56 protein-coding genes, 2 tRNA genes, 3 pseudogenes and 1 riboswitch are annotated in these 56,282 nt (G+C 45.7%); of the genes and pseudogenes, 32 read left to right on the top strand and 29 right to left on the bottom strand.

All coding sequences use genetic code 11. The features are described from left to right. The first annotated feature begins 138 nt into the window (after positions 1 to 138). The gene (locus tag BXO87_RS16460; RefSeq protein ID WP_007609656.1) at positions 139 to 1,485 is read left to right on the top strand and encodes an FAD-binding oxidoreductase; all 1,347 of its coding nucleotides are present in this window, start codon (positions 139 to 141) and stop codon (positions 1,483 to 1,485) included. 106 nt (positions 1,486 to 1,591) lie between these two features. Here the strand turns inward: BXO87_RS16460 and BXO87_RS16455 are convergent. After that, positions 1,592 to 1,981: pseudogene (locus BXO87_RS16455) on the bottom strand (VOC family protein). A gap of 191 nt (positions 1,982 to 2,172) precedes the next feature. On the opposite strand from BXO87_RS16455, the gene BXO87_RS16450 reads away from it, so the two are divergent. Both BXO87_RS16450 and BXO87_RS16445 read left to right on the top strand, forming a co-directional pair. Further along, complete coding sequence (locus tag BXO87_RS16450; RefSeq protein WP_038457055.1) at positions 2,173 to 3,114, top strand: cation diffusion facilitator family transporter; 942 nt, start codon at positions 2,173 to 2,175, stop codon at positions 3,112 to 3,114. A gap of 53 nt (positions 3,115 to 3,167) precedes the next feature. Further along, positions 3,168 to 4,205: a flavin-containing monooxygenase gene (locus BXO87_RS16445; protein WP_038457057.1), complete on the top strand. Its 1,038-nt coding sequence runs from the start codon at positions 3,168 to 3,170 to the stop codon at positions 4,203 to 4,205. A 98-nt stretch (positions 4,206 to 4,303) separates the two neighbouring features. Here the strand turns inward: BXO87_RS16445 and BXO87_RS16440 are convergent, their stop codons facing one another. Continuing rightward, positions 4,304 to 4,936: a hypothetical protein gene (locus tag BXO87_RS16440; protein WP_038457060.1), complete on the bottom strand. Its 633-nt coding sequence runs from the start codon at positions 4,934 to 4,936 to the stop codon at positions 4,304 to 4,306. 474 nt (positions 4,937 to 5,410) lie between these two features. On the opposite strand from BXO87_RS16440, the gene BXO87_RS16435 reads away from it, so the two are divergent. The 3 genes from BXO87_RS16435 (at position 5,411) to BXO87_RS16425 (ending at position 7,852) form a co-directional block, all read left to right on the top strand. Beyond that, on the top strand, positions 5,411 to 5,953 hold the full coding sequence (locus BXO87_RS16435; protein WP_038457061.1) for a cupin domain-containing protein: 543 nt from the start codon (positions 5,411 to 5,413) through the stop codon (positions 5,951 to 5,953). Positions 5,954 to 6,391: 438 nt separating this feature from the next. Further along, the gene (locus BXO87_RS16430; protein WP_029326203.1) at positions 6,392 to 6,775 is read left to right on the top strand and encodes a hypothetical protein; all 384 of its coding nucleotides are present in this window, start codon (positions 6,392 to 6,394) and stop codon (positions 6,773 to 6,775) included. Positions 6,776 to 6,889: 114 nt separating this feature from the next. Then, on the top strand, positions 6,890 to 7,852 hold the full coding sequence (locus tag BXO87_RS16425) for an arsenic resistance protein (RefSeq protein ID WP_038457062.1): 963 nt from the start codon (positions 6,890 to 6,892) through the stop codon (positions 7,850 to 7,852). A 58-nt stretch (positions 7,853 to 7,910) separates the two neighbouring features. Here BXO87_RS16425 and BXO87_RS16420 read toward each other — a convergent pair whose 3' ends face one another. Further along, entirely contained in the window at positions 7,911 to 8,960 is a 1,050-nt protein-coding gene (locus BXO87_RS16420; RefSeq protein WP_007609682.1) for an NAD(P)-dependent alcohol dehydrogenase, read from the bottom strand. A 159-nt stretch (positions 8,961 to 9,119) separates the two neighbouring features. On the opposite strand from BXO87_RS16420, the gene BXO87_RS16415 reads away from it, so the two are divergent. Continuing rightward, positions 9,120 to 9,524, top strand: a complete 405-nt coding sequence (locus tag BXO87_RS16415; protein WP_007409338.1) for a MerR family transcriptional regulator — start codon at positions 9,120 to 9,122, stop codon at positions 9,522 to 9,524. A 223-nt stretch (positions 9,525 to 9,747) separates the two neighbouring features. After that, on the top strand, positions 9,748 to 11,037 hold the full coding sequence (locus BXO87_RS16410) for a Na+/H+ antiporter NhaC family protein (RefSeq protein ID WP_038457064.1): 1,290 nt from the start codon (positions 9,748 to 9,750) through the stop codon (positions 11,035 to 11,037). A gap of 30 nt (positions 11,038 to 11,067) precedes the next feature. Here BXO87_RS16410 and pdxR read toward each other — a convergent pair whose 3' ends face one another. Then, positions 11,068 to 12,450, bottom strand: a complete 1,383-nt coding sequence (pdxR, locus tag BXO87_RS16405) for a MocR-like pyridoxine biosynthesis transcription factor PdxR (RefSeq protein WP_076851401.1) — start codon at positions 12,448 to 12,450, stop codon at positions 11,068 to 11,070. A gap of 117 nt (positions 12,451 to 12,567) precedes the next feature. On the opposite strand from pdxR, the gene BXO87_RS16400 reads away from it, so the two are divergent. Next, the gene (locus BXO87_RS16400) at positions 12,568 to 13,188 is read left to right on the top strand and encodes an FMN-binding negative transcriptional regulator (RefSeq protein ID WP_038457067.1); all 621 of its coding nucleotides are present in this window, start codon (positions 12,568 to 12,570) and stop codon (positions 13,186 to 13,188) included. Between the two features lie 47 nt (positions 13,189 to 13,235). Here the strand turns inward: BXO87_RS16400 and BXO87_RS21200 are convergent. Both BXO87_RS21200 and BXO87_RS16390 read right to left on the bottom strand, forming a co-directional pair. After that, positions 13,236 to 13,524: pseudogene (locus BXO87_RS21200) on the bottom strand (hypothetical protein). Between the two features lie 214 nt (positions 13,525 to 13,738). Then, positions 13,739 to 14,929 carry an MFS transporter gene (locus BXO87_RS16390; protein ID WP_038457069.1) on the bottom strand — a complete coding sequence of 397 codons (1,191 nt, stop codon included), beginning with the start codon at positions 14,927 to 14,929 and terminating at the stop codon, positions 13,739 to 13,741. 260 nt (positions 14,930 to 15,189) lie between these two features. On the opposite strand from BXO87_RS16390, the gene BXO87_RS16385 reads away from it, so the two are divergent. After that, positions 15,190 to 15,768: a TetR/AcrR family transcriptional regulator gene (locus BXO87_RS16385; RefSeq protein WP_025650279.1), complete on the top strand. Its 579-nt coding sequence runs from the start codon at positions 15,190 to 15,192 to the stop codon at positions 15,766 to 15,768. Between the two features lie 93 nt (positions 15,769 to 15,861). On the opposite strand, the pseudogene BXO87_RS21300 reads toward BXO87_RS16385, so the two are convergent. From BXO87_RS21300 to BXO87_RS16360, 6 genes and pseudogenes are all read right to left on the bottom strand, one after another. Then, positions 15,862 to 15,945, bottom strand: a pseudogene (locus tag BXO87_RS21300) (hypothetical protein); the annotation flags it as partial. A 103-nt stretch (positions 15,946 to 16,048) separates the two neighbouring features. Continuing rightward, positions 16,049 to 16,348: a spore coat protein gene (locus BXO87_RS16380; RefSeq protein ID WP_038457071.1), complete on the bottom strand. Its 300-nt coding sequence runs from the start codon at positions 16,346 to 16,348 to the stop codon at positions 16,049 to 16,051. A 15-nt stretch (positions 16,349 to 16,363) separates the two neighbouring features. After that, entirely contained in the window at positions 16,364 to 16,561 is a 198-nt protein-coding gene (locus BXO87_RS16375; protein ID WP_015416916.1) for a hypothetical protein, read from the bottom strand. Between the two features lie 18 nt (positions 16,562 to 16,579). Further along, a complete protein-coding gene (locus tag BXO87_RS16370; protein ID WP_038457073.1) occupies positions 16,580 to 17,716 on the bottom strand; it encodes a zinc-dependent alcohol dehydrogenase in 1,137 nt (378 codons plus the stop codon). An 18-nt stretch (positions 17,717 to 17,734) separates the two neighbouring features. Then, on the bottom strand, positions 17,735 to 18,103 hold the full coding sequence (locus BXO87_RS16365) for a spore coat protein (RefSeq protein ID WP_038457074.1): 369 nt from the start codon (positions 18,101 to 18,103) through the stop codon (positions 17,735 to 17,737). A 17-nt stretch (positions 18,104 to 18,120) separates the two neighbouring features. Beyond that, on the bottom strand, positions 18,121 to 18,366 hold the full coding sequence (locus BXO87_RS16360; protein WP_032873084.1) for a hypothetical protein: 246 nt from the start codon (positions 18,364 to 18,366) through the stop codon (positions 18,121 to 18,123). A 392-nt stretch (positions 18,367 to 18,758) separates the two neighbouring features. On the opposite strand from BXO87_RS16360, the gene BXO87_RS16350 reads away from it, so the two are divergent. The 3 genes from BXO87_RS16350 to BXO87_RS16340 all read left to right on the top strand — a co-directional run bounded on the left by BXO87_RS16350 (position 18,759) and on the right by BXO87_RS16340 (position 22,856). Further along, entirely contained in the window at positions 18,759 to 19,976 is a 1,218-nt protein-coding gene (locus BXO87_RS16350) for a sensor histidine kinase (RefSeq protein ID WP_038457077.1), read from the top strand. Beyond that, positions 19,969 to 20,604 (top strand): two-component system response regulator YdfI, encoded by a 636-nt coding sequence (gene ydfI / locus BXO87_RS16345; protein WP_031378615.1) that lies wholly within the window; start codon positions 19,969 to 19,971, stop codon positions 20,602 to 20,604. The genes BXO87_RS16350 and ydfI overlap by 8 nt, the downstream gene beginning before the upstream one ends. A 98-nt stretch (positions 20,605 to 20,702) precedes the next feature. Continuing rightward, positions 20,703 to 22,856 (top strand): MMPL family transporter, encoded by a 2,154-nt coding sequence (locus BXO87_RS16340; RefSeq protein ID WP_038457079.1) that lies wholly within the window; start codon positions 20,703 to 20,705, stop codon positions 22,854 to 22,856. A 34-nt stretch (positions 22,857 to 22,890) separates the two neighbouring features. On the opposite strand, the gene BXO87_RS16335 is transcribed toward BXO87_RS16340, so the two are convergent. From BXO87_RS16335 to BXO87_RS16320, 4 genes are all read right to left on the bottom strand, one after another. Continuing rightward, entirely contained in the window at positions 22,891 to 23,613 is a 723-nt protein-coding gene (locus BXO87_RS16335; RefSeq protein WP_032873092.1) for a gamma-glutamyl-gamma-aminobutyrate hydrolase family protein, read from the bottom strand. 126 nt (positions 23,614 to 23,739) lie between these two features. Then, a complete protein-coding gene (gene abc-f, locus BXO87_RS16330) occupies positions 23,740 to 25,368 on the bottom strand; it encodes a ribosomal protection-like ABC-F family protein (protein ID WP_038457081.1) in 1,629 nt (542 codons plus the stop codon). A gap of 277 nt (positions 25,369 to 25,645) precedes the next feature. Then, a complete protein-coding gene (locus BXO87_RS16325; RefSeq protein ID WP_015239267.1) occupies positions 25,646 to 26,173 on the bottom strand; it encodes a GNAT family N-acetyltransferase in 528 nt (175 codons plus the stop codon). A 117-nt stretch (positions 26,174 to 26,290) separates the two neighbouring features. Further along, positions 26,291 to 27,148 (bottom strand): YitT family protein, encoded by an 858-nt coding sequence (locus BXO87_RS16320; RefSeq protein ID WP_003156057.1) that lies wholly within the window; start codon positions 27,146 to 27,148, stop codon positions 26,291 to 26,293. A gap of 282 nt (positions 27,149 to 27,430) precedes the next feature. Here BXO87_RS16320 and BXO87_RS16315 point away from each other — a divergent pair, with 282 nt between their 5' ends. Both BXO87_RS16315 and BXO87_RS16310 read left to right on the top strand, forming a co-directional pair. Beyond that, positions 27,431 to 28,564 carry a glycerol dehydrogenase gene (locus tag BXO87_RS16315; protein ID WP_014304447.1) on the top strand — a complete coding sequence of 378 codons (1,134 nt, stop codon included), beginning with the start codon at positions 27,431 to 27,433 and terminating at the stop codon, positions 28,562 to 28,564. A gap of 145 nt (positions 28,565 to 28,709) precedes the next feature. After that, on the top strand, positions 28,710 to 29,921 hold the full coding sequence (locus BXO87_RS16310) for a Bcr/CflA family efflux MFS transporter (protein WP_015239269.1): 1,212 nt from the start codon (positions 28,710 to 28,712) through the stop codon (positions 29,919 to 29,921). Positions 29,922 to 29,949: 28 nt separating this feature from the next. On the opposite strand, the gene fabF is transcribed toward BXO87_RS16310, so the two are convergent. Then, positions 29,950 to 31,185 carry a beta-ketoacyl-ACP synthase II gene (gene fabF / locus BXO87_RS16305; RefSeq protein WP_015239270.1) on the bottom strand — a complete coding sequence of 412 codons (1,236 nt, stop codon included), beginning with the start codon at positions 31,183 to 31,185 and terminating at the stop codon, positions 29,950 to 29,952. 108 nt (positions 31,186 to 31,293) lie between these two features. Here fabF and BXO87_RS16300 point away from each other — a divergent pair, with 108 nt between their 5' ends. Next, the gene (locus BXO87_RS16300; protein WP_007409314.1) at positions 31,294 to 32,133 is read left to right on the top strand and encodes a helix-turn-helix transcriptional regulator; all 840 of its coding nucleotides are present in this window, start codon (positions 31,294 to 31,296) and stop codon (positions 32,131 to 32,133) included. Between the two features lie 41 nt (positions 32,134 to 32,174). On the opposite strand, the gene BXO87_RS16295 is transcribed toward BXO87_RS16300, so the two are convergent. After that, positions 32,175 to 32,918 carry a sulfite exporter TauE/SafE family protein gene (locus BXO87_RS16295; protein ID WP_015416927.1) on the bottom strand — a complete coding sequence of 248 codons (744 nt, stop codon included), beginning with the start codon at positions 32,916 to 32,918 and terminating at the stop codon, positions 32,175 to 32,177. A gap of 157 nt (positions 32,919 to 33,075) precedes the next feature. Continuing rightward, positions 33,076 to 33,534, bottom strand: coding sequence for a GNAT family N-acetyltransferase (locus BXO87_RS16290; protein WP_047935368.1), 459 nt, complete (start codon positions 33,532 to 33,534; stop codon positions 33,076 to 33,078). A gap of 131 nt (positions 33,535 to 33,665) precedes the next feature. On the opposite strand from BXO87_RS16290, the gene BXO87_RS16285 reads away from it, so the two are divergent. The 4 genes from BXO87_RS16285 to BXO87_RS16270 all read left to right on the top strand — a co-directional run bounded on the left by BXO87_RS16285 (position 33,666) and on the right by BXO87_RS16270 (position 37,185). Next, complete coding sequence (locus BXO87_RS16285) at positions 33,666 to 34,487, top strand: MerR family transcriptional regulator (protein WP_015239273.1); 822 nt, start codon at positions 33,666 to 33,668, stop codon at positions 34,485 to 34,487. Between the two features lie 215 nt (positions 34,488 to 34,702). Continuing rightward, the gene (locus tag BXO87_RS16280; protein WP_047935370.1) at positions 34,703 to 35,575 is read left to right on the top strand and encodes a DMT family transporter; all 873 of its coding nucleotides are present in this window, start codon (positions 34,703 to 34,705) and stop codon (positions 35,573 to 35,575) included. A 174-nt stretch (positions 35,576 to 35,749) separates the two neighbouring features. Further along, positions 35,750 to 36,367, top strand: a complete 618-nt coding sequence (locus BXO87_RS16275; RefSeq protein ID WP_007409309.1) for an NUDIX hydrolase — start codon at positions 35,750 to 35,752, stop codon at positions 36,365 to 36,367. A 35-nt stretch (positions 36,368 to 36,402) separates the two neighbouring features. Then, positions 36,403 to 37,185 carry a class I SAM-dependent methyltransferase gene (locus tag BXO87_RS16270; protein WP_007409308.1) on the top strand — a complete coding sequence of 261 codons (783 nt, stop codon included), beginning with the start codon at positions 36,403 to 36,405 and terminating at the stop codon, positions 37,183 to 37,185. Positions 37,186 to 37,233: 48 nt separating this feature from the next. On the opposite strand, the gene BXO87_RS16265 is transcribed toward BXO87_RS16270, so the two are convergent. Then, positions 37,234 to 38,340 (bottom strand): tartrate dehydrogenase, encoded by a 1,107-nt coding sequence (locus tag BXO87_RS16265; protein ID WP_076851400.1) that lies wholly within the window; start codon positions 38,338 to 38,340, stop codon positions 37,234 to 37,236. Between the two features lie 62 nt (positions 38,341 to 38,402). Here BXO87_RS16265 and BXO87_RS16260 point away from each other — a divergent pair, with 62 nt between their 5' ends. Together BXO87_RS16260 and BXO87_RS16255 are read left to right on the top strand one after the other, a co-directional pair. After that, entirely contained in the window at positions 38,403 to 39,089 is a 687-nt protein-coding gene (locus BXO87_RS16260; protein WP_022552677.1) for a GntR family transcriptional regulator, read from the top strand. 141 nt (positions 39,090 to 39,230) lie between these two features. After that, positions 39,231 to 40,424, top strand: coding sequence for a macrolide family glycosyltransferase (locus BXO87_RS16255; RefSeq protein ID WP_038457085.1), 1,194 nt, complete (start codon positions 39,231 to 39,233; stop codon positions 40,422 to 40,424). A 57-nt stretch (positions 40,425 to 40,481) separates the two neighbouring features. Here BXO87_RS16255 and BXO87_RS16250 read toward each other — a convergent pair whose 3' ends face one another. Next, positions 40,482 to 40,736 carry a hypothetical protein gene (locus tag BXO87_RS16250; RefSeq protein ID WP_031378602.1) on the bottom strand — a complete coding sequence of 85 codons (255 nt, stop codon included), beginning with the start codon at positions 40,734 to 40,736 and terminating at the stop codon, positions 40,482 to 40,484. A 234-nt stretch (positions 40,737 to 40,970) separates the two neighbouring features. Here BXO87_RS16250 and BXO87_RS16245 point away from each other — a divergent pair, with 234 nt between their 5' ends. Both BXO87_RS16245 and BXO87_RS16240 read left to right on the top strand, forming a co-directional pair. After that, complete coding sequence (locus BXO87_RS16245; protein ID WP_007409303.1) at positions 40,971 to 41,240, top strand: hypothetical protein; 270 nt, start codon at positions 40,971 to 40,973, stop codon at positions 41,238 to 41,240. A 136-nt stretch (positions 41,241 to 41,376) separates the two neighbouring features. Further along, positions 41,377 to 42,735: a serine hydrolase gene (locus BXO87_RS16240; RefSeq protein WP_038457086.1), complete on the top strand. Its 1,359-nt coding sequence runs from the start codon at positions 41,377 to 41,379 to the stop codon at positions 42,733 to 42,735. A gap of 52 nt (positions 42,736 to 42,787) precedes the next feature. On the opposite strand, the gene BXO87_RS20890 is transcribed toward BXO87_RS16240, so the two are convergent. After that, positions 42,788 to 42,961, bottom strand: a complete 174-nt coding sequence (locus BXO87_RS20890; RefSeq protein WP_170930476.1) for a hypothetical protein — start codon at positions 42,959 to 42,961, stop codon at positions 42,788 to 42,790. A gap of 196 nt (positions 42,962 to 43,157) precedes the next feature. Here BXO87_RS20890 and BXO87_RS16235 point away from each other — a divergent pair, with 196 nt between their 5' ends. Then, positions 43,158 to 43,724, top strand: a complete 567-nt coding sequence (locus BXO87_RS16235) for a YdhK family protein (protein WP_038457087.1) — start codon at positions 43,158 to 43,160, stop codon at positions 43,722 to 43,724. A gap of 51 nt (positions 43,725 to 43,775) precedes the next feature. Here the strand turns inward: BXO87_RS16235 and BXO87_RS16230 are convergent, their stop codons facing one another. Further along, on the bottom strand, positions 43,776 to 44,936 hold the full coding sequence (locus tag BXO87_RS16230) for an MFS transporter (protein WP_038457090.1): 1,161 nt from the start codon (positions 44,934 to 44,936) through the stop codon (positions 43,776 to 43,778). Positions 44,937 to 44,990: 54 nt separating this feature from the next. Continuing rightward, positions 44,991 to 45,090, bottom strand: a riboswitch (purine riboswitch). 176 nt (positions 45,091 to 45,266) lie between these two features. Between BXO87_RS16230 and BXO87_RS16225 the strand changes: the two genes are divergently transcribed. The 3 genes from BXO87_RS16225 (at position 45,267) to BXO87_RS16215 (ending at position 47,995) form a co-directional block, all read left to right on the top strand. Beyond that, the gene (locus tag BXO87_RS16225; RefSeq protein ID WP_038457092.1) at positions 45,267 to 45,983 is read left to right on the top strand and encodes a GntR family transcriptional regulator; all 717 of its coding nucleotides are present in this window, start codon (positions 45,267 to 45,269) and stop codon (positions 45,981 to 45,983) included. Positions 45,984 to 46,104: 121 nt separating this feature from the next. Further along, positions 46,105 to 46,791 carry a FadR/GntR family transcriptional regulator gene (locus BXO87_RS16220; protein ID WP_038457095.1) on the top strand — a complete coding sequence of 229 codons (687 nt, stop codon included), beginning with the start codon at positions 46,105 to 46,107 and terminating at the stop codon, positions 46,789 to 46,791. Beyond that, complete coding sequence (locus BXO87_RS16215) at positions 46,781 to 47,995, top strand: CynX/NimT family MFS transporter (protein ID WP_038457096.1); 1,215 nt, start codon at positions 46,781 to 46,783, stop codon at positions 47,993 to 47,995. The genes BXO87_RS16220 and BXO87_RS16215 overlap by 11 nt, the downstream gene beginning before the upstream one ends. Before the next feature lie 60 nt (positions 47,996 to 48,055). Here the strand turns inward: BXO87_RS16215 and BXO87_RS16210 are convergent, their stop codons facing one another. From BXO87_RS16210 to BXO87_RS16185, 6 genes are all read right to left on the bottom strand, one after another. Next, positions 48,056 to 48,370 (bottom strand): DMT family transporter, encoded by a 315-nt coding sequence (locus BXO87_RS16210; RefSeq protein WP_003156024.1) that lies wholly within the window; start codon positions 48,368 to 48,370, stop codon positions 48,056 to 48,058. Then, entirely contained in the window at positions 48,370 to 48,699 is a 330-nt protein-coding gene (locus BXO87_RS16205; protein ID WP_038457098.1) for a DMT family transporter, read from the bottom strand. Before BXO87_RS16205 ends, BXO87_RS16210 begins: the two co-directional genes overlap by 1 nt. Before the next feature lie 76 nt (positions 48,700 to 48,775). Beyond that, positions 48,776 to 49,357: a TetR/AcrR family transcriptional regulator gene (locus BXO87_RS16200; RefSeq protein ID WP_007409294.1), complete on the bottom strand. Its 582-nt coding sequence runs from the start codon at positions 49,355 to 49,357 to the stop codon at positions 48,776 to 48,778. 116 nt (positions 49,358 to 49,473) lie between these two features. Beyond that, positions 49,474 to 51,036 carry an APC family permease gene (locus BXO87_RS16195; RefSeq protein WP_007409293.1) on the bottom strand — a complete coding sequence of 521 codons (1,563 nt, stop codon included), beginning with the start codon at positions 51,034 to 51,036 and terminating at the stop codon, positions 49,474 to 49,476. Between the two features lie 237 nt (positions 51,037 to 51,273). Beyond that, the gene (locus BXO87_RS16190; protein WP_032873144.1) at positions 51,274 to 52,128 is read right to left on the bottom strand and encodes a manganese catalase family protein; all 855 of its coding nucleotides are present in this window, start codon (positions 52,126 to 52,128) and stop codon (positions 51,274 to 51,276) included. A gap of 111 nt (positions 52,129 to 52,239) precedes the next feature. Then, positions 52,240 to 52,707 carry an SRPBCC family protein gene (locus BXO87_RS16185; protein ID WP_032873147.1) on the bottom strand — a complete coding sequence of 156 codons (468 nt, stop codon included), beginning with the start codon at positions 52,705 to 52,707 and terminating at the stop codon, positions 52,240 to 52,242. A 127-nt stretch (positions 52,708 to 52,834) separates the two neighbouring features. On the opposite strand from BXO87_RS16185, the gene BXO87_RS16180 reads away from it, so the two are divergent. From BXO87_RS16180 to BXO87_RS16165, 4 genes are all read left to right on the top strand, one after another. After that, positions 52,835 to 53,836, top strand: a complete 1,002-nt coding sequence (locus BXO87_RS16180; RefSeq protein WP_032873150.1) for an NADPH:quinone oxidoreductase family protein — start codon at positions 52,835 to 52,837, stop codon at positions 53,834 to 53,836. Between the two features lie 429 nt (positions 53,837 to 54,265). Then, on the top strand, positions 54,266 to 55,684 hold the full coding sequence (locus tag BXO87_RS16175) for a sugar porter family MFS transporter (RefSeq protein ID WP_032873152.1): 1,419 nt from the start codon (positions 54,266 to 54,268) through the stop codon (positions 55,682 to 55,684). A 303-nt stretch (positions 55,685 to 55,987) separates the two neighbouring features. Beyond that, positions 55,988 to 56,064, top strand: a tRNA-Arg gene (locus BXO87_RS16170). 8 nt (positions 56,065 to 56,072) lie between these two features. Next, positions 56,073 to 56,146 (top strand) — tRNA-Gly (locus tag BXO87_RS16165). Positions 56,147 to 56,282: the final 136 nt, after the last annotated feature.

Raw genomic sequence — 56,282 nt, 5'->3', positions numbered from 1 at the left:
GCTCTTGTCTTTTTTTGTTTTCAAATCATCTTCGCGTATATGTGTCTATTTATAAGTTTGCAGAACATCTGTCTAAGAATTTGTCCAATTCCTACATATACTGGTATCGGAATCAAATGCTTATTGGGAGTGAAATAGATGGGATCAGCACAGTTAACGGGACGCGTCATCTTCAAAGGGGACCCCGGCTATACAGAGGCGGTTAAGAATTGGAACCCTTATGTTGATGTCTGTCCGCTTGTCTTTGTTTTTGCACAAAATTCATACGATGTAAGTAATGCTATTAAATGGGCTCGTGAGAAGAATGTGCCTATGCGTGTCAGAAGCGGCCGTCATGCTCTGGATAAAAATCTTTCCACGGTAAGTGATGGGATTGTTATTGATGTGAGTGACATGAATAAAGTTTTCTTAGATGAAAAAAACGCGGTAGCAACCGTTCAAACCGGCATTCACGTCGGCCCGCTTGTAAAAGGTTTAGCTCGGGAAGGTTTTATGGCCCCGTTCGGAGACAGTCCAACCGTCGGAATCGGAGGAATCACAATGGGAGGCGGATTTGGAGTGCTTTCCCGATCGATCGGCCTGATAAGCGATAACCTTCTCGCACTGAAAATGGTAGATGCCAAAGGCAGGATTATTCAAGCAAATCAATCCCGCAATGAAGATTTACTGTGGGCTTCCAGAGGCGGCGGGGGAGGCAATTTCGGATATAACACCCAATATACGTTCAAAGTTCACCGTGCCCCTAAAACCGCAACCGTCTTTAATATTATTTGGCCGTGGGAACAGTTAGAAACGGTATTTAAAGCGTGGCAAAAATGGGCGCCGTTTACAGACGAACGATTAGGATGCTACCTTGAGATTTACAGCAAAGTAAATGGCTTGTGCCATGTGGAAGGATTGTTCCTCGGTTCAAAACCAGAGCTGGTTCAATTATTAAAACCTTTATTAAATGCCGGAACGCCGGCACAAACAGTAATCAAAACACTATACTACCCGGATTGTATAGATTTCTTAGATCCTGACGAACCGATTCCCGGCAGATCTGATCAGAGTGTTAAATTCTCCTCGGCGTGGGCGCTCAATCTTTGGCCGGAAGAACCTATTGCAGTAATGAGACAATTTTTAGAAAAAGCGACCGGGACAGAAACCAATTTCTTTTTTATCAATTGGGGCGGGGCGATAAGCAGAGTTCCAAGCAGTGAAACAGCCTTCTATTGGCGCCGGCCATTGTTTTATACGGAATGGACGGCCAGTTGGAAAAATAAATCACAAGAAGCTTCGAATCTTGCATCAGTTGAAAGAGTGCGTCAGCTGATGAAACCATATGTAACAGGTTCATATGTGAATGTTCCGGATCAAAATATCGAGAACTTCGGAAAAGCATATTATGGCTCAAACTTTGCAAGGCTTCAAAGAATAAAGGCGAAATACGATCCCGAAAATGTATTCCGTTTTCCGCAAAGCATCCCGCCATCGTATAAATAGTTTGATCGTTTTGGGAAACAAAATAAAATGCTGCGTTTGCATTCTGTTGGAACACACCAGAACATTCAGGTGTGTTTTTATTGTTGCTTTCATTTCTGAAATGTGGTTATTCACTTATACCCCAGTGCGGATTCCAAACGATTTCCCATAAGTGTCCATCGGGGTCTTGGAAGTGACCGGCATATCCGCCCCAAAAAGTATCATGAGCGGGATCAGTTATCGTTGCTCCTGCCGTTATGACTTTATCGACTTCAGTTTTACTGCTGACGTTATGTCCTCATGTAAATTCCGCAGTACTTGGAGCAGTTAACGTAACGTTTGATTCATGTGCGATATTTTTGCGGTCCCAAAGGGCAAGTCCCGTTTGCAAGTCAAAAAAAGCAGCTGCGCCATGTTCAAATTCTGTACAGGCTATTCCTTCTGTAGGCAGACCCAAGCCATCCCGATAGAAGTGCAGCGATTTTTCTAAAGTAATTACTGTAATCCGCGGCTTCATAGCAATCATTGATTAAGAGCAATATAAAGTATTGGACATTTCATCGAAAATATTTTGACATTTCAGTAAAGAACCTATATATTCATATATGAGCACATAATCATATAAGATTATTTTTGTGTCCATGTTAGAATGCTTCATAACAGAAAAGAAATAATAAATGCAGTGTATGAGATAAGGAGGAGATTTTTATGGGTCACAATCACAATCACGCTGGCGGATCCAATAGGAAGGTTTTATTGATCTCTTTTATCGTGATTACAGGTTATATGATAATAGAAGCGATAGGCGGATTTTTAACCAATAGTTTAGCGCTTTTATCAGATGCAGGCCATATGCTGAGTGATTCAATCTCATTAATGGTTGCTCTGATTGCTTTTAAATTGGCCGAAAAAAAGGCAAGTCATCATAAGACATTCGGCTACAAACGATTTGAGATTCTTGCAGCTGTGATAAACGGTGTTGCATTAATATTGATTTCCCTTTATATCATTTATGAAGCAATCAAACGTTTCTCTCATCCGCCGGAGGTAGCAACAACCGGAATGCTGACGATTAGTATCATCGGGTTAGCTGTAAATATATTGGTCGCTTGGATTATGCTGAACGGCGGAGATACAAAGAATAACCTGAACATAAGAGGGGCTTACTTACATGTGATAAGTGACATGCTCGGATCTGTAGGTGCGATACTGGCTGCGATCCTTATCATCTTCTTCGGGTGGAGCTGGGCAGATCCAGCGGCCAGTGTCATTGTGGCTATTCTTGTTCTGAGAAGCGGTTACCATGTGACGAAAGACTCCATCCACGTATTAATGGAAGGAACTCCGGAAAATATCGATGTCACTGACATCATTCATACAATTGAAGAGACAGAAGGAATTCAAAGCATTCATGATTTGCACATATGGTCTATCACAAGCGGATTGAATGCTCTTTCCTGCCACGCTGTTGTTAACGATCAACTGACCATTTCAGAAAGCGAAAGTATATTACGCAAAATTGAACATGAACTTGGAGATAAAGGCATTACACATGTAACCATTCAAATGGAAACAGCAGCGCATAATCACGACAATACGATTCTTTGTCAGGCCCAAACTGAGAATCCGCGTGACCATCATCATCATTAATAGGGGTTCACTTTGTCTTCTGGCAATTAAGCTAAAACCGCGGGGGGATTCATATGTACGACACGATAGTAATCGGAGCTGGTCAGGCAGGAATCTCAGTAGGATATTATCTAAAGAAGTCGAAACAAAAGTTTATCATTTTGGATAAAAGTCATGAAGTGGGAGAAAACTGGAAAAACCGGTATGACTCATTGGTTTTATTTACTTCTCGAATGTACAGCTCTTTGCCTGGAATGCAGCTTGAAGGAGACAAGCATGGACTCCCTTCAAAAAATGAAATTGCTGCTTATTTGAAAAAATATGTTGAAAGATTTGAAATCCCGATCCAATTACGAACAGAAGTAATAAGTGTCCAAAAATTAAAGAACTATTTCTTAATAAGAACAAGCCGGGAAGAATATCAAACGAAGAATCTTGTGATGGCCGCAGGTCCTTTTCATACCCCTAACATTCCATCAATATCAAGGGATGTAGCCGATCATATTCATCAATTACATTCTTCACAATATAAACATTCAAAACAACTGGCGCCTGGGAATGTACTGGTCGTCGGCGGCGGGAATAGCGGGGCTCAGATAGCTGTTGAATTATCCAAAGAAAGAGTTACATATTTGGCTTGCAGTAATAAACCGGCTTATTTCCCTTTATGGATTGGAAAAAGAAGCATCTTTTGGTGGTTTGATAAATTTGGAGTTTTACGTGCAAGTCATACATCAATATTAGGCAAGTTCATTCAAAAGAAAGGCGACCCCATCTTTGGGTATGAATTAAAACATGCAATAAGACAGAAGAAGATCATCTTAAAACAAAGAGTCATGGCCGGAAAGCAAAATGAAATCTTTTTTAAAGACTCATCTTCATTAGAAGTAAACAATATCATTTGGGCAACTGGTTTTAAGAATCCGCTTTGTTGGATGAAAATAGAAGGTGTTTTGGATAAGGAAGGCCGAATTATACATCACCGGGGTGTTTCATCTGTGGAAGGATTGTATTTTATTGGTTTGCCTTGGCAGCATAGGCGAGGTTCAGCGCTGCTTCAAGGTGTAGGAAATGATGCTGAATACATTGTAAAACAAATGAACGGTGGATAGACTGAGGAGAGCAGTAACTTATGTGTTTACTGCTCTTTTTTGTGTTGATTAAGTCCGGTTATGTGACTGTGTAAAGCCGAAAAAATCTTTTGGCTTAATTAATAAGAAGATCCCTGACTCATTGATTGTGCAACATTCTGACGTACTTCCCGAGCTAACTGCGCGGCACGTAAGGAAGCCTGCCAAATAGCCGGACTCACTGCAGATTGACTGATGGATAATGCCTGTTGTGTGGCTGGAACCATTGGTCTTAGGAGATTTTCCGCCTCGTCTACAGATGACACGTATTGGTGACCGGCTGCTCTTCGCAGGTCTGCTATCGCTGCGGGGAAGTTTGACCATAGACGAAGTATTGAATTCATGCAGCCAACCATAAGAGGAAAATGAGGAGCCCGGCCTTGTCCGGAGGCGAGAAGCTCTGCCGCGCCTAGAGCGGAATAAACGTGATAGCTCAACGGAGTAAGATATTTCGCGTGTACAATATGAAGTTCTCGTAATCCCCAAGTGTCTGGAAGAAATCTGAATTCTGAACTCATACCGCATCCCAGGGCGAGTGCTCTGCTGACAGCCTGCAAGTGTTTCACTACCGCAGCCATTGATTGTTGAAAGGAGGATGAGTGTATTGGAATTTGTTGAATCGCAGATAAATGGCTTCGCATTTTATGATTTGCCTGACTTAAATCAGGCTGCTGTCTGTAATCATATACATAATACGGATAATAATAATACATATCTATACTCCCTTTATGAATGACTTTTAGGAGCAGGATATGCACCCAGATTGTTTTTGATAAGGGCATGTGCCTAAATTATCCATCAGTGCAACTATTTTAGTTCGCGCATATTCAGTTTGAACTAAATGGATTCACATGGAGCGCGTGCTTCACTCCTCGTTCAGACTCACTAATTTAATTCTTTCAAGCAAAAGTCGAAATAGCCCAAATAACAAGCCAGAAAACACACTATCTCTTGGTTGTCGGGACTGGTGAGTGCATACCCCGGGCAGGTTCAAGTTTCTCGGCTGCATCAGTGTTATCAAGAGTTGCAGACCTTTGGTATTTTTTATGCAAACGGATTTTGTGGCCAAAACGTTTCTGCTAACTTAAGTCTTTTAGGCTGAACAAGGGAATTCCTTAGTGTGGCACACTCTCATTACAAAAAGCATAGGATAATATCACAAAAATTTAAAATTGCGGGGATGAAAAATGTATTATATACCTTTTTCGCATCAATGTTATTATTGTGTGAATGTACCGATGTATAGCGATGGAAGATCTGTTTATTGGACTGTTCCAAATAACTATGGTGATTTGCGTCCTTCATACGAAGATAGAAACCTTCTCTTGAAAGATTATGGACCAAAACCATTTGTTGTGAATATCAATAAAGCCGCAAAACAAAACAATACGTTCCGTACGGCCCTATGGACAGGAGAGCATTTTCAAATTACTTTGATGAGTCTTGGTATTGGAGAAGATATCGGTTTGGAGATCCATCCTCACGTAGATCAATTCTTACGGATTGAGCAAGGCCGAGGGATAGTTAAAATGGGCAAGAGTAAAAATAATTTAAGTTTCCGAAGAAATGTCTATGATGATTATGCCATTGTTGTCCCTGCCGGCACTTGGCACAATGTTATTAATACGGGTAATACGCCGTTAAAACTATATTCAATTTATGCTCCTCCCAACCATCCGTTTGGTACAGTTCATGTGACAAAGGCCGATGCAGCGGCTGCGGAAGATTAGTATAGGATTCCAGAGGACTTTGCTGCTGCAAAGACTATAGAAAAAATGGTATTGGGACAGCATGATGAAATGGCTGAAACACAAAATATTAACGTTTCAGCTTGTCATAGTGCAGTTGATGCGATGCTTTATTCCACAACTTTTTAACAGCAAATGTGGTTTTTTGTCTGACCATTTTAATTGATTGGCAGTCAGTGAAAATAAACAATCCGCAGGGAATTTGCAGTGAATTCCTTTTTTATCCTGATAAGGCGGATGTAATGTCAAGGTTTCTGTTTCTCTTCAAACCATTTGCTGATACGGCTTCGCGGAAGAAAATGCCATGCTTTATTATGATTCATTCATCAATTGACTTCATATTATTTCATTTGATAACATAAAATGGTTATTGTGATTGAAAAAAAGATACCCGTTTTTATAAAAAAAGGAGTCATAACGTTGCTGAAAAGGTTTTTTCTTGTTTTTCTTACACTGATAATGTCTATATTTGCTGTATTCGCGGCTGCTGAAGAGTCTCCCGGCGATCGTGTCATTTCTTTTGACGAGCCTATGATTTTATTGATCTCACTCGGAATCATCTTATGTTTGTTCATTCCTCCATTCGTCATGTCCTTTTTTGGCAGTTTGGTTGTGAGAATCATATCCGGAGTCTATCAATGTTTTATCGTCCTCACGTTTGCGGGGCTCATTCCGATTGGATTTCTGATCCCCAATGGCTTTTTGACAATTCTTGCTGCCGTACTGGGGACTTTGGTCAGTTCAGCCAGTGTGGCCGTGACCTTATTCGTTGGCAGGACAGAGAACACAAGTAAACTTTCATAAGCGGTTTTGACAACAATAACCCGCGTTCCAAAAACACCAAGTGTCACAGACCCTTGGTGTTTTTTAATTCCGGAAGAAAAGAAGGTATAATGAGCGGGGAAGAGGTGTCAGCCAATGAAAATAACCAGAGAAACATTAGAAAAACAGCAAATTTGGATATATGGTGTGACTCTTGTGATCGGAGGAATAGCGGGGATCGCCGGGAAAGATTCAGGACTTCGCTGGGGATGGACGATATCACCGCTTATCGCTGTTCTCATGTATGCCATGTTTGCCCAAATCCCATTCTTGAAGCTGAGGGAAGCCATGTCAAACCTCAAGTTTATGGCGGCTTTACTGATCGGTAATTTCTTAGCTGTACCTGTCGTTGTATGGGTGTTAACCGCCATTTTTCCTCAATCTCCTCCTATATTATTAGGGGTTTGTTTGGTATTGCTTACACCTTGTATTGATTACGTCATCGTCTTTACTCAGCTCGGCAAAGGAAATGAGAGATTAATACTGGCTTCCACGCCGGTTTTGTTCGCCGTTCAGATGATATTGCTTCCGTTATACCTGTGGCTGTTTATCGGGAAAGAAGTGATAGGGGCTGTTCATGCGGGACCGTTTCTGGAAGCATTCTTATGTTTAATAGCGGGACCGCTGCTGGCGGCAGTGATGACACAATTGTGGGCTGATAAGAAGCCGGCTGGAGAAAAGATGTTAGAGTGGACGGCGTGGCTGCCTGTTCCTTTTATGGCTCTGGTCTTACTGGCGGTCGTCGCCACACAAATCGGCAAGGTCATCAGTGATGCTGACATCATTATACGTGTGATCCCAATCTATCTGTTATTCCTGCTCATTATGCCGTTTGTTTCCAGGTTTATCGCATATGCGTTCCGTCTGGATACAGGCGAAGGAAGAGCATTGATCTTCAGCACGGGCACAAGAAATTCTCTCGCAGTCCTTCCGTTAGCGCTGGCTTTGCCGGATGCTTGGGCCTCATTAGCCGCCGCTGTTATCGTCACACAGACGATCGTTGAATTGATAGGCGAATTGGTTTATATAAAAGCGGTGCCCGGCTGGCTGCTGAAATAAAAAATAATCTGAACAGAAAAAAACATACCAATAGATATTGGTATGTTTTTTATGTGAATTATAAAGTTGAAATATCAATGACGAAACGGTAGCGGACATCGCTTTGGAGAACCCGTTCGTACGCTTCGTCAACTTGATTGGCGGGTATCACTTCAATTTTAGGAGCAATGCCGTGCTCGGCGGCGAAATCAAGCATCTCCTGAGTCTGCGGAATACCGCCGACGAGTGAACCCGCAATGCTGCGGCGGCCCGTGATTAAGGAGAACACACTGTATGAGTCCGGCTTAGCTGGCGCTCCCACATTTACCAATGTACCGTCAATGCGAAGCAGAGATAAGTAGGCATCTACGTCAAGGTTTGCGGATACTGTATTTAAAATAAGATCAAATCGTCCGGCCAGCTCAGTAAATGTATCCGGATCGCTTGTTGCAAAGTAGTGATCGGCTCCAAATTCAAGCGCTTCGTCTTTTTTGTTCATTGAGCGGCTGAGGACGGTGACCTCTGCGCCTAAAGCGTGCGCGAATTGAACGGCTAAATGTCCGAGCCCACCCATTCCGACAATCGCCACTTTTTTGCCGGGGCCGGCATTCCAGTGTTTCAGCGGAGAATACGTGGTAATGCCCGCGCACAATAGCGGGCTGGCAGCATCCAAATCCAGCTGATCGGGAATCCGGACAACGAATCTGTCAGTGACAACTATTTTCTGGCTGTAGCCGCCGTACGTAGGGTTTCCATCGTAGTCCAGGTTATTATAAGTTTGAACAACGCCTTTTGTGCAATATTGTTCGTCTCCGTTAAGGCAGTATTCACATTCCCCGCAGGAGTCTACAAAACAGCCGACACCCACACGGTCGCCGACGGCAAATGTGGTGACTTCTTCACCCACGGCTTCCACAACTCCGGCAATTTCGTGCCCGGGAACCATAGGAAAGATTCCGCCGCCCCATTCATCGAATGCACTGTGGATGTCTGAGTGACAAATCCCGCTGTACTTAATATCAATCAGGATATCGTGGGGCCGTAATGCTCTTCTCTCAATCGTCGTTCGTTCAAATTTAGCTTTTGCATGCGGAGCGCTTAATACACGAGTCGGATGATTATTACACATGGTTATCTTCCTTTCCAAGATAAAATGATGAATCCTCTGTTCGATTTTACTTTAAATGTTAAAGCGGACTTTAAGTCAAGGAGTTTGGTTTATTTTTTTATGAAATGATATTCTATAATGGCAAGCTTATGAAAGGTATGAAGGACGGGTGGTATGAATATGAAGATTGCGCAGGCTGCAAAGCAGGTTGAGTTATCAGCCGCAACGCTTAGGTATTATGAAAGTATAGGACTGATTCCTCCGGTAAAACGCGATGAAAGCGGCATTCGCGATTATGATGAAGATGATGTGAATTGGATTCAATTTATAAAATGCATGAGAAGTGCCGGGCTGTCGATAGAGGCGCTGATTGAATATACCGCTTTATTTATTGAAGGAGCCGATCATACGATTGAACCCCGAAAAAACATCCTGATAAATGAAAGGAAAAGGCTGACGGAGAAACAGAGGGAAATTGATGAAACCATAAAACGATTAAACAGGAAGATTGAGGATTACGAAGATATCCTTGAAAATGAAGCGAAACTTAAAAACAGATTGAAAGCTGAATGTATTTCTGAATGAAGAGAAGGTGTCCCGGACGCCGGTCCGCATGAAATGTACCAAGGGAAACGAGCTTTGGTTTTTTTATTTTCTAAAGAGTGGAAACAAAACAGCTTTTTCTATCTTATCAATCTTTACTTATCCTTTTTTCAGCTTGACTTTTTTACTGCAGACTTTTAAAGTGTGAAATGTTGCTTAGACTGTGATTAGCGACTTTAATGCTGAAAAGAGGTGGTTTACCCAGATGAACAATAAAAAGAACCCTTGGGCGTTATTGCCTTTAGTCTTATTCGTAGGGCTTTTTGTCGGCTCTGGTCTGGTGACCGGAGATTTTTATAAATTGCCGATCTTGATTGCCGCGATCATTGCGTCAGCTTTTGCGCTGTTATTTAACCGGAAGAAATCGCTCAATCAAAAAATAGAATGGTTCGCTTCCGGTGCGGGACATCCTGATATTATCATTATGGTTATGATTTTTATATTGGCAGGTGCCTTTGCTTCAGCGGCTGAAGCGATGGGGGCGGTGCATTCAACTGTCAATCTTGCTTTGAGCGTTATTCCGCAGCAGTTTTTGCTGCCGGGGCTGTTTATCATTGCTTGTTTTATTTCTATATCGATGGGAACATCAATGGGCACGATTGCGGCGGTTGCGCCGATCAGTGCGGGTCTGAGCGGAGAGCTTGGCATCTCCGGCGCGATTACGATGGCGGCTGTGGTCGGCGGAGCTATGTTTGGAGATAATCTTTCTTTTATTTCCGATACGACCATCGCGTCAGTCCGGACGCAAAAAACACAAATGATGGATAAATTCAAAACGAACTTTCTGATTGTTTTGCCCGCTGCCATTGTGACTGTTATTATCTTATTTTTTATTCCGGCAGGCCACGCCGTCCATACGGGAACTGCATCTTACAGCTGGATTAAGGTGCTTCCTTATATCGCCGTGTTGGTTTTTGCGTTAATCGGTATTAATGTGATGGCTGTCATATTCGGCGGATTGGTTTTGACGGGAATCATCGGATTAGCGGGCGGCAGCCTGACGCTTGACTCTTATTTTAAGGCGATTACGGATGGAATTGCCGGAATGAGCGATCTGATCATCCTGTCCATGCTGATCGGCGGGATGGTCGGCGTGATGAAACAAAACGGCGGGATCGACTTTTTACTGGAGTTCATCACGAAACGAATCCGTTCGAAAAAAGGCGCCGAAGCCGGCATTGCCGGACTGGTCAGCGTGACGAATCTGGCTGCGGCCAATAATACGATCTCCATTATCGCAGCCGGGCCGATTGCAAAGAATATCGCTGATAAATTCAACATCGACAACAGAAAATCGGCAAGTATTCTGGATATCTTTTCGTGCATGATTCAAGGATTGATTCCTTACGGCGCGCAGCTGTTATCAGCCGGAAAATTCGGGAATATTTCACCAGTCAGCATCCTGCCATACTCTTTCTATCCCGTTTTAATCGGAATCTGCGGCATCGCCGCCATCATATTTGGACTGCCGAAATTCACAAGAAATACGAAATAAAAAAAGGCGCCGTTCGGCGCCTTTTTTCTTTCATGACAGCCAAGCATTTCTCAAAAGCTGTACGCCCTGTGTGATCTGATCCGTATCGAGATGGGCGAAACCTAACTTTATGATCGGCGGTTCAGGCTTTCCGGCAACGAAATAAACGGCGGTAGGATATACCTTCACTCCGTACTGAAAAGCGCGTTCGATTAATGTTTCTTCTGTATAGTTCAGGTGAACTCTCACCAATATATACAATCCCGACTGCTCGCCGATGATCGTCACATGACCGCCGAACTGCTGCTTTACATGTGAAATCAAGTGCTGCATTTTTCGCCTGTAAACAATGCGCACGCGCTTAATATGGCGGGTCCATTCACCGGCCTTCATCAATTCAGCCATGGTCAGCTGGTTAAGCGAAGAAGCGGTGCTTTCGAAATGAATAAACCGTTCTTTATACCGGTGCAAAAGGCGCTGCGGCAAAACCATATAGCTTATGCGGATGCCCGGAAGAAAGGATTTTGAGAAATTCCCTAAATAAATCACCCGGTCTGATTGAATGGAAGCAAGAGCGGGAAACGGCTGCTGTGTATAACGGAATTCACTGTCATAATCATCCTCAAGAATATAACCCTCTCTATGATTCACCCAATTGATCAGAGTTTGGCGCTGCTGAATGGACATGCTTACGCCGTAAGGGCTGTGATGGGATGGGGTCACATAGATTAATTTTTCTTTCATTGCATGTAATTGAGAAAAATCAGCTCCGTTTTCATAGACAGGCATCGTTTTCAGAGATAGCCCGTGAAATTGAAAAGCCGCTCTGGCACCGTCAAATCCCGGGTCTTCAACGATCATTCCCGAAAAATCCTCTTTCAGAATCCGGCTGAGATATATCAGCATCTGCTGCGTGCTGCTGCCGATGATAATGGAATCCGCATCTGTTTTCACTCCGCGGGATTCCAAGAGATAAGCGGCAATTTGTTCACGCAGGTCTCTCTCGCCGAACGGTTCACCGTACAGGAAGCTTTTCTCTGATGTCAAAACTTGATTGTATAATTTTCTCCATGTTTTCAGAGGAAAATGCTTTTGATCGACGGCTCCGGCGCGAAAATCAATCAGGACGGGCTGAGTTGATTCGGTTTTCTCAGCGTAAACAACATCGTTTTCTTTTTGAAATATAGAAGGTTCTACTTCATTTACAAAATAACCTTTGCGTGTTTCTCCGCGAATGTATCCCTCCGCTAAAAGAAGATCATAAGCCATCAGCGTTGTATTACGGCTTACCCGCAGGGAATCTGCCAGCTCCCGAATCGAAGGCAGCCGCTCATCTGCCTGAATATTTCCCTGCTCAATCAATGTTTTAAATTGCTCGTAAATTTGTTTGTATTTCGGGGTGTCGCTTTCGAAAGCGAAAATCATATTTTTCATCAGATGTCCTCCTCTGACATGTGTATTTATTCCTAACTGTACCTTTTTAAATGTCAGGTGATATCTTATTATAGCGGAAAGCGCTTTATCAATCCATGTTCGAGAGGAGAGTTTTGTATGTATATTCCGGCTCCATTTCAGCTGAGTGAAGCTCAAGCGTGCGATGTCATCAAAGAGTATGGTTTCGCAGCATTGTTTTCAACGGCGGAAGGCATGCCGTATGCAACCCACCTGCCATTGATGATGAGTAAGGATAACGAATGCTTATACGGTCATTTTGCATTGCCGAACCCCCAATGGAAAGAGATTGATGGCCAAAACGTGTTAGCCGTTTTTCAAGGGCCTCATTGTTATATCTCGCCTAAATGGTATGAGACGAATCAGGCTGTTCCCACATGGAATTATGTGGCGGTTCATGTTTACGGAGAGGCGGAGCTTTTGGATGAGGAAGAAACCGTGCAGTCGATGAGTGATCTCGTATTGAAATACGAAAGCCCCGACAGCCCGTACAAATTAGAGGATGTCGATGCGAAATTGCTGGCAGGCATGAACAAAGGGGTAAAAGGCTTTAAAATCAAAATCAGCAAAATAGAGGGGAAAGCAAAGCTGAGTCAAAATCATTCAGCTGCAAGACAAGGGCTGGTCGTACAACAGCTCAAACAGATTCCTCATACAAACGAACAGCTCATTTCCGGCTTGATGGAAGAAAACATCAAACGGATCACTGCGAACAACTGACAAGCATGTTAAAAACATACCGGCAGCATGCGGTATGTTTTTTCAGGTTATGAAGCTTTTCTCAGGATGAATAACGACTCAAACAGCACATAAATCAACGGCGCCATTAAAATGAAGAAAGAATGAAAAATAGCATACGGTATGAGTAAGTAAACGATAAGTTTCAATAGAATGGTAGACGGTTTATTGAATGTCCAGCGGTTCTTCAAGATATCAGTCATACAAGCTAAAACAAGGCCGACCGTCAAATATCCGGCTGCTATGTACAGATAAATAAAAAGGTAATACGGACGAAACGAGAGCTAACAAAAGGTGTTTATATAAATACTTCTTCATGTGTTCACCTGCCTATGGCGCAATTATTTCTTAACATATTATGACATGGTTTTACCGCTGCTGAAAGAATTGGAAGTCCGGCTATGTGAGCGGGGCGTAAAGAATCAATATCATCTTTTCATGAATCCGGATTTTTTGTTCGGATGGATGTAAAGAAGAATACACCAAAAAAAGCCATCAGCTTGGTCCTGACGGCTTATTTTTGGGGAAAGGCTTATTTCTCCGTGGTGAAATAAAGCAATGCGATGACCGGAAAAGCGATTCCAATCCATAATGTGATACTCCACCCGCCTGAGGCGTATGCCCATCCTCCGATTGATGATCCTATAGCACCGCCCAGAAAGAAGATTGCCATAAATAATCCGTTTAATCGGCTGCGAAATTCAGGTGCCAACGAAAAAATGGCACGCTGACTGAGTACGAGATTGGCAGATACCCCCATATCCAACAGGATAGCTGCGGCCACCAGAACTGCTATTCCGACGGGGGAGCTGCTCTGAATCATGAGCGGGAGTAATAAAGAAACGATGACAACACCGAGAGCGATTCCGGTGGCAAGCCGGGTCAAGCCGCGATCAGCCAGACGGCCGCCTATCGGTGCAGCCGCTGCACCCGCAATGCCCGCTAATGCATACAGCGCGATTGCCTTTTGAGAAAAATGAAAAGCAGGGCCGGACAATAATAAAGGTACAGTCGTCCAGAACAAGCTGAAAGCCCCAAATACAAACGCATGATAAATGGCACGGCGGCGTAGGACCGGAGTTGTGCGCAGCAGCTTCCACATTGAACCGAGTAAGACGGTGTAGCTTGTGTTTGCTGTTGGTTTTCTGGCAGGAAGCACTTTTGATAAGACGATTGCCAGGACAACACTTAACGCGGCGGATAAAGCAAATATGGCATTCCACCCCCATATATCAGCGACCAGGCTGGATATCGGACGGGAAAGCATAATACCGAGCAGCAGGCCGCTCATCACATTGCCGACAACCCGGCCGCGTGCGGCGTCTGGTGCAAGGTATGATGCGAACGGAACTAGCACTTGGGCTGCAATTGATCCCAGTCCGATGAAAAACGCAGCGGCTAAAAACAGTGTTCCATGCTTCGCAAATGCTGTCAGTGTCAAAGCGGCTGCGCTTAGAAGAAGCGATACAACGACAAGTTTTTTGTTTTCGATAATGTCTCCCAAAGGGACGAGAAACAGTAAGCCGGCAACGTATCCGATTTGAGTCAGCGTGACAATCAATCCGGCGCTGCTTGGAGAAAGCCCGATTGCCGCACTAATGAATCCTGCCAAGGGCTGTGCATAATAAAGATTAGCGACAATGATACCGCATGCCGTTGCGAGAAGAAGGGTTAAACCAGGTGAAATTCCCTGATCTGCTGTTTGTTTGGTTTCTTTAGCCATATGAATGAACTCCTTTTTAAGTGGTTTTTATAATGCTTGATAAATGATTTGCTGATTCATCTCCTTTACGCAGAGGCTTTTGGAGTCTGTGTTTCATCAAGAATTCACTCAAGTGATTTTATAAACTAAACGTTTAGTTTTTTGTTATAAACAAATAATATACTAAACGTTCAGTTTTGTAAATGGGTTTATGTTTTCTTTTTTTATACAGGTTAAGTATACTGAACGTATCGTTTATAATTCGGGAAGGAATGATTCATGTGCAGAGTAAACGAGGACGGCCGCGCGATGAAGGAACACATAAGGCAATTCTTTCTGCAGCGTATGACCTATTGTTGGAAAATGGCTTTGACGCGGTGACAGTCGATAAAATTGCTGAGCGTGCCAAAGTGAGTAAGGCAACGATTTATAAATGGTGGTCAAACAAGGCTGCCGTTATCATGGACAGCTTTCTTTCGACCGCTACGGACAGACTGCCTGTGCCCGATACAGGATCAACAGTGCAAGATATATTGACCCACGCCACGAATTTAGCAAGGTTTTTGACGAGCCGGGAAGGAACCGTTATTAAGGAATTAATCGGTGCGGGGCAGCTGGATGCAAAATTGGCGGAAGAATATCGCACGCGATTTTTCCAGCCCCGCCGCCTCCAAGCGAAAGGCCTTCTGGAAAAGGGAATTCAAAAAGGTGAATTAAGAGAGAATCTTGATATTGACGTTAGCATCGATCTCATTTACGGACCGATTTTCTATCGCCTGTTGATCACAGGTGATGAGGTGAATGATTCTTATGTGCATGATCTGGTGATGAGTGCGTTTAAGGGAGTTCAAGCTACGTGAATAATCGCTCGAATCGGGTGCAAAGTATTTGTGCCTATGGGGCAGAAAATAATGAAAAGGCAGAACAAATTGTTCTGCCTTCTTCGCTCTATTTGCGAACCACCCGGCGGCCGCCACGCACGTATTCACCGCCGCAAGCCCTAATAACAGCCCGAAGAAAGGCTGGAGAAGCTGCAGAGCTGATTCGCGGGAGTTTCGTTGCCTGGGCGCTGTAAAAGGCAGCTCTCAGTTTGAAATACTGAAGCTTGAGTCAGGGGTGCTGTCTCAGCAGCAAAACGATTTATAGGACGGGCAGGCGGAGCGCGGTATCAATATTTTGCAAATTGAGCCGGACTTGTTCATTTGTGTTCCACGGGTGATACCAGCCTTTTTCCATCATATAGAGTGAGATTTGCTCGTGCATGTCAAGGGCTTCTTCTAAGTGCCGGGTGAGGATCGCTTTCACTTCAGGCGTTCCGGCTTCCGTCGCCGCCATCGCATAGTTTCTGACACCGCTTTTTGCCGAATTCAATAAATCCATTGCGACAATTTGGTCTGTCAGTGCATTCATTCCCGTCAAGTATTCAATAATCGGATTCATTCGTCATTCATCTCCTCATTCATGCTGTGCATCAGATAAAATTGAGGCAAATTCCTGCAATTGCCTTGTTGATGTATCCGCATCCTGCTGCATGATTTCTTTCAGCTGAGGATCGGATACGAGCGCTTTCATGGTTTTAGATTTCGTCAGACAAAGTGACTTAAAAGATGCCATCTCCTGAATTTCGAGTAATTCATGTAAGGCGCTGGTCATTTCTGTAGCCTCCGTTCTTTAAGGTTTGAGTACAACTTTAATACAATCATCTGTTTTCGTGTCAAACATCTCATAGCCGTGCTTCGCTTCACTAAGCGGAATGACATGGCTTACAACATCGCCCGGATCAATTTTGCCGGTTGACACCAGTTCAAACATATACGGCATATAGTGGATGACCGGAGCTTGTCCTGATCGGATATTGACGTTTCGCTGCATGATATCGCCAAGGGGAAACCCGTTGTATCTGCCGCCGTACACACCCGTAATCTGGATCGTTCCGCCTTTTCGCACCGCTTGGGACGCGATGACCAATGCGCTCATCGCCCCGCCCTGAAGTTTTAATCCGCTGGCGAGGAACTCAAGATCCGTCATTTTTCCGTCCATGCCGACGGCGTCAATGACCACATCAGCGCCGCCTTTGGTGATTTCCTTCAGGTAGCTGCCCGTATTTTCGTGGTCTTCGAAGTTCACGATTTCCACTTTATTCGTCCGTTTCGCATGCTGGAGACGGTAGTTGACATAGTCTACGGCTATTACGCGTTTCGCTCCCCTTAACCAGCAGAATTTTTGAGCGAAAAGGCCCACGGGCCCGCAGCCGAGAACGATAACTGTATCGCCTTCTTTTACGCCGGCATTGTCAACGCTCCAAAAGCCGGTTGTCATCGCATCGGCAATAACACTCAATTTCTCATCCGGTTCTTCACATGTTTCGGGGACTTTAAAATGGGTAAAGTTCGCAAAAGGGACGCGCAAATATTCGGCCTGGCCGCCCGGATAGCCGCCGGTACTCCCTGAATAGCCGAAATAAGCGCCCATATCGCCGTTTTCATTTGATTGATCACATTGGCTTTCCAGGTGATTTTTACAATAAACGCATTCTCCGCAGGCGATATTAAAAGGTATAATGACGCGGTCGCCTTTTTTGACTTTCGTCACGCCGGGACCGGTTTCTTCCACGATGCCCATCGGTTCATGGCCGATGATGTAGTCTTCCTGCAAATTCGGGATGAGTCCGTGGATTAAATGTAAATCTGATCCGCAAATTGCCGTACTTGTGACTTTTATAATCATGTCATCGTGTTTTTCAATCTTCGGATCAGGCACGTCTTTGACAACGACGTTTTTCACTCCTTGATACGTTACGGCCTTCATGCTGTAATACCTCCAGTGTTAGTGTTCATCAGGTGTGCGGTCAAACATCCCTTTTCTGTTTGTTTCAACGGGAAACAGGTTCATATTTCCGACCATGAGGGTATTTTTCGCAGAGAGCTGATCCAATTTATACTGTTCGCTCAGATCATGCGGGTGAAACCACTTTTTGCTGACCATCAAGTCTGTTATCTCCTGATGCATCGCGATTCCCTGCATGAGCTGTTTGCGCAGCAAAGCTCTTACATCAGGTGAAGCGGTTTCTGTTAAAGCAACGGCGGCATTTCTGACGCCTTCTTTGGCGCGTATGAGAAAATCCATTGCGAATGTCATATCTGCGAGTTCAGGGACGTGTAATGAATTGATTGGATCTAAATGGTCATGATTCAACGATGCTTACCTTCCTTTCAATTGATGATCGAAGTCGGCCGGTTTTGAGGAACAGGAGCCTGAAAAGATGCCCGTTCATAAACCGCCTGCAGATCAGCCAGGTCTTGCGAGGCTTGCTGAACATCTTTCTCCATTAACGTTTTCAGATCCTGATCAAACACAAGCCCTTGCATGAGCTTGGATTTCGCGACACAAAGCGTCTTGAAGTTAATGATTTCATGTAAGTCAAGCGACTCGTGAGCCGCTAATTCACGCTTATCCATAATCGTCTGAAACCTCCCTTTGTAGAAATACGTAGTTAATTTCCCCTGAGAAAAGAGGTCTAGTCTTACAAATTTTGTTTATCAGAAAAGCGGATAAAAAGCCTGAAGGAGCACAATCGCTTCCTCTTGTTCACATGGAATGGCTGTTGGTGTCATGAACGTTTTTCTGATGCGGGCGGTTTTGCCGCGCGGGAGACGAGACCGCTGAAACCCGGGAAAGGTCATAAAAAAGATATGAACAAAAGCAGCTTGCGCACAATCCCGCAGGCTGTTTTTTCTTTCACCCGTCATGCAGGAACAGAAGGGGAAGGTGAGAAGAAGGCACTTATGGTATGATGACAAATAGAATAAAACCTCGTAAGGCCGGTCGGCTAAAAGGAAGTGGACAGAGATTGTTTGGTACAAAACATCAAGAAGACTATGTCTCCCGTGACAGACGCTCATTGCATATGCTTGCGCTTCGGGTGCCCGGTCTGGCGTTTATTTTTATGGTATATGCCGCATCAGTCTCTTTGCAGTACATTTATGAAAGCTGGACGGTTTTTTTGCTGCTGTTATTCACGATATTGATCGTCATTTTTACCGTGCTGCATTGGCATTCCCATCGCTGGGTCAAGAAAAAAACGTTTCTTTATTTCATCATACAGGGATTTATCATATATACATCGGCTAACTTGATGGCCGGCGGTTATATCGCGGTAGTCGTCGGTCTCTATGCCTTTTTAATCGGGCAGATTATCGGAATGGCGGATAAGGGAAAAACGCTGCTCATACTCTATCTTTTCATTTTAATGTCCATAGCAGCCCTGCACCAGGAGCATCCGCATCATCTGCTGCGTTTCATCGTTATCGCCGCTCCCATCATGATCGTGATTATCACGTATGCGGCCACATTTTTCGCGCAAGTTGATGAAAAAATAAAAACACAGATGACGCTTGAAAAATTAGAGCTCGCTCACCGGCAAGTGAAACAGCTGACGCTTCAAAACGAAAGGCAGCGGATGGCGAGAGATTTGCACGATACGCTTGCACAAGGGCTGGTCAGCTTGCATATGCAGCTTGAAGCGGTGCAAGTTCATCTTTCGAAAGATAACACTGACAGAGCGAAAGACATCATCAGCCAATCAATGGACAGAGTGAAGGGCACATTGGCTGATGCGCGCTCGGCCATTGACAACCTTCGCAGCAAATCAGAAGAGATCGGGTTCTTAAAAGAAAGCATCACTGAACAAATCAACCATTTTACAGAAGCCTCCGGGCTGTCTTGTTTTTTAGAGTACAGCGTGCATCATGTGCTTGACGTTCATACGGCGGAGAATTGCCATTACATGATCGGAGAAGGCCTGACAAACGCCGCCAAGCATGCAGAAGCAAAGAATGTCTGGGTATCCGTTCAGGAAGAAGAGGGACGGATCCGCATAACCGTCAAAGATGACGGGAAAGGCTTTGATGCCCGAACAGAAATGAGAAAAAGCGGACATTACGGGCTGCTTGGGATACAAGAACGCGTCAATATGATGAACGGCATTTTCCGTATAACAAGCGCCAGATCAGCGGGAACTCAAATTGAGATCATCATACCAATTCAAGGAGAAGCGGAACATGTATAAAGTGTTAATAGCAGATGACCATCTTGTCGTCAGAGAAGGTCTGAAGCTTTTGATAGAAACAAATGACCATTACACCATAACGGGAGAGGCGGAAAACGGGAAAACCGCCGTCCGCCTCGCAGAAGAACTAAAGCCCGATGTCATTCTCATGGATCTGTACATGCCGGAAATGAGCGGGCTGGAAGCCATTAAACAGATAAAAGAGCATTCTGATGTGCCGATCATTATTCTGACGACCTATAATGAAGATCATCTGATGATAGAAGGCATCGAATCAGGCGCGAACGGTTATCTGCTGAAGGACACAAGCTCAGAAACCTTATTTCATACGATGGATGCGGCGGTCAGGGGAGAAGTGCTTCTGCAGCCGGACATCTTGCGGCGTTTCCGGGAAATGAAAATGGAACGGGCAAATGCCAATGAAACACAGCTGACGGACAAGGAAATCATAGTTCTAGAAGCCGTTGCGAAAGGACATAAAAGCAAAGCGATCGCCTTCGATTTAGGAATCTCAGAGCGGACGGTAAAAGCGAGATTAACATCGATTTATAACAAATTAGGCGCTGATTCGCGGACGGAAGCCGTCACCATTGCCATGCAAAAAGGCATTCTGAAACTGAATATATAATGAAAAACTGCCCAAACGTACATGCCCCTATGTACGTTTTTTTTATGTGAATGTGAACTACAATTAGGCAGAAAGTAATGATTGGAGAGGAGTATTCGATGTCTGGTTTTTTATATAAATTAGGGGGATGGTCTGCCCGCAACCGATTAAAAATGATCAGTGCGTGGCTCGTGATACTGATCGCTTCGGTTGTGATCGCCATCTCGTTAAAACCTGCTTTTTCTGATGATATGTCAATACCTGACACACCTTCTGAAAAGGCAATGGATATGATTCAAAAAGAATTTTCAAAGGGTCCCGATAAAGGAAGCATACGGGTTATTTTCGGTGCTGAAGATGGGAAAAAACTGACGTCAAAATCAGAAAAACAAGCGATCGAAGAGACATTAAAGAAGATCAAAACAGATCATTCAGTCGCTTCGATTGCAAGTCCTTTTGAGACAGGAACCATTTCTAAAGACGGATCAGTGGCATATGCCGATATTACGTACAAAAAAGCGGCGGATGACATTACAGATGCGTCTGTTTCACATATTAAACACAGTCTGTCTGCCGCAGGAGACAAGGGCCTGCAGACGGAGCTCAGCGGTGATGTGCCGGGGGCCGGTGTTGAAGTCGGCGGTGTATCAGAAATTATCGGCGTTGTGCTGGCATTCGTCGTACTGGCTATTACGTTTGGTTCATTAGTCATAGCGGGGCTGCCGATTGTCACGGCCCTGATCGGATTAGGCGTAAGCGTCGCGCTGACGTTAATCGGGACACATTTCTTTACGATAGCCTCGGTCAGTCTCTCATTATCCGGAATGATCGGCCTGGCCGTCGGGATTGATTATGCGCTGTTTATCTTTACGAAGCATCGTCAGTTTTTGGGCGAAGGTGTACAAAAAAATGAATCGATCGCTAAAGCCGCGGGAACGGCAGGCAGCGCCGTCGTTTTTGCAGGACTGACCGTGATCGTCGCGCTTTGCGGATTGACCGTTGTCGGCATTCCGTTCATGTCTGCCATGGGGTTGACAGCGGCACTCAGTGTGCTGATGGCTGTATTGGCATCAGTAACGCTGGTGCCCGCAGTGTTATCGGTCGCAGGAAAACGGATGATTCCGACATCAAATAAGAAGAAAGAAAAGAAAAGCGCCGACACGAATGCCTGGGGGCGCTTCGTTACAAAGAAGCCTATTCTGTTAAGCATTTTCAGCATTATTCTTTTAGCCGTCATCAGTCTGCCGGCCATGCATTTAGAGCTGGGGCTGCCTGATGCGGGAATGAAAGCGAAAGACAGCCCGGATCGCCGCGCCTATGATCTTTTGTCTAAAGGATTCGGCGAAGGCTTTAACGGCAAGCTGACAATTGTTGCCGATGCAAAAGATGTTAAGGGCAATAAAAATGAAGCATTCCAAGACGCCGTGAACGAAATGAAGGACTTGCATAATGTGGCGAGCGTCACCCCTGCCATGCCGAACGAAAAAGGGGACTATGCCATCATTACGGCAGTGCCTGAAACCGGGCCGAACGATACGGCAACGAAAGAGTTAGTGCAGGATATACGGAAACTGTCAGACAAAAACGGCATCCGTCTGCTCGTCACCGGGTCAACCGCGGTGAACATTGATATTTCAGATCGGTTAAACGATGCCATTCCGGAATTCGCCATTCTTATTGTCGGGTTTGCATTTGTATTGCTGACCGTCGTTTTCCGTTCTCTTCTCGTGCCGCTTGCGGCCGTTCTTGGCTTTTTGCTGACAATGACCGCAACACTCGGGTTATCGGTATTCGTCCTGCAGGATGGACATTTCACCGGCTTGCTGAGCATTCCGGAAAAAGGCCCGATTCTTGCCTTCCTGCCTATTTTAGCAATCGGTATTCTTTTCGGACTGGCGATGGATTATCAAGTATTCCTTGTCAGCAGAATGAGAGAAGAATATGTCAAAACAAAAAATCCGGTACAAGCCATCCATGCCGGATTGAAGCATAGCGGGCCTGTCGTAACAGCGGCGGGGCTGATCATGATTTTCGTCTTCGCGGGATTTGTCTTCGCTGGGGACTCTATGATCAAATCCATGGGATTGGCAATGACCTTCGGTGTTCTTTTCGATGCGTTCATTGTAAGAATGACCATCATTCCGAGTGTCATGAAGCTGATGGGACATGCGGCCTGGTACTTGCCGAAGTGGCTGGATAAGATCATTCCGAATGTGGATATCGAAGGCCATAAGCTGACACAAGGCAAAACACCGGAGAAACCGGAAGAATAAAATGAAAAAGCAGATCGTTATGATCTGCTTTTTTTTATGTGCTGACCGCATCCATGAAAAGAGAAAAAAGCTTTTTCATGTCCTCGTGTTTTTTTGTCAGCATTTCGGGATGCCATTGCACGCCGACGACAAATAATTCACCCGTCCGTTCAATCGCTTCAATGGCCCCGTCTTTCGCATAAGCCGCGGCTTTAAACGAAGGCGCCGTCTCTTTTATGATCTGGTGATGGAATGAATTCACCCGCGCTGAATCGCCAAACAAGGAATGGAGACGTGTCCCTTTTTCAAAAGAAACATGATGGGTTTTTAACGGCGGATCTTTTTCTTGATCGTGCTTGATTTCAGCAAATGAAGCGTGTGTCAGATCCTGATATAAAGTTCCCCCGTAAGTGACATTTAACATATGCATCCCCCGGCAGATTGCCAGAATCGGCTTCTCTAATGCAACCGCCGTGAGAATCAGCTCCTTCTCGTAGGCGTCCCGATCAGGAAAGGTCTTTCTTAAAGCCTGTAAAGGTTCTTCGCCGTAAAACAGCGGGTCTATATCCTGACCGCCGGACAGAATGATCCCGTCAACATGAGAGACCTGTTCCTTTAAAAGCGCCGTCTCTTGAATCACCGGCAATATAAACGGCACACCGCCGGCCTCAGAAACAGACTGAATATAATCATTATTGACATATGCCCGATTATAACCCGGGAAAGGACCGGATTGATCAGCCATAATGTTTCCCGTAATTCCGATGCGTTTGGCCATTCTTCGTCCCCCTGAACTATGCTCATAATAAATCTGAACGTAGGTTGTACAAATCAGTTTGAAATTATTCTTCATGATACGTGAGCTTTCCAAAACAAAACCCGTGACAATCACGGGTTTTTACATTCATTTCAATTTCTTGATTTCTTCCGTCAGCTCTTTGAATTTTTGATCAAGCTCACGATATTGTTTATCAGCCGGAGTCATGAAGCTGAGTTTTCCGAGGACTTCCTGCCGTTCGGTTTCAAGCTTTAATCGCAGTTCTTCAGCATCGTCCCTGACGGAGGGAGATTCTTTCCATTGTTTTCGGACGCTGCCGTTTGAGATATCAAGCCGGATGTCCGTCGTTTTTTCGACAAAGTAACGATCATGAGATACGATGATGAGCGTTCCGTCGTATCGGGCCAAAGTGTCTTCAAGCTGCTCGCGTGACGGCAGATCAAGGTGGTTTGTCGGCTCATCCAGAATCAGCACATCTTTCTCTTCCAGAATAAACGCCATCAGTTTGCATTTGACCCGCTCTCCCATGCTCATCTTGCCGATGGGTTCCGTCCATTGCGCTGCGGTAAATCCTAAATGCTTCATGAGGGATTGAACATTGCCCCTTGCTTCGAACGTTTCTTTGTAAAAAAGCTGTTCGGGGGTTTTATCAAGCGGAAGGTCGAATACTTCCTGGGTTAGATATCCGACATTTGCAGACGGAGAAATCCATATGCCGCCCTGCGCTTTTTCCTGACCGAGGATGACCTTCAATAATGTTGTTTTCCCGCTGCCGTTCGGACCTGTAATCGCAATCTTTTCACCGTGCATCACAGTGAAATTCACGTTTTTAAAAAGCGTTCGGCCGTCATATGACTTTGAGACATCCCTTACTTCTAAAAAACGCTTTCCCGCTTTTTTGCGGTGCTCAATGGAAAAACGGACTTCATACTCCGCTTCAACCGGTTCTGCTTTCGCTTTTTCAAGCTCTTTTTCAAGACGCTTCTGCTTTGATTTAATCTGGGCGTCCGTGCGTTTTGCTTTTACGCGATGGTATTCTTTAAATCCTTCTATTTTCGTTGATTGGGCGTGGGCTTTTTTTGACCAGGCGCTCAGCTCGTTCATTTGAGCTTCAATCCGTCTGATCATATGCTGCTGATTCTCATATTCCCGCTGCTGTGTCAGCCTTCTCTGTTTGCGGACTTCCATATAGCTTGAATAATTCCCTTTATGCTCAATGAGTTTCTTTCCTTCGATGGCCCAGATTTTTGTCGCCGCTGCATCTATAAAAGCACGATCATGCGAAACAAAAATAATGGTGCCTTTGTAATTCTTGATCTGATTTAGCAGTATTTCTAAACTGTGCTGATCGAGGTGGTTCGTCGGCTCATCTAATAACAAAAGGCTGCTTGAGGAGGAGAAACCTTTGGCAAGACGGGCTTTCAATTTTTCTCCGCCGCTCAATTGCGAAAAGGCGCGTGCGGGCACGTTCCACTTTTCTAACAAGGCTGCCTCCGCAGGCTCCGGATGGCCGGAATCATAAGCTTCCGTTTCTTGTTCCACCATATATACGTTCACATCTTGCATCATCTGGATCTGTCCTTGTGACGGCGCTTTTTGATTGCAGATCAATTGCAGCAATAACGATTTGCCGGCGCCGTTTTTACCGATAACGCCGATGATGTCACCTTGCTGAACGCTCGCGCTGATCTGTTCAAAAAGGGGAACACTGTTGATTTCATAACTGATGCCGCTTATTTTTAACATTTCTTTCATATGTCAATCCCTCGCTTTAAAGGGAGGACCAAAAAAATCCTCCCAATTGATTTGGAAGGATTAGCCGTACCTGTGCATGATCAAATAAGCTATTTTTACATAGCTTTCGTATCGTATAGAAAATGGGCAGACTAATCCTATTTTTTCTGATTTGAAATATTTGATTTCAAACGGTCAAAATAAGATTAGTTAATCATTGTCCACCCATCATCCCTTCGTATTTGTTACAAACAGTGTAGCACACACTTATCTGTAAAAGCAAAGGGTATAAGCCTTTTTATTCCAGATTGGAGACTTCCCACTCTTCTTCTAAAACGGCATAATAATATTCGTCCCACCATTCATTATCATGGGGGATGCATTTTTTAAAAAATCCTTCCAGTCTCATCCCGATCTTTTCCATCACCCGGTGCGAAGCCATGTTTTCCGGCTGACATGTCGCAATGATCCGGTGTAATTTCATCTTGTTAAACCCGAATGCCAGCACGGCGCGCGCCGCCTCTGAAGCATATCCTTTGCCCTGGTATTCCGGGTGAAACACCCAGCCGATTTCATACGTATGATCGCCAAAATACTGAAAAAAAGCAATGTGGCCAATGACCGTTTTCTCATCCTTCAATAAAACGGGAAACTTCCCGGCATGTTCACCGCTGTTTTCAGTAACGAATTTCCTGGCATCTTCTTCAGTAAAGGCACCCTCTGGTATATATTTCATGACATTTGGATTTGAGGTGTACGCATAGACATCCTGCCAATCTTCCGGTTCAAACGTCCGAATTACGAGCCTTTCAGTTTTGATATTCATTTTTTATGTTCCTCCATCAAAAAAGGTTTCATTTACTACTTCGATTGAAAGATGTAAAAAACCTTTGAGCGGGGAAGAGCCGAATAAAAAAAGCCTGCAGCTATACACTGCAGGCGGTTATTTTTCATTTGCGGCGGCGGGCAGGTTTGTAAACCCGAATTGCCCTCCGACAGCTTCTTTTACTTCATGAATAACGATAAATGATTTCGGGTCAATTTTTTGAACATGTTTTTTGATTTTCAGCAATTCGTTCTTTTTAATGACAACATAGATAATGCGCTTGTCTTTGCTGCCGTAATAGCCGTATCCGTAAAAAATCGTCGCCGCGTTGCCGTACTCGGAGGTGATGGCTTTGGCGATTTCTTCGTATTGGTCAGACATAATGGTGAGAGCTTTTTTATTATGGAAACCCTCAATGACAATATCGACGATTTTGGCGCACAGATATACGAATATAAACGTATACAGCATATGATTGATGCCGATCGCTAAAACGGATGCGAAAATGATGACACAATCCATATAAAACATGCTTTTCGAGATGTTAAAGCCCTTTGTGTAATTTAATAAATACGCCAACAGCGTGGTCCCGCCGGTAGATCCGTCAGCAATAAAGATCAATGCCAGCCCCGCTCCCATCAGCAGAGCGCCGAATACAATCCCGAGCACCATATCGTGCACGCCGAACGGAATAAAGCTGACGATGCTGAGAAAAACAGAAGTCATTCCCGTACCGAGTATCGTGTATAAAATCGTTTTTTTCGTTAAAAATTTATAAGCCAGCCCGATAAAAATCAAATTTACAACCAGAGTCGTAATACTTGCAGGTATATGGAAAAGATAATATAACACGAGAGCGATTCCCACGGTGCTGCCGTCCCCTAAATGATTCGGGATGACGAAAAATTCCACGGACGCCGCAATAAGAAAGGCTCCGGCCATAATCATCAGTATATCCTTGCAAATGTTCTTCATGTGAAAACCTCCTCTGCAGTCAAAAATATATAAAAAACAAAAACGCCTCAAAAATTATCCAGCAGAACTAAATAATTTTTAAGACGAATCATTCACAATCTCGTTTGTTCATTCAGTAAAGAATGATCAGCTTCAATATCGAAGATTATATAGACACCTTCACATCTTGTCAATGCCGTGAAAATTGATTTTTCTGCAGTGTATATGAGGTTTAAATCAATTTAAAACGAGGAATGATATCAGAAGAGTTTTCATTTCTGCTCTATCAATAAGAGAAATGTAATGAGAGACAACGAAGAAGGGATGATGACATTGGAACGAATTTTTATCAGTCCGGCCAAATACGTGCAGGGAAAAAACGCCATTGAAACGATCGGCGGACATCTGGAGGGCGTTGGTGAAAAAGCCGTCGTCATCGCGGACAAAACCGTATGGGATATCGCGGGCCACAAGGTGACGGCTGAATTAAAGAAAAGCAATATCTCTTCTGAAGAGGCGGTTTTCAACGGCGAAGCCTCCCAGGAAGAAATGAAAAGAATTGCCGGCATCGCAGAAAAAGCAGGCGCGACTATTGTCATCGGAGTCGGCGGCGGTAAAACGCTTGATACGGCCAAAGCCGTATCAGATGAAATAAACGGCTATACCGTTATCGTGCCGACGGCCGCTTCAACTGATGCTCCGACAAGCGGGCTGTCTGTCGTGTATTCTGAACAAGGCGCGTTCGAAAACTATCGTTTCTATCATAAGAATCCTGACTTGGTTCTGGTCGATACGAAAATCGTCGCGGAAGCCCCGCCGCGCTTTTTAGCATCAGGGATTGCCGATGCGATGGCGACGTGGATAGAGGCGCGCAGTGTCATCGCCAATGGCGGTAAAACGATGGCAGGCGGAATTCCGACAATCGCCGGAGAGGCTATCGCGGAAAAATGTGAAGCGGTATTATTCAAATACGGCCGTCTCGCTTATGAGTCTGTGAAAGCGAAAGCCGTTACGCCCGCATTGGAAGCGGTGGTTGAAGCCAATACACTTTTGAGCGGACTGGGATTTGAAAGCGGCGGCTTAGCTGCGGCACATGCCATTCATAACGGATTTACCGCGCTTGAAGGTGAAATCCATCACTTGACCCACGGTGAAAAAGTGGCATTCGGCACGCTCGTTCAATTGGCGCTGGAAAAACGTTCGCTTGAGGAAATTGAGCGGTATATCGCGTTTTATATCAGCTTGGGGCTGCCTGTCACACTTGAAGACATCAAATTGAAAGACGCATCTAAAGAGGACATTATGAAAGTGGCAGAAGCCGCGACGATTGAAGAAGAAACAATTCATGCCGCTTTTGACGTGACGGCTGACGACGTGGCGGATGCCATTATAGCGGCTGATCAATACGCAAAAGCATTTAAAGAAAAACACGCGTAAAACCTTTTACCGTGTGACCCGGACCCAAGGGCTGTTACAGCCCTTGGTTTTTTTATGCCCTTTGAAAACTTTTAAAAATAAAGAAAAAATTATGATACAATATACAAATGTTTTGAGAGATTGACAAAGGAAAGGTGGGAACGATATGCTGCATAATCCGACCGGTAAGGAGCGGCTTGCGCTGGCTTTTCTTCTCGGAATGCTTGCGATACTGGGGCCGCTCAATATAGATATGTATCTGCCGAGTTTCCCTGAAATCGCTGAAGATTTAAGCGCCCGCGCATCGCTTGTCCAGCTCAGTTTAACCGCATGTCTGATCGGACTGACAATCGGACAGGTTGTTGTCGGCCCGTTAAGTGACGCGAAGGGAAGAAGAAAACCGTTATTACTATGTATTTTTTTATTTGCGTTGTTTTCTCTGTTTTGCGCACTTGCACCGAACATTACTACATTAGTGATTGCCCGTTTTCTTCAAGGATTCACCGCTTCGGCAGGACTCGTTTTATCCCGTGCAATCGTCAGAGATGTGTTTTCGGGAAGAGAGCTTTCTAAATTTTTCTCGCTGCTGATGGTCATTACCGCCGTCGCGCCGATGGTGGCGCCGATGACGGGAGGCGCGATTTTACTGCTTCCGTTTGCATCATGGCATACGATTTTTCTCTTTTTAACCTTTATCGGGTTTTTGCTTGTTCTTATCATTGCGCTCAAGCTGACAGAAACCCTGCCGCCGGAAAAGCGGATTCCGAGCTCCATCGGAAATTCCGTGCGGACAATGGGAAGCCTGCTGAAGGATCGGTCATTTATCGGTTATGCGCTGACGGTCGGTTTTATTCACGGCGGGAGCTTTGCGTATGTCTCCGGAACGCCTTTCGTGTATCAGGATATTTACGGAGTATCGCCTCAGGTATTCAGTGTTTTATTCGGCATAAACGGTCTGGCGATCATTACCGGAAGCTTTATCATCGGGCGTTTCGGCGGAATCATTCACGAAAAAAGCCTGTTGAGAATCGGCGTGATTACAGCGATGACGGCGACTGCCGTTCTGCTCGTCATGACGATCATTCACGGACCGCTGGCGGCACTGGTGATTTCAATTTTTATTTATATGATTACGATCGGCATGACGCTGACAAGCACCTTTACATTGGCGATGGAAAAGCAGGGACACCGCGCGGGAAGCGCAAGCGCACTGCTTGGCATGCTTCCGCTTCTTCTCGGTTCCATCGTGTCGCCGCTTGTGGGGATGAATGAAGCGACGGCCGTCCCGATGGGGGCAATTATGTTCACGACATCCGTTATCGGTTCCATCGCTTTTTTCGCCTTAACAACAAAACCGGAGAAAGCAAAAAAGGAGTGAAATGATTCACTCCTTTTTTTGATGCCCGTTATTCATATTTCTTCAGCACGATCGCCGAATTATGCCCGCCAAAGCCGAATGAGTTGGAAAGGCCGATCGTTAACGATTGATGGCGGGGCCCGTCTGCTACATAGTCCAAATCACATGCCGAATCAGGGTGCTGCAGATTGATCGTCGGCGGGATGATGCCGTGTCTCAGGCTTTCTGTCAGAGCGATGGCTTCAACGCCGCCTGCCGCGCCAAGCATGTGGCCGAGCATTGATTTGTTGGCCGTAACCGGAATATCATACGCAAGCTCCCCGAATAATGTCTTGATGGCCAATGTTTCAGAAAGATCTCCGGCTTTTGTGCTTGTCGCATGGGCGCTTACGACATCAATGTCTTCCGCTGAAACATTCGCCTTTTTCAAAGCGTTTTTCATCGCCAGGTATGCGCCCGTTCCCTCCGGATGGGAGGCCACCATATGATAGGCGTCAGAGCTCGCACCGTAGCCGAGCACCTCACAAAGGATCGGGGCATTTCTGCCGATTGCGCTATCCAATGATTCCAATACTAAGATGCCCGCGCCTTCACTCATGACAAATCCATCGCGATCCGCGTCAAACGGCCGGCTTGCCGCGGCGGGGTCTTCGTTTCTCGCTGACAGCGCGTGGGCATTGCCGAAGCTGGCTAATGACAAATTCGTAATCGCCGCTTCCGCTCCCCCGGCAAACATGATATCTGCGTCATCATTCCGAATGGCGTTGAATGCTTCCCCGATCGACGTATTGCCGATGGAACACGCGGTGACGGGAGAAAGTGAGGGGCCGAGCGCGCCTAATCTGATGCTGATTTGAGCGGCGGCCGCATTTGAGATCATCATGGGAACAAGGCTTGGGCTCACTTTTCGCGCTCCCCGTTCATTTAAAGTATGAACGTTATCAATCAAAGTCGTGATGCCGCCGATTCCCGAGCCGACGTACACGCCGAGGCGTTCACGGTCAATCTGATCGAGCTGAATCCCGGAGCTTTCAAGCGCCTGTTCCGCTGCCGCTAAAGCAAACTGGCTGAAACGGTCAAGCCGTCTCGCTTCTTTTCTGCCCCATCTTTCTTCTGCGTCAAAATCACGGACGGTGCCGGCTATTTTTGTCTTGGAGCCGGAGACATCAAACGAATCGATGAAAGAGATTCCCGATTTTCCTTCCGTCAGGTGTTTCCAAAATGTATGCACATCATTGCCGAGAGGTGAAATCACTCCCATTCCGGTGATCACAACTCTTTTCATGGTCATTCCTCCTTCGGTATGTATTTATTTTAACTCGTAATTATCCTATTACAAGTTGTTGATTATCCTAGTATAATAAATACCAGGGTAAGAGAGGAGAGATTCGGTATGATACCAGAAGGAAGATTGCAGGCGCTCTCAGAGTTTTTAAAAACGCAGCGGGCCAAAATTTCTCCGCAGATGGCCGGGCTGCCGATGGGCACAAGGAGAAGAACGCCCGGACTCCGAAGAGAAGAGGTCGCGCAATTAGCCGGCGTAAGCACCACGTGGTATACGTGGCTGGAGCAGGGCAGAGACATTAAAGTGTCCGCAGCCGTATTGGACGCCGTTTCCGATGCGTTGCAGCTGAACAAAGATGAGAGAAATTATTTATACGCCCTTGCCATTGAGGAGGGCGTGAAGCAGCCGTTTGCTGCGGAGGAAGAAGCGGTTATCAGCCCGTCGCTTTCAAAAATCCTGCAGGAGCTCCGTTATTGTCCCACCATTATCTCGGACAGGCGGTGTCATATCGTGGGATGGAACCAGGCCGCGGCTCACGTATTTTTAGATTTTGAACAAATTCCTCCTGAAAAACGGAATCTCATAGAGCTTTTGTTTTCCAGAAAAGAATTAAGAAGTTTAGCCGTGAACTGGGAGCACTTTGTGAAAGGATTCATCGCCATTTTCAGAACGTATTACGGCCAGTATGTAGCTGATACGTGGTATTCTCAGTTTATAGAAGAAATGGAGAAAACGTATTCGGAATTTCATACGCTGTGGAATGAGAGCGAAGTCAGCTCGGCACCCGAAGTATTAATTGAGTTCCGCCACGCGAAGGCGGGAAAAATGGTCTTTAACCTGACTTCATTTCAGGTTCAGGGCAACAGTGATCTGCGCTGCAGTGTGTATACGCCAGTAGATCATACCGAAACGGAAGCAAAGCTGAAAAAGCTCTTCGAAAACAGATGAAGAACAGAAAAAAACGGGAGGCGGCCGCCTCCCGTTTCAGTTTAAAATAAAAGCATGAGACCGGCGATGGCCGGTGTTAAAAAGATGGCTGATTTCAGAATGACTTTCGGCACGAGGTTGGTGAATTTCGCTCCGACATATGCGCCGCACATCGTTCCGATCAGCACTTTGACCAACAGCATATAATCGACAAATCCTTCCGTCACATAACCGAGTCCTCCGCCGACCGCAAGCGGGATAATGACAAGCATGGTGGTGCCGACCGACTGGCGGATGGATAAGCGCAAAAGAATCATTAAGCCGATTTGGATGAAAGGGGCAGAGCCGATCCCGAACGTTCCGGACAAGATTCCTGCGATGACACCGAGTACAACGGCTTTCACCCATATGTTCAGATTGCTTTGCTGTCCGGAATCTTCTTGTGTTTCTTTTACAATAAATAACCGGACTAAAATAAGCAGAGCAGATAAAAACAGCATGCCCGCCGTCAAGTAATGCAGCAAATCTGCGGGGATAAGGGAAGTAAGCCTTGCCCCGAAAAACGAACCGAATGCCGCAAAAACGCCGACGATGAGACCGATTTTCATCTGAATATTGCCTTCACGGTAGTGGCTGAATGCCCCCGATAAACTTGTGAAAGCCATTCCGGCAAGGGAGGTGCCTAAAGCCGTATGAATCGGTACGTGAAACAGTATAGTTAAAAGTGCAATGACAAAACCGGCTCCCCCGGCGCCGATAAACCCGAGAATAATCCCGAGAAGAAACATAACGAGTATAATAAGCACAATCTTCTCCTCCATTTAGATGCCTGATCACCATGTTCCGCTCCGCTGTATCAGGTTTTAATAATCGACCGTAGTCCGTCGACCGTCGTCTAATATCTTTATGTTACCTCAAATTTAAGGTATTGGCAAGAAGCCGAATTGCTTTTATACAGAGGGTTTACAGCTCTTTCACCATCACTTTTTCACCATTGAAGTCCAGCTCTCCATTGAATAAGAAGCCGAATTTTTGATAAAGCCGCAATGCGTGGACGTTATCTTCAAACAGGCTTAAATAAATCCGTCTGCAATCATATATTCGAACGAGATGACGGATTAGGGCATCAAGCAACAGCTTGCCCAATCCCCGTCCCTGATAACGTTCATCAATAAAAAAACGGTCAAGCCACACTCTGCCGTTTTCATTTTCCTCATCATATTCCGGAAACCATCCGTACATGGCAAAGCCGACCAATTCCCCGTTAACATAAAGACCGGCCGGCTGATAATGCCGGCAATCCTCAGCATCTTGTAAGCACTCTTCCGCGGTTTCAATAAATGAAGTCTGGCTTTCCCTTACATGAAGCGCCAGTATATCGGCACGGTTTTCTTCCGTGACTGTTCTGATTTCAATCGTCATACTTGATACTCCTCTTCCGCTTTTTTTGAGACGGTAAAGCTTTCATTGCGTAAGCCATTTGTGAATCAGCCTTCTCTCGGATACAATGATCATCATAAAGGATATGGTTACCGTATAGTCAAGGAGGCATTATGAGCGAAGACGTCAGAAAATACTTCACAACGGGTGAATTTGCAAAACTGTGCCACGTAAAAAAACAAACCCTGTTCCATTATGACGAGATCGGCCTGCTTTCTCCGGAAATCAAAAAAGCGAACGGATACAGATACTATTCCTATCATCAATTCGAACTGTTCCAGGTCATCGGTCTGTTTAAGGAGGTCGGCGTGCCCTTGAAGCAGATCAAACCGCTCTTAACAGACAAAACCCCTGAGGGTATCATCGCGCTTTTAAAAGAGAAATCTTCAGAAATCGAAAGCAAAATCAAAAAGCTGGAGCACCTGCAAAGGATGATTCGGACGAAGGTGAAGCTGACCGAACAAGCCTTGGAGACAGACTTTTCCTCCGTCTCATTGCAGCGATTAGATGAAGAGACACTTATGATAGGACGGCCCGTACTCCATTTGCCAGAACGGCAATATACTGCCGCCATTTCCGAATTGATCCGCTATATGCGGGTACATGAACTCGATCAGGGGCATCCGGTCGGCGGACTGTTTGCGCGGGAGCAGATTCTGAAAAAAGAATTCTACAACTACACCCATTTTTATATGAAGACAGAAGAAGGCATAGAGAATAGAGACCTCCATATCAAGCCGAAAGGGCTTTATGCCGTCGGGTACCAAATAGGGGATGAAGCGGAAGCGGCTTACCGCAGCATCATGCAGTTTACTGAAGAGTATGGGCTGGAAATGGGCGATTATGCATATGAAGAATATATGCTTGATGAGGTTGTGGCGGACGGGTTTGACAATCAGATCACAAGAATCCAGCTGCAAGTCCGCAATCCATAAAGCCGATGCCGCCGTTCATTTACGTCTTTTAACAAACCTTGTATAATGAGAAAAATCAGATTGCAATTGAGGTGAAAAACGATATGTTTCTAGCGCCCTTATTTGAACATGATGTACCGGCAGCACTTCTCCGCCCTTAATGGAGGAAGGTGACTGCGCTTCTCTCCGTTAGGGCATATGACGTGACCTAATATGATAACGGAGGGTGCATCAAATTGAAAAATACATTGTTCGGTTCGATTTATTTGGCATTGGCCGCCAGTATCTGGGGCGGTATGTATGTCGTTGTAAAAGTTGTGGTAGCGGTCATTCCGCCGCTTGAACTGGTATGGCTGAGATATGCGGTGGCGCTTCTTTCGCTTTTGATTCTCAGTTTATTTACACGCCAATCCTGGAAAGTTCATAAACGTGATTTATTACTGATCGCTGCGATCGGATTGATCGGCAACACGATTTCGATCGTCACGCAGGAAATCGGCACGAAATTATCAACCGCGCAGATGGGTGCGATTATTACGGCATCCACTCCCGCATTTATGGTTGTATTTGCCCGGCTGATGTTGAAAGAACGGTTAACGCTGAAAAAAGGAATATCGACAGGGCTGGCGACGATCGGAGTATTGCTCATTGTGGGGAACGGAGATCTCAATATGTCGAGCCAGCTCGGCGGTCTCTCGCTTCTGGCTGCGGCGCTGACATGGGCTTTGATGTCCGTGCTGATGAAACGGGTTCCCGGCCATTACTCACCGCTTGTCGTCACAACGTATTCCATTTGCGTCGCATTTGTCATCCTGACCCCGTTTACAGCGGGCCCGCTTCGGGAGATTCCTTTGTCTCAGCTTGCCCGGCCTGAGATATGGGGCGGACTTTTATATCTGGGTGTGATCTCAACCGCCTGCGCGTTCATGCTTTGGAATCGCGGATTGCAATTACTGAATGCGGCAAGCGGCGGTCTGTTTTTCTTCTTTCAGCCGCTTTCCGGGACTTTGCTCGGCTGGCTGCTGCTGGGAGAGACGATCGGAGGAACCTTCTGGATCGGGGCGGCTCTTATTGTTTCAGGCGTCGTTCTCGTCATGATAGAAAAATAGAAAATGAAAAAAAGCCATTCAGCAAATGAATGGCTTTTTTCTGATTTCCGGCAGGATTCGCTCCTCCATAAACAGAAAACAAGGAGCAGAAACGGATCATGGGCACCGGTACTCTCAAGGTGCAATATCCTGACTCTTGGGGTTTCGTCAATTAACATAACGGGCGGTGAAAAAATGGAGCCAAAATGGCTTGAATGGGCAAAACAGCTTCAATCCGCGGCGCAAGCGGGGCTGGCTTATTCCAAAGACATATATGATATTGAGAGATTTGAAGAAATAAGAAAAATAAGCGTGGATATCATGGCGCATCATACCGGCACCGACAAAAGGATCATCAAAGACGTATTCGCCGGTGACACGGGCTATCCCACTCCGAAAGTTGATATCAGAGCGGCAGTTTTTAAAGATCAGAGCATATTAATGGTAAGAGAGAAAAGCGACGGCAGATGGGCGCTGCCGGGCGGATGGGCTGATATCGGGATTTCTCCGGGCGAGACCGCTGTCAAAGAAGTAAAAGAGGAATCGGGAATCGAAGTAAAGCCCGTTAAACTGTTAGCTGTAATGGATAAGAAATGCCATTCCCATCCGCCGTCCGCCGCCCACGTTTACAAAGTGTTTATCAAATGCGAGATCATCGGCGGCCGGATCAGGGAGGGAACAGAAACAAGCGCCGCCGGTTTTTTTGCGGAAACGGAACTGCCGCCGCTATCTGAAGCCCGCAATACAGAAAGTCAGATTGAAAAGATGTTTGCGTATCTCAAACATCCGGACGAACCCGTTTATTTTGATTAAGGCAGCAATCAGAAAGAAAAGGGGGCCCGAGTATAATGGAGGATTCAATTAAACAGCAGGCGCAGCGGCAATTTGCCAAAAACGCCGCGAAATATGTGACTAGTCCAGGACACGCCGCAGGAGAGGATTTGGCGTATCTCGTTTCAGCCTCCGGTGCCGAAAAGCATATGGACGTGCTGGATATCGCGACGGGAGGCGGACATACGGCTAACGCTCTCGCTCCTCTCGTACGCTCTGTTATCGCCTATGACCTCACGGAAGAAATGTTAGCAGCCGCTGAAGCATTTATAACCGGAAACGGATGGACGAACGTGTCATTCGAAAAAGGCGATGCTGAAAAGATGCCGTTTTCCGATGCTGCTTTCGATATCGTCACATGCAGAATCGCAGCGCATCATTTTCCCGATGTCAGAGCCTTTGTTCATGAAGCGTTTCGGGTTGTCAAACCGGGCGGCAGACTGCTTCTCATTGACAATACCGCACCTGAAAAGGATGAATATGACCATTTTTATAATGACATTGAAAAGAAACGGGATCAGAGCCACTTTCGAGCGTGGAAAAAAACAGAATGGCTCCGTTTTCTGGAGACAGCCGGCTTCCGGATTGAATCCGCTGTCTGCTTTTTGAAACCATTTCAATTTACCGTCTGGTGTGAACGGGCAGGCCTGACTGAAGAGAAAGCCGCATTACTGGAAAAACAGATGCTGGATGCTCCTCGTGATATACAGCGGTTTTTTTCTGTAGAAAAGGATCAATCAGGCCGTATTGCGGGCTTCACAGGTGAATCGGCCTGTTTCTGCGTGATCCGTCCCGTCTGAGACGAAAAAAACCGCTGTGCAGTTTTCCTGCCCGCGGTTTTTTTCGTATTATCTGTTCTTGATTTGAGAAATAATAGCGGAAGTGACATCTTCCGTTGAATGTTTTCCGCCGACATCAGGAGTCAGAATGCCGCTGTTTGTGACCGTTTCAATAGATTGTAAGAGGAGATGACCCAGTTCCTCTTCTCCGAATGAATCGAGCATTAATTTCGCCGTCCATATTTGGCCTATAGGATTGGCAATTCCTTTCCCGACAATATCCGGGGCGGAGCCGTGAACAGGCTCAAACATGGAAGGATATTTGCCGTTTACATTGATGTTGGCTGCGGGAGCGATTCCGATGCTTCCCATAATCGCCGCGCCGATATCTGTCAGCACATCTCCGAACAGATTCGAAGCGACAATGACATCAAAGCGTTCCGGCTGCGTGACGAAGAAGGCCGCCAGTGCATCGATGTGCTGGGAATCCGTCTCAATCCCGGCGTACTCCCGGCTGACCTCTTTAAAGATGTCATCCCAGAACGGCATCGAGTGAACAATACCGTTTGATTTCGTCGCGCTTGTGACGTGTTTCCGCCGACTTGCCGCCAGTTCGAAAGCATACCGCATCACTCTTTCCGTACCCCGGCGGGAAAAGACCGCGTTTTGTATGGCGATTTCGTCCTCACCCTGATAGATTCTGCCGCCGACAGAGCTGTACTCGCCCTCACTGTTTTCGCGGACGACTATCAGATCAAAATCTTTCGGGTTAACGAGGGGGGAAGTGATTCCCGGCAGGAGCTTCGCCGGCCGCACATTAATCACCTGTTCAAATTCCCGGCGTATCTTGATGAGCAGCCCCCACAGCGAAACATGATCGGGGACGAGTTTTTGATTCCCCACCGCTCCCAAAAACAAAGCATCAAAGTGCTGTAACCTTTCTAATCCATCATCCGGCATCATAGTCCCGTGTTCCAAATAATACTCGCAGCTCCACGGAAAAGAAGTGAAATCAAAGACAATGCCTCCATGTAATTCGGCGATCGCGTTCAACACCCGCTCCGCTTGCGGAACTGCTTCTTTCCCCACACCGCCCACCGGTATGCTGGCAATCTTGTATGTTTCATGTTTCCGGCACCTCCGATATGCTGGCAAGCCCGGGAATGTTGCTTCCATAGATAAACTGTTATATGATCTTGGTAACAATAAGGCCTAAATTGTATGAAGAGGTAGGAAAGATGGATAATTTTAAATTAGATAAGCCAATCCCGTATTATCTGCAATTTTATTCCCAATTGAAAAAAATGATATTTGACGGGATTTTTAAACCGGGTGAACGGCTGAATGAGACTCAGCTGGCCAAGGATTTCGGAGTCAGCCGGTCGCCGGTCAGAGAAGCCATGCGGCTCCTTGAAAAGGACGGGCTTTTGACGGCAGACGATCGAAACGGCTTTGTCATTTATTCTTTGTCCGTTAAGGATGTTGAAGAGATCTATAAAATCAGAATGTCACTTGAATCACTGGCGGTCGAACTGGTTATTGATGAAGCGGCTGAGAGTGAAATTGACCTCATTGAAAAACAGCTGCGGGAAACGGAAGAAGCCATCAATAAAGGCGTCAAAGAGACTGAGATTATTTCCTTAAACGAGTCGTTTCATCGGCTCCTTGTGGATTTCAGCCGCAACAGCCGGCTGGCCATGCTGCTTGAGCATGTCAATGTGCTGATTCATTTTTGCAGAGTTCTTAATTTTAAAGGCGATGACCGTGCGGAGGTTATCCTGCATGAGCACCGGAAAGTCTTTGAAGAAATAAAAAAGGGCGATAAAACAAAAGCCGTGCAATATATGACGGAGCATCTCAAGCATGATGAAGAACATCTGAAAGGCGTGCTCAAAGCGGGAGAAACAGACGAATCATCACGATAGACAAGGTGAAAAGCCTTGTCTTTTTTTTGCCGATGTCATCGAACCGTCATAAAGACCTGACGGATGTTCCTTGCATGATTTTTTCCGCGTCATTTATGATGGATATGGAAGAGACGCAAAAAAGGTAAAGGAGTTTGAAAAATGGCGAAACATATTCTGATGATCAATTTTCCCGCAGAAGGACACGTAAACCCGACTTTGGGTATGACAAAGGCTTTCAGCGAACGGGGCGATCACGTTCATTATATCTCAACGGAAAAATACAAAAGCAGACTGGAAGGAGTAGGGGCGAAAGTTCATCTTCACAGCGATCTGCTCAGAATGACACCTATTGATCCCGGCAGTCCGTCCGGTATACTTGCATTTTTAAAGGTTCATATCAAAACGTCACTGGAGATTTTACATATTGTGCAGAGGCTGGCAGAGGACATTGAATTCGACGCCGTCTATTATGATAAATTCGGTGCGGGAGAGCTGGTGCGGGATTATCTCAACATTCCCGGCATCTCTTCTTCAGCATCCTTCCTGTTCAATGAAGACCGTCTGAAAATACTGCCGCTCCATCCGGAATCGGGCGTGCCGTTTCAGCCGGACAGGGAATGTGAAGAGCTGTTGGCCGAGATGAAAGACAAATACGGTGTCGCCCCTGACAGCATGGTTCAATTTATGAACAACACAGGTGAATTGAACGTCGTCTATACAAGCAGATATTTTCAGCCCGAAAGTGAGACATTCGGAGATGAGTATTTATTTATCGGTCCGAGTTTTCCGAAGAGAAAAGGGCGCGTCGACTTCCCGATTGACTCATTAAAGAATGAAAAAGTCATTTATATCTCAATGGGAACGGTGCTCGGGGACACAGAAGCGTTTTTCAATCTGTGCATAGACGCGTTCTCAGATTTTGAAGGAAAAGTAGTCATTGCCGCCGGGGAAAAAGCCGATCTGTCGAAAATCAAACAGGCGCCGGAAAACTTTATCATCGCTCCGTACGTGCCGCAGCTTGAAGTGCTGGAGCAGGCCGACGTGTTTGTCACGCATGGCGGAATGAACAGTGTAAATGAAGGCATTCATTATCAAGTGCCGCTGGTGGTCATCCCGCACGATAAAGACCAGCCGATGGTTGCGCGCCGCCTGACTGAATTGGATGCAGGCTATACAGTGCAAAAAGATGAAGTAAGCGCTGAAAAGGTAAAGCTTGCCGCGGAAGAAGTGTTGCATAACGGAAAATACAAACAAGGCATTCAAGCCATTAATGAAAGCTTTAAAGAATGTACGGACATGAAGGATGTCCTTGCCCGGATCGACCGGTTTATTGAACAAAAACATGCTCAATAATACATGGAAAAAGCCTGTTTCCTCTGCCAAAGGGAAACAGGCTTTTTATAATGGCTTTTAGATGATGTGATGTTCTTCATTTGCAAGTTTCACAAGAGTCAGAAGAGATTCTGCCTCACGGGCGTCGAGTGTTTTTGCCAGACGGTTTTTTTCAAAGATCTGCTGGCCGAAGACATTCACTGACGCCTGGTCAACCGCCGTGTGCCAGTCCTTTTGTGAATGATTCTCAGAAAAAGAGAAAACGAACACGGCAAAGACCGCTATAAGCATCGCCATGACCCAAAATTTTTGCCGATTTCCTGCTGCTGACATAGGCCGCCTCCTAACGTTCATTTTAATGGTATTAGATCATATATGAGCTGTTTTTCATAGAGTAAAGAAGTCATTATTTCATGTAGTCCAAATGGAACGAGGCACAGCCAGAAGCCCGCCGGTCAGGCCGATGAGCCAATTCATATTTTGTTCATATTTTATTAAAAGTTTATCCAAGCCTGTCCTTTACAGTAGATATAACCACAAAATGCTGCTGAAAGGAGCCTTTAAAAAATGCATATTCATATGATCAACAAAAACCAGTTTGAGAGTGACTTGGAGGCGGCCGGCTTCAGCCGTCAGGCAGATGATATTATCGGCAAAATGAAAGAGTACGTAACGGAATACGCGGCTTCATCCGAACGGTTCCTGATTGAAATTCAAACCGTCATGAACGAATACAAAGCCGTCGTCTGCGCGATGTTTTCGACCATGGAAATTGCCGGTGCAAATAAAGACGAGAAGCATGTTGAATTTGAAGCCTGCACAGTATTGTGTGAATAAAAGACATTCATCAAACCTCCGCGGCTGCCTGAACGGCAGTATACTGACTGGTGTTTCGAGAAGGAAAAATTTTGAAACTTCTAAAGCGGCCGTTCGTATAAAAGAGTAAATCAGCTTGTATATGGAGGTTCGTGAAATGAACGATAAGAAAAAACAAGCTTTTGAACAGCTTTTCAGCACTTTAGACGAAAGACATGAAATAAACGGCGCTGTATTGGCAGCGGAAAACGGCCGCATCTTATACCAGGGTTCATTCGGCGCTGCAGAACTGAAAACAAAGAGGATGCTGAATGACCAATCGGTCTTTGAATTGGCCTCAGTATCGAAGCCGTTTACAGCTTTGGGCGTTATCATTTTAGAGCAGCAAGGGAAGCTGCGTTATGACGATATGATAGAGCGATGGCTTCCTGATTTTCCTTATCCGGGCATTACCATTCGGCATTTACTCCATCATACGTCAGGATTGCCGGACTATATGGAGTTGTTCTTAACACATTGGGACCGGGACAGAATTGCCGTTAATCAAGATGTGATCAATATGCTTAAGCAGCATAAACCGGATGCTTATTTCCCGCCGGGCAAGGAGTGGCTTTACAGTAATACGGGGTATGTGGTGTTAGCGGTTATTATAGAAATTGTATCAGGCATGAGTTTTGCTGAATTTATGAAACAAGCCGTATTTCATCCGCTTCGTATGCACGATACGCGGATTTATAACAGAAGGCTGAGTAAAGAAAACATTCCGAACTATGCATATGGCTATGTGTATGATGTTCATTCCGGAGAATATGTGCTGCCGGATGAACTTGAGGAAACCGATTATGTCGTCTTTCTTGACGGGATTCAAGGTGACGGAACCGTTAACTCCGCTATAAGAGATTTATATCTGTTTGATCAGGCTCTTTATACAGAAGAAATCATCGGCAAAGAGTCTAAAGATCAAGCGTTTACACCGGGCTATTGGAATGAAGAAGAGCAATTCGGATACGGATTTGGCTGGATGATTCAAAACAGCCGGCAAAAAGGGAAGATTATCAGTCACGACGGAGGCTGGCCGGGCTATTCAACTCTGATGATCCGGTATATTGACCAGAATAAAACATTGATTTATCTAAGCAATATGGAACAATCGTATCAATTTGAACAAGCTGTGATTGCCGCGGCTGTAAACATCTTATTTGATCAGCCATACGTGATTCCGAAACGTCCGGCAGATCAGAAAAAAGCAGATATCGATCCTGCGATTTACAGCAGATTTACCGGTAATTACTCATTTCAGGATGACACACATGCATCGGTGGCGGTAAAAGAAAACCGATTGTATCTTACAATAGACGGGCAGACACCATTCGAATTATTCCCAATGACGGAAACCCGTTATTTTGTCAGGGCGCTGCCGCTTGAAATTGAATTTGCAGGTGATAAAGCACAAACAGCCCCGCATTTCGTTTTATATCAGGACGGCACAGAAGAAACGGCTTTGCGGATAGACTGAGTGACATGCAAAACAAAACCGCCGTCCTGAGAAGACGGCGGTAATAGAAAGGTCAAACCCCTTTGATGACGCGAAATTTTCTTTTCGGCTCTGACATAAATATAGAAGAAAAAATCATAGCTCCGAGCATTGTGATGTATTCCATATAAAGCGAAACTTCTGCCAAAAGCAACCCCGCAATCATTAAAACAGCGCCCAATACCACCGCAAAAACCTTCGTTTTCATGATGAGTTCCCCCTATTATCTGATAATTGAATTATACTGCATCTCCATTAATGTGTACATTTTGTGAACAATTTCACCTGATGAAAGGCAATAAAGAGAGATTTGAAGAATTAGGAGAAATGACAGGCCATCTTTTTGTTTTACTGAAAAAACGAAAGGGAAAGTGAAAAATCAAAAAGGCAAAGGAGTTCTTGAAATGAAAGCGAGACTATTTTTATTCAGCATGTTTCTCCTGATCCCCGTTCTGGCGCTTGCCGGATGCAACAGCCAATCTTCAGGAGGAAGCGAAAAAGCGAAAGACAAAGAAACGCACTCTCACGAAGACATGAATCACTCAGGTTCATCCGAGGTGCCGAAAGGTTTAAAGAAGGCCGAAAATCCGACTTATAAGGTCGGCAGTGACGTCATGATTTTAGCTTCTCATATGAAAGGCATGAAAAATGCGCAAGGAACCGTAAAAGGTGCTTATGATACAACGGTTTACAGTGTATCTTACACTCCGGAAACGGGAGGAAAGCGCGTCGAAGATCATAAATGGGTCATTCAGGAAGAGCTGAAGGGCGCCGGTGATAAAACGTTAAAACCGGGTGACAAGGCCGTGATCGAGGCATCCCATATGAAAGGCATGAAGGGCGCCGAAGCCGTTATTGATTCAGCCCAAAAGACAACCGTGTATATGGTCGACTATACACCGACTGACGGCGGCCAAAAAGTAACCAATCATAAATGGGTGACAGAAGACGAGCTTGCTGCCGCAAAATAAAAAGACCGCAAAAGCCGAAGGAACTCCTTTGGCTTTTTTGCGGTCTCACATTTATGCTGATTTTCTTTTCAAAGCGGGTCTCGTTAAAGAGAATACAGCTAACGCGACAGCGATAATGACAATCAAACCGCCGCACCAGGCTGTTGCTGTGACAGAACCGGTTTGTCCGATCACGCCGCCGCCGATGGCTGACCCGAGCGCGATGCCGATCTGCAAAGCGGACGTGTTGAAGCTTTGCTGAATATCGGAAGACTCAGGCGCAATTTTGATTAAATAGCTTTGCTGCGCCGGCGCAAGGCTCCAGCTGAGCAATCCCCAGATCACCATCGCAGGCAGGAAAATGATTAAAGAAACCGTTGTCAGCGGAAGAATAAACAGGATCAGAGCGAAAGAAACGGTCACAAGCATGATGCTTTTAAATGCTCCTAAACGGTCATACAGCCAGCCTCCGAACGGGCCGCCGCATACCGCTGACAGACCGAACAAAAAGTAGCATACACTGATCCAAACGGAACTCAAATGAAGCGTTCTTTCCAAAAAAGGCGCAAAGTAGGCATAGAGTGTGTAATGCCCCGCCAATGTAAACAAGGTGACAAGATGTGCGCTGGCAATTTTGGCGGTCCCGATCGTCTTAATCTGCTCACGAAACGGAATCATTTTTTCAGCAGGTATTTTTTCGAAAAAGACGCTGATAATCAGCATGGAAACGAGAGATAATACGCCGATTCCCAAGAACAGAACGCGCCATCCGAAGGCATTGCTGATGATAATGCCGACAGGCACGCCTAAAGCGATTGCGGAGCTGAACCCCATGAAAATGATGCCGATCGCCCGCGCTCTGTATTCAGGCGCCACGATTTTAGGAGCAATCGTTAAAGAAAGGACGACAATCAGCCCTGTGCTCATGGAAGCGAGCACCCGTGACACCATAAGTACGGCGAAATTGGGACTGAAATAAGCGACCAGATTACTTAGGAAGAAAATAAACAGTGCGATTAAATAAAGCCGCTTTCGTTCAGCCTTTGCCGTCACTGCCAAAAGCAGCGGGCCGGATACCGCATAACCGAGCGCAAACACGCTGATCAGCTGCCCTGCGCTGACGATGGATATATCTAAGTCGGAAGCGATTTGCGGAAGAATACCGCCCACAATTAATTCAACCAATCCGACTGCGATGGTAGATGCTGCAAGCAGAAATACTTTAAAATTCATGTACAGATACTCCTTTTTTTATTTTTTAGAAAATAAAAAATCCTGATTACAAAAAGTGTACGGGACAATTTTTGTAATCAGGATTTTACGGTTCCTGGTAGACACCCTCAAACCATATCATTGAGGTTATACAATGTATGCAATATTCGGTTGTGTCCGTTTCTGCAAAAATTCTACCATAATAGTGAGGGAGATTCCATAGAAAATTCGAGGAAATCCTTTCAATTTCAATATCGGCGGCTGTAACGTCATTGATGAAGCAGGGAAAAAAATTTATGATAACCGTAAGGAGTCTATACAGATCAAACATTATACAGCCGGAGGAAACCGATGAATAAGTACGAAAAAATCGCCAACGAAATGAGAAAGAGGATTAAAAGCAGTGTATATGACATAGATCAGCCGATCCCGGATGAAAAGACGCTCGCTGCGGAGTTCGGGTGCAGCCGGATGACGATGAAGCGGGCGCTTGATACACTTGCGGCTGAAGGGATGCTTTTCAGAAAAAGAGGGCACGGCACGTTTATCATTCAATCAGCCATGCAGGATGAGCACGTTCACGTAGTCAGCAACGAAATTCTCGGCTTGAGCAATTTGTTAAAAGGAAAGAATATCAAGAGCAAGGTCATCCGGTTTGAAGTGCAGTTTCCGTCTCAAGATGTCGCCGCACATTTGGCCATCGATGAAAAGACTCCCGTCTATTATGTAGTAAGGCTCAGAATTGTTGAAGGCGAACCGTACGTTCTTGAAAAAACGTACATGCCGGCGAGCCTTATACCCGGCATAAATGACGAGGTGCTCAACCATTCCATCTACGATCATATTACGCGGGAACTCCAGCTCAAAATCGCAGGCTCACATAGAAAAATCAGAGCGTGCAAGTCGGATGATATCGATCAGCAACATCTCGGCTGCCGGCCGGATGACCCGATACTTGAAGTCGAGCATGTAGGCTTTTTGGACAACGGCACTCCCTTTGAATATTCATTTTCCCGCCACCGTCATGACAAGTTTGTCGTGACCTCAGTCAATATAAAACGTTCATAAAAGCGCCGAAGAGTGAGAGAAAAACTCACTCTTTTTTTGTTGCCGCTGATTTACATCTTCGCTTCTTTTATGTTATATTACCCAATGATAGAATCATCCTACAAATTTCAGAGGTGTTTTGATGGAGATATCCAAAACAAGCAGACTGTCGCTCGTAGAACAAGTGGTGACGCAAATTGAATCGTTAATTCAATCGGATAAATGGCCGGTCGGGACGCGCATTCCTCCTGAGCTGGATTTAATGAAGCAATTTGATGTGAGCCGAAACACATTGCGTGAGGCCATTCGGGCGCTCGTACATGCCGGCCTGCTTCAGACAAGGCAGGGGAGCGGTACGTATGTCAGCTCATCCAGTGTTCTCGGCGCGGCATTTTACCGCCATATTAAAAAATCAAATTTGCTTGAAACATTAGAAGTCAGATACGCACTCGAAAGAGAAGCTGCACGATTGGCGGCGGAAAGGCGTAATGACGAAGACCTGAAAGCACTGAAGGCATGCTTGGATGAATGTGAAGCGGCCTTGCAAAATGAAGATCGAAAACGGTATGCCGAAGCCGACATTAAGCTGCACAAAACCATTGTACAGGCGGCCCATAACAACATGCTTTCTGATCTATACGAGCATATGACGGAGGCGCTTTGTGCGTCAGTCCATAACCTGTTGGAAATCACCCCTGCTATACGGATCCACACCCAGCTTACCGCCGCGATTATCGGACAGAAACCGGATCAGGCCATGGAGGCCGTCAACCAATACATCACAGTATTTAAAGATACAATACACATGGAGGATGAACATGAAAATTAAAGACGAACATCAAATTCTGCAAGCAAGTCAGCGTAAAAAACTGATATTGCTGGTCATCGGAGTCATATTAATAGGGGCCAACCTCAGAGCGCCTCTGACATCGGTCGGGCCGCTCGTTTCCTCAATTAGGGACAGCCTCGGCATGACCAATGCGGCTGCCGGCACCATTACGACAGTGCCGCTTTTGGCCTTTGCATGTCTGTCACCGTTTGTTCCTTTATTGTCCCGGCGCTTCGGGACCGAGATTGTGTTACTGTCATCATTAATTGTCCTGACAGCCGGAACTCTGCTGCGCTCCATCGCCGGAATCGGCACTCTCTTTTTCGGAACGATCCTGTTGGGATTGTCGATCGCCGTATGCAATGTCCTGCTGCCGAGTCTCATTAAACATAAGTTTCCCGGAAATTTAGGCATCATGACCGGCGTCTACTCGGTTTCTATGAATCTGTGCGGCGCGATTGCATCCGGCATCAGCGTGCCGATCGCCTCTTCAGCGGGGTTAGGCTGGAAAGGCGCGCTCGGCTGCTGGGCTATCCTTTCTTTCATTGCGTTCGTCATGTGGATTCCGCAAATGCGAGGACGCGAACTGCCCGTCCGCACGACTGGGACAAACGGAGAGAAGAAAAGCAGTCTGCTGCGGTCTCCGCTAGCTTGGAAGGTGACGATGTTCATGGGGCTGCAATCCCTTATTTTTTACACCGTCATCGCTTGGCTGCCGGAAATTCTTCAGCAGAATGGTCTCAGCTCAAGTAAGGCGGGATGGATGCTTTCATTAATGCAATTCTCAGTCCTGCCGATTACTTTTATCGTGCCGATTGCTGCCGCTAAAATGAAAAATCAGCGCGCACTCGCCGGACTGACAGCTTTATTTTTCCTTATCGGCATTGCCGGCGTTCTTTTCGGAAGCCCGGCTCTCACTCCGCTATGGGTCATTTTGATCGGAATTGCGGGAGGATGTGCGTTTAGCTTGGCGATGATGTTCTTCAGCCTGCGGACCCGGCATGTTCATGAAGCCGCGGCGCTTTCCGGCATGGCCCAGTCATTCGGATACCTGCTTGCCGCGTTCGGGCCGCTCGTATTCGGTTTGCTGCATGACATCACGCACGGCTGGACGGTTCCGTTATTCATGCTGATCGCAGTCTCCGTTCTGATTTTCATTTTCGGAATCGGAGCGGGAAAAGCAGAACAGATCAAAACAGCATAAAAAAAACAAAGGGCCCGCTTAGGGTCCTTTATTTTTTATTTGAAAAGCTGTCTCAGGCCGTCACGCTGTCAGTTTTAAGCCGATGACACCGATGAGGATAAGCCCCAGAGACACCAATTGTGACAGATTGAATTTTTCTTTAAACCAAAGTATGCCCACGGCCGAAACGCCGATGCTTCCCATGCCGGTCCAAGCCGCATACGCGACACCTGTGGGAAGAACCTGCATCGCTCCGGAAAGACAAAAGAATGAAAGCATAAAGCCTGTTACCATGACAATCAGCGGCCACTTTTTTTTAAAACCGTCAATATGTTTCATGGCAACGGCCGCTACAACTTCCTCCGCTCCGGCAATAAATAACAGCAGCCATGCCATTAATGTTCACCCCTTGTTTCAGTTTCTTTCGTAAATACCTTCATTCCTAAAATGCCGGACAACAGCAAAGCCAAAAAGAATATTTGCCCGATTGAAAACGATTCGCCTAAAATGATGCCCGTTACATATGTGCCGACGGTGCCTATTCCGACAAAAACGGTATATGCGGCAGCCATCGGAATTTTTTTATAAGAGCGGATCAGCATCAGAAAGCTGACGGCAATCAGAAGGAAAATACCAATCCAATCAAAAAGCGAATCCGCATGCTTCAGGGCGGACGCCCAAACTACTTCTAACAGTCCGGCTATCAATACAAGCAGCCAATACATGATACAGTCACCTCAGTTAGTTATGAATGAATGTCAGTCATTTTTGCAGCGGTCAAAAATGATCGGTCTCCGCCAATCATTTCTGCAAGCTTCTTTTGAGAAAGCTGAATATTTCTTTTTTATATACTTCAAGATCGACATCCTGTTCACAGCCGATATAAAACCGTTCAGCCGCGTTCTCGACAACGTTGATAATCGTTCTGGCCGTCCATCTGACATGAATGCCGCTGTGGACCTCACCCTGTTCAATGGCCGTATTGATCACGCCTTCCAGCCAGGAATAATAAGGCTGATAAATGGCTTCCCATTTCTCCATCGAATGATCGATGGCAAGACCGGAATAACAGAGAACGATAATATCTTTATGAAGCCGGGTGATGTGAAATGTCTCATCTACCAAAATGTCCAGCAACGTCCAAAAATCTTCAGAACCGTCCGTTTTCCCTTTTATCCTGTCCAGCGTAGTGTCGAGCAGGTTTTCTGCAATCGCGGATATCAGTGCGTTTTTAGAAGAAAAATATAAGTAAAACGTCCCTTGGGCCGTTCCGGCTTTTTTGACGATTTCTGAAATGGATGCTTTGTCTAATCCTTTTTCAGAAATGACTTCAATCGCGGCTTGCAGGATCTTTTCGTATTTTCCCGAGCTTTGTTTTGCCAATAGAGGGGTTCCTCCTTTTATGAATGACTGTCATTCATTTTATCGTACATTCGCTTTTTTGTCATCCCTTAAAATAAAAATACCGGAAAGAAGACCATACTTCTTTCCGGCATTCGTCATTTATCACTGTCGATCATAGCCTTCGGCAGTCCCGTATATTTTGCCCAGTAATAAATACCGAGCGAACCGATGGCGATCAGAATCAGGTCAAGCGGATTGCTGATAATGCCCAATCCGTGGCCGAACGAGCCGAGATAGGAGAAAATCAGCATCATGACATAAAAGCCGACAATCCACCATGCTGATTTCAGCTGCTGGCGTATGCTGACATCATCTTTGGGAGCATATTTACTGAAACAAAGATAGATCAGAAACATGACAATTTGAGAACCGAGAAGCCAGGATACGGTGCGCCATCCGGACCAATATACAATATAAGAGGTAAAAATAAACGACAGCGGTCCGATGATGCTCATCCCTTTTAAATAAAACGGTCTGTTAATATTCTTCGCGTTGACTCTCAGCGCCGCAGAAGAAATCGGCGCAATCGCATAAGACAGAATCAATGCGACGGAGCATACGTTGACAAGAGCGTTCCAAGAAGGGAACGGAAGCGTCCAAAAAACAGCCAGACCGAACGAAAGCCAAAGGGAGGCACGCGGTGTCCCGGTTTCTTTATTGACTTTAGAAAAAATGCTGAATAATGTTCCGTTTCTGGCCCAGGCATAGACGAGACGTGAAGTCGTATTCATAAAGATATTTCCGTTACCGCCCGGTGATAAAATCGCATCTAAAATGACCAATGTCGCCAGCCACCCCAAACCGAGCAAAACGGCGATATCTTTGAACGGAAGGGAGAATTCAGTCCCGATAGCCGGCCATCCGTGCTTCAGGGTATCCGCCGGGATCGCCCCGATAAAAGTGAGCTGCAGCACGGTGTAAATAATAGTAGAAACGATAATACAGACAATCAATGCGATCGGAATGTTTCGCTTCGGATTCTGAACTTCACTCGCGACAGCCACAATCGGATGCAGCCCAAGGTATGCAAACATGACGCCGCCTGTGGAAATCGCGGCCTGAATTCCGGTGAAACCAAAAGGCGCGAATCCGTGAACGGTCATATTACCCGGGTGAAAATGAAAAATCAGTACCACAATTACCGTAATCGGTACGACATATTTAAAAATCGAAATAATGAAGTTTGCTTTCGCAAAGGTTTTGACACTCCAGTAATTGAGGAGGAAGAACAGGCAGAGCAGCGCAAATTGCAATATCCACCCGGCAATTGTCGGAGAATCGGAGCCTTTTACGGTCAAACCGGGAAACCAATACGCCACGTATTGGCGGACTGCCGTGACTTCTATAGAAATAAGACTCGTGTATGCCACAATGGTGACAAAGGAGATTAAATATCCGACCAGGTGTCCGTGTGAATATACGGGATACCGGATAATTCCCCCGGTCCGCGGCAGCGCGGCGCCCAGTTCCGCATAAACCAAGCCGATCAATAAGATGATTCCCCCGCCGATCAGCCAGGAAAAAACGCCTGATGGGCCCGCTTTAGAGGCGACGTTACTGACGGCAAACAGCCATGCCGAACCGAATATGGCTCCCATGCCGATTAAAATAAGATCAAAAAGTGACATAGTTTTCTGGAAGTTTCCTTGCTTAGACATTCGCTGCCTCCTTAGAAAAGACATTGTTCTCTTTACATAATTCCCATTATCATTCAAACATACCCAGCCGGCCGGCTGGAAAATTAGGACAACTTTCGAAACGAAGTATGTACAGCAATGTGCTCACATTATAATAACGGCCGTATGGCAAGATCTCCCGGCTTATATTCCCCGTTTTAAACACATTCAAACCTCATATTCAGAAAAACAAAAAACGCCCGAAACAGGCGTTTTTTGTTACAAGTTCATATCTTTCAATCCGGGGCTGTGCTCATTCGGAAGCTCGGGAAGTTCCGGCACGGGGAAACCTTTAGGAGGCTCGGACACACTTAATTCGCCGCCGTTTCGGCTCGGCGTCGTTCCCTGCAGAATTTCTCCGATCCGTGTCGGATCCAGTCTGAAATTAAATTGGGTATTATGATAACCCATCTCAACGAATTTCCGGCATTCCGGGTATTTTTCAATATCATAATTCGGCACGGGAAATAATTTGCCCCATTCGACACCCAGTGTTTCCAACGCTTTTGTAAATGCATTTTGATGGGCGTTGTCACGGACGATCAGAAAACCGAGTGTTTCTCTGAACGTCTGATTTGAACTCATTTCATAAATGCGCGTCTTTTGCAGCACGCCGGTTGATTCCAACACGACATTGTCCAATAAATCGGAAATCAGGTTCCCGTGGTTGTATACCCAAGACCCGTTCCATGGATTGCCGCCGGCGTCTACAGGAAGAGAACTTTGCGCCCCGATGATAAAATGGTGCGGATTGGCGTGTTTAACTGCTTCGTCAAGCGGCGCCTGATCTGCTGCCTGATTTCCAGGGCCCTCAGCGCCGCTTTCATCTAGCAGCGCATTGATCGTACTTTGGACGAGTTCAACGTGTGCGATCTCTTCTAAAAATACACCGCGAAGCAGGTCACGGAACTGTTTTTCTTTTCCTCTGAAATTAGAGCTTTGGAAAAAGTATTGCATCATCGTCCGCATTTCTCCGTAGTGCCCGCCTAAAATTTCCTGAAGCACCTTGGCTGCGGCCGGGTCCGGCTTGTCCGGTTTAATGATATTGATCAGCTCTTCTTTGTAATAATACATAAACAGCGCCCCCTGAAAGAAGTTTTCGGTTCTTCTGTTAGTGTCTTTGCAAAGTCAGTTTTTATGTATCGGCATCAAAAAAAGGACGGAAACCGTGTCCGTCCTTTTGTGTTAAGCCTCAACCGTCCCGCGAAGTTTCGTGTTGACAAGCCCGTTCCATCCTTGATCCATCGTACTGTGAATCTCGGAGCTTTTCCGATTGACTTTATTGATAACGGCTTCCGGCTCTTTCCATCCGCCGTGAATGAGAGTGAATTCCGTATCTCCGCTTTCCGTTTCCTTTAAGACAAAAGAAACGATCCAGCCTTCCGTATCCCACGAAAAAGAAAGGCGGTACGGCGCTTCAATATCCAGCAGCTTGCAAGGAGACGGACCGAACGGAGATTCCAGCTGAAACTCACTGTCTTCTTGAGGTGTGAAATCATTCGGCATAAACCAGAGAGACAGGCCGTCCGCAGTGGAGACCGTATCCCAGACAACTTGTATCGGCGCCTTGAAAACGGCGGTATGAATAATGTCCGGTAATGGCTGATTGCTGCTGTTGTTGTTTTTGTTATCTTTGTTTTGTTTATCAGACATGCTGCGTAACCACTCTTTCGCTGTTTTTACTTTTGATCATACTACACGGGGCAGGACATTTGAAATCAAATCAAACTTATTCTATGCTTTTCCAAAGCCATTCAATTCATTTTAAGGAGACGTAGTGATGACAGATCAATTTAAAGCGTTAGTAGTCGATCAACGTGAAGACCGGTTTTCAGTCAGCGTACGGGAGCTGGCGGTTCAGGACCTTCCCGAGGGTGAAGTGCTGATTAAGGTTTGCTATTCAGGGGTGAATTATAAAGACAGCTTGGCTGCCATTCCTGACGGCAAGATTGTAACGTCGTATCCTTTCGTGCCGGGAATTGATTTAGCGGGAATCGTCGTTTCCTCAGATGACGCCCGTTTCAAAGAGGGGGACAAAGTCATTGCGACAAGCTACGGCATAGGTGTTTCCCGCTTTGGCGGTTATAGCGGGATGGCCCGCATTCCGGCAGATTGGATTGTGCCGCTGCCTGAAGGTCTGACACTTAAAGAAGCCATGACGATCGGAACCGCCGGCTTCACTGCCGCATTGTCCGTTCAGCGTCTTGAAGAAAACCATGCCGCTCCTGAAAAAGGGAAGGTGCTGGTCACGGGAGCGACAGGCGGCGTCGGAAGCTTTGCCGTCTCCATTCTTTCAACCTTAGGTTACGAGGTTGAGGCCAGTACGGGAAAAGAAGACGAAAGCGGCTATTTGAAGAGCCTCGGAGCAAAGACGGTCATTCACCGTGATGAAGTGTATAACGGCACGTTAAAACCAATGCAAAAGCAAAAATGGGCAGCGGCCGTCGATCCGGTCGGAGGTGAGCCGCTTGCTTCAGTTCTCAGCCAGATTCAGTACGGCGGATCAGTTGCTGTGAGCGGACTGACAGCGGGAACGAAACTCCCGGCTACAGTCTTTCCGTTTATATTGCGCGGCGTCAGTCTCTTGGGAATCGATTCCGTATTCTGTCCGATGGAGACAAGAAAGAAAACATGGCAGCGTTTAGCTGATGACTTCAAGCCTGCAGATCTGGAGGCCTTTATTCAAAAGGAAATTACACTTGAAGAGCTGCCGAATACGCTTCCTGCCCTTTTAAAAGGAGAAGCGAGAGGAAGAACGATCGTTACAATAAACGAAGAATAAATCAAAAACCCCCAATCAGCAGTTGGGGGTTTTCAATATATAATCAATTATTGATTACAATCGGGGTAATTCGTTGAGCGTGTTACGAAAATGCATTAATGGAAAACGTAAATTGATTATGTGTGGGTATAATATAGGTAAGTTATAAAATTTTCTGAAATATTTATTGACTGAAAGCGCTTTTAAAATTATGATAATAACATAAGTGCCAATAATATCATTATAACTTTACTAAAAAGTAACTATAAAGTAACAATTTGGCGAGAGGGGAGAGCGAATAATCACTATAAATGATAACGCTTTCGGAGTATTTTCTTCTTATATAACTGTTTTGGACAGTCAGAAATTGTATGCAGACGTTATAGGTGTAAACATTGATAACTGAATATTCCGATATTATCTCTGTGTAAAAACTAGGAGGATTTGAAGATGAATAAAAATAGCAGCCAGCATTCATTTTTGAGAACCATCATTTTAGTATCGACATTCGGGGGACTTCTTTTCGGCTACGATACCGGTGTAATTAATGGGGCGCTGCCGTTTATGGCGGAAGCTGACCAGCTTAATCTTACCGCTTTGACTGAAGGGATGGTGGCGAGCTCCTTGCTCTTGGGGGCTGCGATCGGCGCGGTTTTCGGAGGGAGATTGTCGGACTATAACGGCAGACGTAAAAATATCCTTATCCTTGCCGTTTTGTTCTTTGCAGCAACGCTTGGATGTACACTGGCGCCTAACGTATCGGTTATGATCATCTCCCGTTTTCTGCTGGGGCTTGCCGTCGGGGGAGCATCCGTAACCGTTCCGGCATATTTGGCTGAAATGTCACCGGCGGAAAGCCGAGGGAGAATGGTTACCCAAAATGAATTGATGATTGTAACGGGCCAGCTGCTTGCCTTCACGTGTAATGCTATCATCGGCAATGTGCTTGGTGATACCTCTCACGCTTGGCGTTATATGCTCGTTATCGCGGCCCTTCCGGCGTTATTCTTGTTTTTCGGTATGCTGAAAGTTCCTGAAAGTCCGCGCTGGCTGGTTTCTAAAGGAAGAAAAGAAGATGCTCTGCACGTTCTCCGGCGAATAAGGAATGAAGAGAAAGCGAAGTCTGAGCTCGCTGAGATTGAATCTGCCTTTCATAAGGAAGCTGAGATGGAGCAGGCGACTTTTAAGGATCTTGCCGTTCCGTGGGTGCGCCGCATTGTGTTTATCGGGATCGGAATTGCGGTAGTGCAGCAGCTCACCGGCGTGAATTCAATTATGTATTATGGAACTCAAATTTTAAAAGATGCCGGTTTCGAGACAAAAGCCGCATTAATCGGCAATATCGCTAACGGTGTGATTTCGGTGCTCGCGACTTTTGTGGGAATATGGCTTCTCGGTAAAGTCGGCCGCCGTCCGATGCTGGTGACGGGGCTGATCGGAACGACTGCGGTTCTGCTTTTGATCGGAGTTCTGTCTGTCGTGCTGAAAGGATCGCCTGCTCTTCCTTATGTGGTTCTTTCATTAACAGTCACTTTCCTTGCGTTTCAGCAGGGGGCTGTCTCTCCGGTGACCTGGCTGATGCTGTCGGAGATATTCCCGCTTCGATTGCGGGGACTTGGTATGGGGGTCACTGTCTTCTGCCTCTGGATCGTGAACTTCCTTGTGGGTTTAACTTTTCCGATCCTGCTCGCAAACATCGGATTGTCTGCAACCTTCTTCATTTTTGTCCTGTTAGGGGTAGCGTCCGTTATATTTGTGAAAAGGTTTCTTCCGGAAACGAAAGGTCTGTCGCTCGAACAGCTTGAACAAAACTTCCGTGCTTATGAAAAAACAGATCGTAATAGCGCAGAAGCTGAGGTGAGCGGGTAATCTGAATAGACGCGGGGTTCCTAGGAATCCTGCTTTTTTATTTATTATATAGAAGGGAATAATAAGTGAGAAAAAAGTTTCGTAAAAAGTGTTGACCTAATTTGAAGTGCATGGTATATTATTAAACGTCGCTGATGAACAAAGCGATAACGACAAATGAGAAAATGATCTTTTGAAAAAAGACTTTACAAATTCTCAAAAGCGTGTATAATAAATAAGGTCGAGAAAAAGACTTCGAAAAGAAATAAAAAAACACTTGACATCATAACTGATTGGTAGTATGATAATTAAGTCGCCTGATAAGCGCCCGTAGCTCAATTGGATAGAGCGTTTGACTACGGATCAAAAGGTTAGGGGTTCGACTCCTCTCGGGCGCGCCAATTCAAATGCGGGTGTAGTTTAGTGGTAAAACCTCAGCCTTCCAAGCTGATGTCGTGAGTTCGATTCTCATCACCCGCTCCATTATAATGATCTTTGAAAACTAAACAAGACAAAACGTACCTGTTAATTCAAAGTTTTAAATAAATCGCACAGCGATGTGCGTAGTCAGTCAAACTACTTTATCGGAGAGTTTGATCCTGGCTCAGGACGAACGCTG

The sequence above is a fragment of the Bacillus sp. GZB genome, assembly GCF_001975995.1.
Taxonomy (GTDB): Bacteria; Bacillota; Bacilli; order Bacillales; family Bacillaceae; genus Bacillus; species Bacillus velezensis.
The sequence above is the reverse complement of the archived record's forward strand: the minus strand, read 5'-3'. Positions and strand labels throughout refer to the sequence as shown.

Coding starts and splice junctions, on each gene's coding strand:
- BXO87_RS16450 (WP_038457055.1), top strand. CDS start 2,173: ATGGGTCACAATCACAATCACGCTGGCGGATCCAATAGGAAGGTTTTA.
- BXO87_RS16205 (WP_038457098.1), bottom strand. CDS start 48,699: ATGTATTGGCTGCTTGTATTGATAGCCGGACTGTTAGAAGTAGTTTGG.
- BXO87_RS16290 (WP_047935368.1), bottom strand. CDS start 33,534: ATGACGATTGAAATCAGAACAGTCACGGAAGAAAACCGTGCCGATATA.
- BXO87_RS16225 (WP_038457092.1), top strand. CDS start 45,267: ATGAATAAGTACGAAAAAATCGCCAACGAAATGAGAAAGAGGATTAAA.
- BXO87_RS16360 (WP_032873084.1), bottom strand. CDS start 18,366: ATGGATAAGCGTGAATTAGCGGCTCACGAGTCGCTTGACTTACATGAA.
- BXO87_RS16435 (WP_038457061.1), top strand. CDS start 5,411: ATGTATTATATACCTTTTTCGCATCAATGTTATTATTGTGTGAATGTA.
- BXO87_RS16210 (WP_003156024.1), bottom strand. CDS start 48,370: ATGGCATGGCTGCTGTTATTTATTGCCGGAGCGGAGGAAGTTGTAGCG.
- BXO87_RS16275 (WP_007409309.1), top strand. CDS start 35,750: ATGGAGCCAAAATGGCTTGAATGGGCAAAACAGCTTCAATCCGCGGCG.
- BXO87_RS16335 (WP_032873092.1), bottom strand. CDS start 23,613: ATGGCCAAACGCATCGGAATTACGGGAAACATTATGGCTGATCAATCC.
- BXO87_RS16245 (WP_007409303.1), top strand. CDS start 40,971: ATGCATATTCATATGATCAACAAAAACCAGTTTGAGAGTGACTTGGAG.
- BXO87_RS16325 (WP_015239267.1), bottom strand. CDS start 26,173: ATGAATATCAAAACTGAAAGGCTCGTAATTCGGACGTTTGAACCGGAA.
- BXO87_RS16220 (WP_038457095.1), top strand. CDS start 46,105: ATGGAGATATCCAAAACAAGCAGACTGTCGCTCGTAGAACAAGTGGTG.
- BXO87_RS16195 (WP_007409293.1), bottom strand. CDS start 51,036: ATGTCTAAGCAAGGAAACTTCCAGAAAACTATGTCACTTTTTGATCTT.
- BXO87_RS16460 (WP_007609656.1), top strand. CDS start 139: ATGGGATCAGCACAGTTAACGGGACGCGTCATCTTCAAAGGGGACCCC.
- BXO87_RS16320 (WP_003156057.1), bottom strand. CDS start 27,148: ATGAAGAACATTTGCAAGGATATACTGATGATTATGGCCGGAGCCTTT.
- BXO87_RS16255 (WP_038457085.1), top strand. CDS start 39,231: ATGGCGAAACATATTCTGATGATCAATTTTCCCGCAGAAGGACACGTA.
- BXO87_RS16215 (WP_038457096.1), top strand. CDS start 46,781: ATGAAAATTAAAGACGAACATCAAATTCTGCAAGCAAGTCAGCGTAAA.
- BXO87_RS20890 (WP_170930476.1), bottom strand. CDS start 42,961: ATGAAAACGAAGGTTTTTGCGGTGGTATTGGGCGCTGTTTTAATGATT.
- BXO87_RS16185 (WP_032873147.1), bottom strand. CDS start 52,707: ATGTCTGATAAACAAAACAAAGATAACAAAAACAACAACAGCAGCAAT.
- BXO87_RS16180 (WP_032873150.1), top strand. CDS start 52,835: ATGACAGATCAATTTAAAGCGTTAGTAGTCGATCAACGTGAAGACCGG.
- BXO87_RS16270 (WP_007409308.1), top strand. CDS start 36,403: ATGGAGGATTCAATTAAACAGCAGGCGCAGCGGCAATTTGCCAAAAAC.
- BXO87_RS16315 (WP_014304447.1), top strand. CDS start 27,431: ATGAGAGACAACGAAGAAGGGATGATGACATTGGAACGAATTTTTATC.
- BXO87_RS16265 (WP_076851400.1), bottom strand. CDS start 38,340: ATGGAAGCAACATTCCCGGGCTTGCCAGCATATCGGAGGTGCCGGAAA.
- BXO87_RS16340 (WP_038457079.1), top strand. CDS start 20,703: ATGTCTGGTTTTTTATATAAATTAGGGGGATGGTCTGCCCGCAACCGA.
- pdxR (WP_076851401.1), bottom strand. CDS start 12,450: ATGAAAAATATGATTTTCGCTTTCGAAAGCGACACCCCGAAATACAAA.
- BXO87_RS16300 (WP_007409314.1), top strand. CDS start 31,294: ATGATACCAGAAGGAAGATTGCAGGCGCTCTCAGAGTTTTTAAAAACG.
- BXO87_RS16425 (WP_038457062.1), top strand. CDS start 6,890: ATGAAAATAACCAGAGAAACATTAGAAAAACAGCAAATTTGGATATAT.
- BXO87_RS16380 (WP_038457071.1), bottom strand. CDS start 16,348: ATGAATCCGATTATTGAATACTTGACGGGAATGAATGCACTGACAGAC.
- BXO87_RS16440 (WP_038457060.1), bottom strand. CDS start 4,936: ATGTATTATTATTATCCGTATTATGTATATGATTACAGACAGCAGCCT.
- BXO87_RS16175 (WP_032873152.1), top strand. CDS start 54,266: ATGAATAAAAATAGCAGCCAGCATTCATTTTTGAGAACCATCATTTTA.
- BXO87_RS16375 (WP_015416916.1), bottom strand. CDS start 16,561: ATGACCAGCGCCTTACATGAATTACTCGAAATTCAGGAGATGGCATCT.
- BXO87_RS16235 (WP_038457087.1), top strand. CDS start 43,158: ATGAAAGCGAGACTATTTTTATTCAGCATGTTTCTCCTGATCCCCGTT.
- BXO87_RS16370 (WP_038457073.1), bottom strand. CDS start 17,716: ATGAAGGCCGTAACGTATCAAGGAGTGAAAAACGTCGTTGTCAAAGAC.
- BXO87_RS16260 (WP_022552677.1), top strand. CDS start 38,403: ATGGATAATTTTAAATTAGATAAGCCAATCCCGTATTATCTGCAATTT.
- BXO87_RS16410 (WP_038457064.1), top strand. CDS start 9,748: ATGAACAATAAAAAGAACCCTTGGGCGTTATTGCCTTTAGTCTTATTC.
- BXO87_RS16310 (WP_015239269.1), top strand. CDS start 28,710: ATGCTGCATAATCCGACCGGTAAGGAGCGGCTTGCGCTGGCTTTTCTT.
- BXO87_RS16250 (WP_031378602.1), bottom strand. CDS start 40,736: ATGTCAGCAGCAGGAAATCGGCAAAAATTTTGGGTCATGGCGATGCTT.
- BXO87_RS16445 (WP_038457057.1), top strand. CDS start 3,168: ATGTACGACACGATAGTAATCGGAGCTGGTCAGGCAGGAATCTCAGTA.
- BXO87_RS16230 (WP_038457090.1), bottom strand. CDS start 44,936: ATGAATTTTAAAGTATTTCTGCTTGCAGCATCTACCATCGCAGTCGGA.
- BXO87_RS16390 (WP_038457069.1), bottom strand. CDS start 14,929: ATGGCTAAAGAAACCAAACAAACAGCAGATCAGGGAATTTCACCTGGT.
- BXO87_RS16240 (WP_038457086.1), top strand. CDS start 41,377: ATGAACGATAAGAAAAAACAAGCTTTTGAACAGCTTTTCAGCACTTTA.
- BXO87_RS16285 (WP_015239273.1), top strand. CDS start 33,666: ATGAGCGAAGACGTCAGAAAATACTTCACAACGGGTGAATTTGCAAAA.
- fabF (WP_015239270.1), bottom strand. CDS start 31,185: ATGAAAAGAGTTGTGATCACCGGAATGGGAGTGATTTCACCTCTCGGC.
- BXO87_RS16400 (WP_038457067.1), top strand. CDS start 12,568: ATGTATATTCCGGCTCCATTTCAGCTGAGTGAAGCTCAAGCGTGCGAT.
- BXO87_RS16420 (WP_007609682.1), bottom strand. CDS start 8,960: ATGTGTAATAATCATCCGACTCGTGTATTAAGCGCTCCGCATGCAAAA.
- BXO87_RS16415 (WP_007409338.1), top strand. CDS start 9,120: ATGAAGATTGCGCAGGCTGCAAAGCAGGTTGAGTTATCAGCCGCAACG.
- ydfI (WP_031378615.1), top strand. CDS start 19,969: ATGTATAAAGTGTTAATAGCAGATGACCATCTTGTCGTCAGAGAAGGT.
- BXO87_RS16190 (WP_032873144.1), bottom strand. CDS start 52,128: ATGTATTATTACAAAGAAGAGCTGATCAATATCATTAAACCGGACAAG.
- abc-f (WP_038457081.1), bottom strand. CDS start 25,368: ATGAAAGAAATGTTAAAAATAAGCGGCATCAGTTATGAAATCAACAGT.